Consider the following 55,922-nt stretch of genomic DNA (forward strand, 5'->3'; position numbering starts at 1 on the left):
TGCGATCGAGTCGCACGTGAGGGGACAGGTTTACGTCCGCCGGGTGGTTAACAGACTGTCAATGCCATCGATCGGGCCGGAACTCCTCGCGGAATCACTCCAGTTAGTCATCTACACCCTCGTCGCCGGCGTGCTGACCGTCGGCGGCGTGCTCGTCGAGCAGGCGAGCGTCCAGCACCTCGGCGCGGGCGAGGCAATGATCGCGCTGTGGCTGGGCGCGCTCGGCGGCGTCATGCTCTACGCTGGGACCTACGGCATCGGCTACCAGAAGGTCCTCTCGCGATACGTCTAGACATCGCGCGGTTCGGGTCGCCTGAGCGCCGCCCCGGCGGTGACGCCGGCGACCCGCAATATCGATTCCTCTTTACTGCCGGAGGCGATTAGGTCGGGTATGAGCAGGTTCGGCGAGGTCGACGACCAGTACGATCCGCACCACCTCGAGCAGCGGGTCTTCGAGTACTGGGACGACGTCGACGCCTACGAGCAGACGGTCGAGCACCGATCGGACGGCGACGATTTCTTCTTCGTCGACGGCCCGCCGTATACGTCGGGATCGGCGCACATGGGGACCACCTGGAACAAGTCGCTGAAGGACGTATACATCCGCTTCCTGCGGATGCAGGGATACGACGTGACGGATCGCCCGGGCTACGACATGCACGGGCTCCCCATCGAGACCCGCGTCGAGGAGCGACTGGGCTTCGAGAACAAGAAGGACATCGAGGAGTACGGCGAGGAGAACTTCATCGAGGCCTGCAAGGAGTACGCGGAGGAACAGCTCGAGGGCCTGCAGTCGGACTTCCAGGACTTCGGCGTCTGGATGGACTGGGACGACCCCTACAGGACGGTCAGCCCGGAGTACATGGAGGCTGCCTGGTGGGGCTTTTCGAATGCCGCCGACCGCGGCTTGGTCGAGAAGGGCCACCGCTCGATTTCGCAGTGTCCGCGCTGTGAGACCGCGATCGCGAACAACGAGGTCGAGTACGAGGACGTCGAGGATCCGTCGGTCTACGTCAAGTTCGATCTCGCGGACCGCGACGGGAAACTCGTCATCTGGACGACGACCCCGTGGACGATCCCGGCGAACACGTTCGTCGCGGTCGACGAGGAGGGCGACTACGTCGGCGTCCGCGCCGAGAAAGACGGAGAGGAAGAACTGCTGTACGTCGCCGAACAGAAACACGAGGCGGTGCTGAAAGCGGGCCGCTACGACGACTACGAGGTCGTCGAAGAGCACACGGGCGAGGACCTGCTCGGCTGGTCGTACGAGCACCCGCTCGCCGACGAGGTCCCCGACTACCCCGACCACGAAGGGGCCTGCGAGGTCTACGCGGCCGACTACGTCGACACGGGTGGCGACGGCACCGGGCTCGTCCACTCCGCGCCGGGCCACGGTGAGGAGGACTTCGAGCGCGGCCGTGAACTCGGCTTCCCGATCTTCTGTCCCGTCGGCGGCGACGGCGTCTACACCGACGAGGGCGGCGCGTACGCGGGCGAGTTCGTCCGCGACGCTAACGAGGAGATCATCGCTGACCTCGAGGCCGACGGCTCGCTGCTGGCTTCGGAGACGATCTCCCACAGCTACGGGCACTGCTGGCGCTGCGATACGGGCATCATCCAGATCGTTACCGACCAGTGGTTCATCACGATCACGGACGTCAAGGACGAACTGCTCGAGAACATCGAGGACAGCGAGTGGCACCCCGAGTGGGCCCGCGACAACCGCTTCCGCGACTTCGTCGAGGAAGCGCCGGACTGGAACGTCTCCCGGCAGCGCTACTGGGGGATCCCGCTGCCCGTGTGGACGCCCGAGGCTCGGGACGACGACGAGGATCGAATCGTCATCGGCGACCGCGAGGAACTCGCCGAGCGCGTCGATCAGGACGTCGACCCCGACGAGGTCGACCTCCACAAGGACACGGTGGACGACTTAACGATCACCGAAGACGGCACCACCTACACGCGCGTTCCCGACGTCTTCGACGTCTGGCTCGACTCCTCGGTCGCGTCGTGGGGAACACTGGATTACCCCTCTGACGACAGCAAATTCGACGAGCTCTGGCCCGCCGACCTCATCCTCGAGGCCCACGACCAGACGCGGGGCTGGTTCTGGTCCCAGCTCGGGATGGGAACCGCTGCGATCGGCGATATCCCCTACGAAGAGGTCCTGATGCACGGCCACGCGCTGATGCCCGACGGCCGCGCGATGAGCAAGTCCAAGGACATCCTGATCGATCCCCACGAGGCGATCGACCGCCACGGCCGGGACGTGATGCGCATGTTCCTCCTGTCGAACAACCCGCAGGGCGACGACATGCGCTTCTCGTGGGACGGGATGCAGACGATGGAGAACCACCTCCGGACGCTCTGGAACGTCTTTCGGTTCCCGCTGCCGTACATGCGCCTCGATGAGTTCGATCCACAGGAGACCACGCTCGAGGACGTGGACGACGACCTCGAGGTGATCGACGAGTGGGTGCTCGCCCGGCTGCAGTCCACGAAGGCCGAGATGACTGCACACTTCGAGGACTACCGACAGGACCGCGCGATCGACGCCCTGATCGAGTTCGTCGTCGAGGACGTCTCGCGATTCTACGTGCAGGCAGTTCGCGAGCGCATGTGGGAGGACGAGGACAGCGCCTCGAAGACGGCCGCTTACGCGACGATCTACCGCGTCATCCGGGAGACGGTCGCGCTGCTCGCCCCCTACGCTCCCTTCATCAGCGAGGAGATTTACGGGACGCTCACCGGCGACGCGGGCCATCCCACCGTCCACATGGAGGACTGGCCCGCAGTCGACGAGTACTGGGAGGACGACCAGCTCGAGGAGGACGTGTCTCTCCTGCGCGCGATCGAGGAAGCGGGCGCGAACGCCCGCCAGCAGGCCGGGCGCAAGCTGCGCTGGCCGGTCCCGCGCGTGGTCGTCGCCGCTGACGACGACCGCGTCGTCGAGGCCGTCGAACGCCACCCCGGGCTGCTCGAGGACCGGCTCAACGCCCGCGAGATCGAACTGGTCTCGCCGGACGACCGCTGGGGCGAACTCGAGTACAGCGCCGAAGCGGACATGAGCGAGCTCGGTCCCGCGTTCGGCGACCGCGCCGGGCAGGTCATGAACGCGCTCAACGAGGCCCGGATCGACGAGCCGAGCCTCGATGCGCTCGAGGCGGCCGTTTCCGACGTGCTCGAGGACGACGAATCGATCACCGAGGAGATGGTATCGTTCGTCACCCAGACGCCCGACGGCGTCGCCGGCACCGCGTTCGGAACCGACGGCGACGACCGCGGCGTCGCCTACGTCGACGCCTCGCTGACCGACGACATCGAGAGCGAGGGCTACGCCCGCGAGGTCATCCGCCGCGTCCAGGAGATGCGCAAGGACCTCGATCTCGACGTCGAAGAGCGAATCGCGCTCGAGCTCGCGATCGACGACGACCACGTGGCCGACCTCGTCGCCGAGCGCGAGGACCTGATCCGTCAGGAGGTCCGGGCCGACGAGCGTCGCGCGATCGAGGACGGCCACCGCAAGGAGTGGGACGTCGAGGGCGTGACGATGGAGATCGCGATCGAGCCGCTGGCGGCTGCCGAAGCATCGGATTAGTCGCCGCCGAACGACGCGAGGGCTTCGCTCGGCCCTCGGAAGCGAATAGCGCGGGACCTTCGGTCCCGCAGACCATGTGAATGGGCGCTTCGAACCAGTGCGCAGACGGAGAACGGAGTATCCTGCGAGTAGCGAGACGGTTTTTGACCCGGGTTTCGCGCGAGCGGTGAGGCAGTGCGGACGACCGATGATTTGATCCTACTGTATAAAATGATCTCTACTGTAATGCCAAGGGATAATTAAAACTAGATAAGATTAAAATAATAGGGCTCTGTATCAGGAGGTGAAATGGTTAGGAAAAACCATTCACCGACTCGTCGAAACGTTATTCGATCAGTAGCGGGCATCGGGAGTCTCTCTGCATTTCCACTAGTGGCTTCGGCCACTGGCGCGGCGGACTCGAGAGAACGAACCAAGTACTACGAAATCGACGACGACGGTGATCTAGTGTACATCGGTCCCGACCACGGAGGGGACAATTATCTCTCGAAGGCGGTCAGCGGATTCAACAAGGCCAAAGGCGACGGTGAAATCCGATTCGAGGAGGAAGACGGTCGAGTCACGATCGTTCCAGTCGATTCGACCGAATCCGTCTCTTCCTTCTCGAGCGTGACTACGACTGCAGCAGACTGTTCCGGAAGGGACGACTATCAAACCAGGCTTCACTGGCAGGGATTGCGACATATCTTCTGGTTCGATGACTGTACTACTACCGAGATTCGGAACAAACTGGTCGGAGGCGCAGTCCTATCCGAAGTCGCTGCTGTCGTAGCCAATTTTGTCCCTGGAATAGGTCAAGGAGCGGCCGCGGTCGCGGCCTGCGCAGGTATACTCATGGGCGGTGGCGCAACTCTCTTAACCGCAAACAATGAAGGAAGAGGTGTAAAACTGTGGTTCCATGGGCCGAACCTCGCTGATATCGATATTTACGAGATTCGCACCCAGTAACGTCCGTTCTCAAAATCTTAACACATCTCATCAATGGCATCCGGGACCCCCTCCAAAGAAACGTCAATAAAGATAACTATATTTTCTTCTCTCACCGTTTTTTGCCTCCTTTTTGTCCCGTATCTGAGTGGCAGCAGGGAACTGAATTTGAACAACCCTTACTACGCAGTTGCTTTCGTCGTACTACCTCTCGTTGTGCTCGTGAGCCTCGGCATGCTTCTTCGAATCAAGAGACACGATTCCAGCTGAGCATAACCGATCGCCCTGTTTGGTATAGGTTTTAGAGTCGATCGAAAGAGACCGGCTACTGACTACCGTTCACGCCGTCTCTCGTTCCGCCTTTCTGTATAGTCATACTGCCACAAGAGTCTTGATCGCCGACTTACCAGAGACGGCTAGTGAAATCTCGAGCCACCGTCTTGGTATTCGTCGTCTTACTAGTCGGAAGTCTGCCGGCCGGCGTCGGCGCGCTCGAGTCGGCCCCCCAAATCGATTCTCCGGCACCTGCCGACTCGCTCGCCGCGGTCGAGACGAGTTCCGGCGCGGCGACCGCGACCGGCGGAGTCGAGGATATCCTTCATCGGACGACGGTCCTCAGCCATCGGCCGGCGGATCCCGACGCGTTCGGGGTCGAGATGACTTTCCGAGTTCCCGACTCGGTCACGGAACTCGAGATCGAACTCGAGGAGGGTGCGAGCGTCGAGTCGACGACCGGGTTCGAGCGGACGGGCGAACGGACGTTCCGGTGGACCGGCGAGACGGCGTCGCCGACGGTGCGGTACGCGATGCCGTCCGATCGAGTGGGTGAGGGCGAGCAGCGGGCCGGCGGGTCCGGCGAGGGGTACACGTTCGTCGATACGGGCGAGTGGGGCGTCGTTCCGGTCCCCGGCGTGGGGATCTCGATGCGACGGACCGAACCGGTGGGACTCGAGGAGACGGTGACCGTCGACGGACCAGGTGCGACAGGCGGCGACATCGCCTTCTTCGGCGCGGTGACGGCGTACGAGCGCGACGTGAACGGGGAAACGTTCCGGCTGGTCGTTCCCGACGCCGCCGACCTCGAGGAGTCGCCCGACGCGATCCTATCGGCGCTTTCGGACGCGAGCGGCCGGCTCGAGGTCGGGATGCGAAGCGACGAGGTGTTCGTCGTCGCGGTGCCGAACACGGTCGACTGGGGGCCACGCGGGATCCAGTACGGCCGGTCGGACGCGTGGGTCGTCGACGACGCCACCCTCGACGAACCCAACCCGGTCTGGATCCACGAATACGTCCACGTTCGCCAGCGCTTCTCCAGTACGGAGGACGCCGTCGCGCCCGAAGTCGAGTGGCTCGTCGAGGGGCAGGCCGACTACTACGCCGGCCTGATCGCCCTCGAGACCGGCCGCACCGAGTTCTCGGACTTCAGCTCCCTCCTCGAGCGCGGTGAGCGCTCGCCGTACGCCGACGGGGTCCTCGCCGAACCCTCGACGTGGGACGGTGAACGCGTCGACTACGCGAAGGGCGCGCTCGTCTACGGCGAACTCGATCGCCGATTGCGGCTCGCGACCGACGGGGATCGGACGCTCGAGGACGTCTTCCGGACCCTGAACGCACGGGAAGGGACGATAACCGAGGCCGACTTCCTGACGGCGCTCGAGGAGGCCGGCGGCGAAGAGGTTCGTGCGGCCGCCGAGCGGTACACGCGGACCGACGCGACGCCGTCGATGTGGGGCCGCAGCCAGCACGAGGCCGCCTTCGGCCAGCCGGTCGCGGCCTTCGAGTACGGAATCGGTAACGGACCGATCGAAGTGGCGGATCAGGAATGGGAGCGCTGGTCGCCCGAAACGAGCGGGGGCGAGAGCGGGACACCCGACGTCATCGCAGTTCCAGCCGGCGAAACAGTCTCGATCCCGACTGTGGTCGACAACGTCGGCGAACGCAGCGGGACCTACGACGCGACGCTGCAGATAGACGGGCAGGCCGTCGACCACCGAGGAGGAACGCTCGCGTCCGGCGAGCGGGCGACCCACCGACTCTCGTGGACGCCGGCCAGGCCCGGCACGTACGACGTTCGCGTCGGCGACGAGCGGCTGACAGCCGTCGTCCGCGCGCCCTCGAGCGTGACCGTCACGGACCTCCGGACCGCCGGGGCGGCCAGTCCCGGCGAGCCGGTGACAGTGACCGCGACGGTCGAAGCTACCGGCGAGCGGCCGGGTGCGGCCGTCCTCGCGTTCCGGACCGCGGAGGGTACCGTCGCCGAGCGGCCGGTAGCGATTCGGCCGGGCGAGACGACGACGGTCGACGCGGCCCTCCGGTTCGACGAACGCGGCCGGTACGAGGTCGCCGTCGGGAGTGCGACGACGACGGTCACCGTCGGCGGCCCAGTTGCGACGGTCGAGGAGGTACCCGGCTTCGGCGTTCCGGTGGCGCTCGCTGCCGTCGCGGTGCTGTTGGCGGGAACGGTACTGGCTCGACGTGACTGAAGAGAGCGCTCAGACGCGGTGAGCGAGAATCGAGACGGGAAACGGGGCAGCCGCTATTCGAAGTCGACCTGGAACGTACACTCGTCGGCACCGTCGTCGACGCAGGTCGTTTTCGTGACCGTCGCGTCGGCACCGTAGGCGGCGGCGAGCCCCTCGAGGACCCCGTGGGCCAGCCCGCAGTATTGCTGGTCACGCTGGGTGTCGTACGTGACGACTGCGCCGTCCGACTCGCGGGTACAGGAGATGGCCGGGAGCGTCGCCTCATTCGTCGCGTCGTCGACGTCGTCGTAGACGTCCTCGAGCGACGCGAGCAGTTCCGGGAACTCCCAGTCGCGCCGCAGGTGGGCGCTGAACGTCGAGAGCAGTTCGGGGGCGAGCGTCCGGCCGAAGTCGCGCTCGATGGCGTCCCTGTCCTGGGTCGCCATCGACGACAGTTCCTGGAGCACGATGTCGATCTCCGCGTCGTCGTAGTGGGTGACGGGAAGGTACAGCTTCGGCTCGAGATCGGACTGCTCGACGATCGTATCCCAGGTGTCGTCGTCCGCTCGCTCGACGACGTACTCCTTGAGGGACTTGTGGACGATTCCGTGCATGTGGGCTCCCTTTGTCCGCTTCCGTGGCACGTCGTGCGGTCGTAGCGACTCGTGCCACGCGCTAACAACTAGGCAACTGCTCGGGGGCTACTTAATCGTTTACTTACAGGTGTCGTGTGAGGACCGGCGCGATCGACACGGTGTCGACGCCGCGCTCGATGGTGTCGGTGCCGTAGATCGCCTCGACGCCGGCCCGGGAGAGCTTCGTGACCGCGTTGCGCGCCAGCAGCGGGTGAACGCAGGTGACGAAGACGCGGCCGACGTCTCGGTCGCGAAGGAGGGAGACGGCTTCGCTCATCGTCGATCCCGTCGCGATGATGTCGTCGACGACGACGACGTCGCGGCCGGCCACGTCGACGTCGCTGGGAGAAATCTCGACTTCGGTGCCGGAGTGACGGGTTTTCTGGAAGTAGTCGGTCTCGCCAGCGCCGTAGGCCTCGCGGGCGGTTTCGGCGAGTTCGATCGCGCCCGCGTCGGGCGAGAGGAAGACCGGCTCCGCGAGGTCGTCAGGCAGCGGCTCGGCCAGTCGGGCCGCCGCGTCGACCGCGGTCGCCGTCGGCTCGAAGAATTCACAGACCGCTTCCTCGTGGGGATTGACCGTCAGTACCCGGTCCGTGCCGGTCGAAATCGCACGGGCGACCGCCCGCGCGGAGACGGGATGTCCCGGCTCGAACGCGGCGTCCTGCCGACCGTAGCCCATGTACGGCAGGACGGTGACGACCTCTTCGACGCCGGCCTCGCGGACGGCGTCCTGTAACTGGAGCACCTCGAGGTGGGCGTCGCTCGAGACGGTCGAGGCGACGATCACCGCTCGATCCGGCTCGGTGTCGGCGACGCCGGGGACGGCGGCGAGCAGTTCGCCGTCGGGAAAGCGGTCGTACTCGACGGCTGCGAGCGGTTCCTCGAGTTCGCGCGCGAGCGACGCGGCGAGGGCCTGCGACGCGGATCCGCTGACGATCATAGTCGGTGGGACAGGCCGGGGGGTAAACCCGTTTTCGTTCTTCCGACGACCCGCCCTCGGATTTCGGTCGTCAGTCGGTCTCGTCGGCGTCCGTGTCGGTCACCTCGGCCGCGGGGATCGCCAATCCGGCGACGTCGGTGACGCCGAGCGTTCGCGTTCGCCAGTCGCCGTCGCTCGCCGACAGGAATGTTCCGTCCGCCGTGACGGCGTAGACCGCGTCGCCGTAGCCGAAATCGACGACCCGCTCGCCGGGATCGCTCGAGTTCTCGAGCGCCTGCCACTCGTCGTCGGCCGCGCACTCGTAGAGCCCCGACTCCGAGACGGCGTGAGCGCGGAGGAGCCGACCCGGCTCCGAGCGCGGGTCCGCCGCGACGGTCTCGAAGTCGCCCTCGAGGACTTCCATCCAGCCGTTGCCCAGTTTGTAGAGTCCGTCGGCGGTGGCGGCGAGCGGGACGCCGGCGGCCGAGATGTCGCGCACGTCCGTCAGTCCGGCGTGATCGAGTCCATCGTCGTGGACGCGGTAAACGCCGTCTTCGGTGCCGACGAGGTCACCGTCGATCGCCCGCACCGCCGCGCCGAGGTCGTCCACGAGGGTCGTCCACTCGTCGGTTCCGACTGCGCGACGGGCGACGCGGCCGTCCTGCCCGGCCGCGAGCAAGTCCCCGTCGTTGTAGCCGACGGCCACCGCCGGGCCGAACCCCGTTTCGGTGAAGGTTTCGTCGCCGGCGTCGACCGGTGCTTCGTCCGCCGTATCGTCGGTTTCGTCCTCGAGCGCGAACTCTCGAACGTCCTCGTCGGTCGCGACGGCGACGCTGCTCCGAGTCGCTGCGACGCCGCGGGCGGTACAGCGCTCGCAGAGGCCGAATTCGCCGACGGTGGCGCCGGCGACCCGGACGCGGACGACGCCGATCGCGCTCGCGACGTAGGCGGTGAGCGCCCCTTCGCGGTCGCCGAAGACGCGCTTTTCTTCGATTGAGTCCATACGGGAACGTGGCCGGGGCGGGCTGAAAACGTTCCGTCACGGCGGCCCCGTGGCGGTCGTTTTGCGGAATCCCTTTGGGGTGGCCGGTCAGACTAGCGCGTAATGCAAGTCTTCGGATCGAGCGGGACCAGGGGCGTCGCCAACGAGGAGCTGACGCCCGCGTTCGTCCTGCGCGTCGCGAAAGCGGCGGGGACGGCCTGGGACGGCGGCCGCGGTGGGGGCCGGGTCGCCATCGCCCGTGACACTCGCCACACCGGGCGGATGCTGGCCGACGCGGCCGCGAGCGGCCTGGCGAGTACGGGCACCGACGTCGACCGCCTCGGGATCGTCCCCACGCCGGGGGCACAGGCCTACGCCGAACGGGAGGGGGTCCCCGTCATGGTGATCACGGCCTCGCACAATCCGCCGCCGTACAACGGCGTCAAACTCGTCGGCCCCGACGGCGTCGAGCTCTCGATCTCGGCGCTCGAGGAGATCGAGGAGACGCTGCTCACGGAGTCCTTCGCCGTCGCCCCCTGGAACGAGACCGGCAGGGTCCGCGAGATCGACGGCGCGGGCCGGGAGTACGTCGACGAACTGCTCGCGGCCGCCGACCGGGAGGCGATCGCCGACGCCGACCTGACCGTCGCGCTCGATCCGGGCCACGGCGCGGGATCGCTGACCAGCCCCGAATTCTTCCGCGAACTCGGCTGTCGCGTCGTCACCGTCAACGCCCAGCCCGACGGCCACTTCCCCGGCCGCGATCCCGAGCCCGTCCCCGGCAACCTCGCCGATCTGGGCCGGCTGGTCCGCGCGACAGACGCCGACGTCGGCATCGCTCACGACGGCGACGCCGACCGCGCCATCTTCTTCGACGAGGACGGCGCGTACGTCGAGGGCGACGCTACCCTCGCCGCGCTCGCCGCGGCCGAACTCGAGGCCGGCGATACCACCGTCTCCGCGGTCAACGTCTCCCAGCGCCTCGTCGACGTCGTCAACGAGGTCGGCGCCGAACTCGAGCTCACGCCGATCGGCTCGACCAACATCATCACCCGTATCGAGGAACTCGAGGATAACGGCGAGCGGGTGCCGATCGCCGGCGAGGGCAACGGCGGCATCTTCTTCCCGAACTACCGGCTCTCCCGGGACGGCGCGTTCACGGCGGCGCGCTTTCTCGAACTGGTCGCCGAGCGGCCGGTCAGCGAGATCGTCGCCCCCTACGACGGCTACGTCAACGTCCGGCGCAACGTCGAGTACGAGTCGACGGCGGAACGCGACGCGATGCTCGATGCGGCGGCCAATCAGGCCCAGGCGGCCGATGCCGAACTGAACACCCGCGACGGCTACCGGCTCGATTACGGCGATGCCTGGGTGCTTGCCCGTCCCTCCGGCACCGAGCCGCTCGTCCGGATCTACGCCGAGGCCCGCGAGGGAGACCGCGCCGAGACGCTCGCCGACGACATGTACGAGGCGCTGGCCGCGGCGAAAGCCGACGCCTGAGATCGGTTCGATCCTCTGTCGGCGTCCTCGATCCTTCGCCGATTACTGTGCCAATATTATATATCCTACTGGGTGATTGGTTTTATCAACGCACCGAGGTATGGATAATATGGCTCTCCACTCACGCAGACGACTCCTCGGGACCGCCAGCACCGCTGGTATCGTGGCGATCGCGGGCTGTAGCATGACCGGGACGAGTTTGTTCGACTGGTCGAGGACTGCCGAGGACGCGACCGGTCCCTTGCCTGGTGAATCCGGCGGCTGGCCGCAGTACGGTCGGAATCCCCGCCACAGGGGCTTCGCTCCCGAGGTCCGGATCGACGATCCGAGCGAGGACTGGACGTTCGGCCTCGCCGGGAGCATGGCACCGCCGGCCGTCGTCGGTAATCGCGTCGTCGTCCACGGCGGCGCCGAATCGGACGACGAGGGCGGTACCGGCCCTGCGGTGTTCTCGCTCCGGGCGGACGATGGACGCGAGCAGTGGCGGCGCAACCTGCCACACTTCGGGACCGGCTACTCCGGCCGTCCGCCTATCGTCTATCGGGGTTCGGTCTACATCGGCCACGCCGGGGAAAGCGGCGTGTACGCGATCGATGCGCGCGAGGGAACCCCACGATGGCGACACGGGACGGACGACTCGGTCAACGAAGCCCCCGTCGGCTTCCGAAAGCAAGTCTTCGCCTCGACCGGCGACGAGTTACTGGCGTTCAGCGAACGCGGCCACCCCAACTGGACCTACCGGACCGGTACCGACCGCGGATCGTTCTCACCCCCGGCCGTCGGCGGCGGCTTCGTCATCTATACGACCGCGATCCTCGGGAGCGTCGTCGCGATCGATCCGGCTGCTAACGGCGGCGTCGCGGAGTGGTTGTATCGGGACGACCGACAGTTCGGGACGCCGACCGTGGCCAACGAGACGGTGTACGTCCCCGGATTCGACCGCATCCACGCCGTCGACGTCGCGACCGGTGACGGCGTCTGGACGACGGACGCGACCCTCTCCTCGAGCATCGCGACCGACGGCGATCGACTGTTCGTCACCACGCCGTCGGGCGACCTCGTCGCCTACGCGACGACGGACGGGAGCGAGCAGTGGCGGACGCCCCTCACCGCCGACGACGGCGTCTACCTCCGAACGCGCCCACTCGTGACGGAGCGGTCGGTCGTCGTCACGACCGAAAAACCGCAACTGAACGAGCGCGTAACGACTTACGCCGTCGACAGGCAGACCGGCGAGACGCGGTGGTCCGTCGACCAACCGGGCAACGTCGGCTTCGACGCCGTCGCCGCCGACGGGCGGCTGTACGTCCCCTGCTACTGGAGTTCCCGCGACGAAGGCGGGACGCTCGTCGCGCTGTCGGACTGATCGCGACCGTCACGGAACGATCGTCACGGGGAGCTCCGCGCGCCGCGTGACCGACTCCGCGACGCTGCCCAGCAGCATCCGCGAGACGCCGGCCTTCCCCTCGCTACCCATGACGATCGCGTCGACGCCTTTCCCGTCGGCGTACTCGAGGATCGCGTCCGCCGTTCCAGACCCCGTGACGACGGCGGTCTCGAGGGATCGGTCGTGCGACTCGGCGAGCGACCGCGCGTCGGCGAAGAAGTCGGGGTCGCTCTCCCCCGCGACGACGCCGCCGTAGTCGGCCTCGAGGTCGTCCATCGCGTGCACGACGGTCAGTCGATCGGCGGGGACCCACTCGAGGGCGTGCTCGAGTGCCGCCCGGGCCGGCTCGGAGTCGTCCATCGGGACGAGGACGTGCCTGTTCATACGCGTTCATCGGACGACACCGGCTAAAAGAGGGCGCTGCACGCGAACAGTTCAGACCGGATCCTCGACCTCGAGTGCGGCCGCGAGTCGCTCCCGTTCGGTCCGCAGTTTTTCGAGTTCTGCTCCGACGCGGCCGTCGGCCAGACGCTCACGCTCGTCTGCGGTGAGTTGTACGACGGCCTGCGCTGCGGTTTGCAACCGATCGTAGTCGGCGTCGGTCGTCAGCAGGCGGACCGCACGCAGGGTCGCGACGACGTCCTCGTCGGCGATCCGGGCGACGAACGGTCGGTACTCCCGCGCGCGCCGGCGCAGTTCTCCGGCCGGCCCCGGCGGCCAGTCGATCGTCAGCGGCTCGGCGTCGATCCCGTCGAGGAACGTCTGCTGGGTCGCCACGTTGCGCTTGAGTTCGTCGGCGCTGTCGACGTAGTGGGAGAGCTTCGACCGGGAGTAGTCGGCGTACTCGAGCAATTGGGGGATCGTATACTCCCCCGCTGAATTCTCCCGGACGTACCTCGCCAGATCGTCGGGCGGCTGTTCGTAGCTCACGAAGGGATACCACTGGCTGCGCTCGAGCAGGTCGAACACCTCCCGTGCGCTGGCCTCGAGTCGATAGTCCTCGAACGCCTCTCGAACGGCCTCGTTGTAGGTCTCGATCGGCTCGCGAAGGCGCTCGACCGGCGCGTCGAGGTCGGCGTTCGCGAGTTCGAGCAGCCGTTCGCGCTCGTCGATCGCGTCGTCGAGGTCGCGCCGGCGCTTGCTCGCGGTCTTGCGCGCTTGGGCGAGATTTTCACGGGCAGCCTCGCGTTCCTCGAGCATGTCTGCGTACTCGGCGGCGGGCTCGAGGGCCTCGTGAGCGCGCTCGAAGTCCGATTCGCTGAGCCGCCGTTTATCGATCGCTTCGAGGGCGTCCTCGAAGGTCTCGCGTTCGGGGAGGTCGTCGTCGAGGTCCGAGACGAGCGTATCGAACTTTCCCTCGAGTTCGATGTACGCCTGAAAGTTCTCCCTCCCGGTCCCGGTCGCGCGGTCGACGTAGTCCTCGAGCAGTCTCGTGGCGTTTCGGTAGGCCGTCGCGACTTCCTCGACGGTCCCCTCGCCGTGGTCGTCGATCCGCGTCTCGATCGCCTCGAGGCGGTTGCGGGCGGCCTCGAGTTCCTCGAGCGGCGTCGCCTCGCCGTCGCTTCCGTCGCCGGCGTTCGGTCCGGCGTCGGACGGGTGGGCGCGCTCGCTCATCTCACTCGTAGACGGCGTCGGGGTCGAACACTTTCTCGCCGACGGTCTCTCCCTCGACCGTCCGGTAGAAACAGGATCGGTGACCCGTGTGACACGCGCCGCCCTCCTGGTCGACCAGATAGAGGAGGGTGTCGGCGTCGCAGTCGACGCGGACCTCCTCGACGGTCTGGACGTGGCCGCTCGTCGCCCCCTTCTCCCAGAGTTCGTCCCGACTTCGCGAGTAGTAGTGCGCTCGGCCGGTCTCCCGGGTCCGCTCGAGGGCCTCCGGCGAGACGTAGGCGAGCATCAGCACCTCGCCGGTGTCGGCGTCCTGTGCCACGGCGGGAACGAGACCGTCCTCGCCGAAGTCGACCGAAACGTCGTCGTCCATACGCGAGTTGTTGTTCGTCCGAGCGATAGGTCTTTTGCCGCGGACAGGTCGCGGAACGTGCGTCGAAAAAAGCGGGTCGCCGCTAGCGCCCCTGCCAACTCCAGCGACCGACGAGGACCAGCGCGACCGCGAACGCAAGCAGGCCCACCGTGATGGCGACCGTCGACGCTGCCGCGGCGAGTCCCGGGGCCAGCATCAGCCCGACCACCAGCAATAGTAGCCCGAAAATCGAGACCAGCGAGAGCCCGATCCCCTCCCGGATCCCCCACCTCGTCGTCGCGGCGTCCTCGAGGGCGCTCTTCGTCGGTTGCTGTACTGGACCGCGCTCCGGAATTGCCATCTCTCTCGCCTCCGGTAGTACGTACGCTATCACATGGCATAAACCGCGCTCACGGTAGACCGGACTGTCCCGATTGCGGGCGGGTGGCGGTCGCTCGCGCAAGTCGAGTCGAAAATCTGCAGGCTGACGGAAGCGGCTTCTGCGACGCTCAGTTCTGGCCGTTCAGCGTGATGTCGTTGATGGCGATGATCCGCTCGTCGGCCTCGAGTTCCGCCTTGGCCTCGGTGGGAACCTCGCTGTCGACGTTGTAGACGGTCAGGGCCTCGCCGCCGATGGTCTCGCGGGCGTTGAACATGCCGGCGATGTTGACGTCGTAGTCGCCCATGACGGAGCCGATGAGGCCGATGACGCCGGGCTCGTCGGTGTTGCGCGCGATGACCATCCGACCGTGGGGGATGGCGTCGACGCGGTAGCCGTCGATGCGGACGATACGCGGGTCGTCGCCCGCGAAGAGGGTGCCGTCGACCGAGACTTCGTCGTCGTCGTTGCTGACGGTCACGGAGATCAGGCTCTGGAAGTCCTCGGCCTGACGGGTCTTGGACTCGGTGACGTCGACGCCACGGTCCTTCGCGATCTGGGGCGCGTTGACGGCGTTGACCTGCCACTCGAGGGGTTCGAAGATGCCCTTGAGCGCGCTCGCGGTGACGAACTCGACGTCCTCGTCGGCGATGTCGCCCTCGTAGACGACCTCGACGTCCTCGATGCGACCCTCGAGCAGCTGCGCGGCGACTTTGCCGGCCGTCTCGGAAATCTCGATGTACGGCTCGACGCGCGGGAACGCGCTCTCGTCGATCGACGGGGCGTTGAGGGCGTTCGCGACCGGCTCGCCGATCAGCGCGGCGTTGACTTGCTCGGCCGTCGAGGTGGCGACGTTCTCCTGGGCGGCCTCCGTCGAGGCCCCGAGGTGGGGCGTGACGATGATATCGTCGTGCTCGAGCAGCGGCGAGTCAGCGGCGAGGGGCTCCTCGGCGAAGACGTCGAGCGCGGCGCCGGCCAGCGTCCCGTCTTCGACTTTCGCCGCGAGGGCGTCCTCGTCGACGACGCCGCCGCGGGCGCAGTTGATCAGGTAGCCGTCGCCCAGCAGGTCGAGCTCGTCCTCGCTGATCAGCCCCTCCGTCTCCGGCGTGAGCGGCGTGTGGACGGTCAGGAAGTCCGCCCGCTCGAGGCTCGCCTGGAGATCGACGAGTTCCGCGCCGATGCGGTCGGCGCGCTCCTCGCTGATGTAGGGATCGTAGGCGACGATGTCCATGCCCAGCGAGTCGAGCTTCTTGGCGACCTCCTGGCCGACGCGGCCGAGGCCGACGACGCCAAGCGTCTTGCCGTTGAGCTCGGCCCCGAGGTAGTCGCTTTTCGCCCACTCGCCGTTCTTGAGTCGGATGTGGGCCTGCGGGATCGAGCGAGCCGCCGCGAACGTCATCGCGACGGTGTGTTCGGCGGCGGCGCGAACGTTGCCCTCGGGGGCGTTGGCGACGATGACGCCGTGGTCCGTCGCGGCGTCGATGTCGATGTTGTCGACCCCGATGCCGGCTCGGCCGACGATGACGAGCTCCTCGGCGGCGTCGAAGACCTCCTCGGTCACTTCGGTCCCGGAGCGGACGATGAGTCCGTTGGCGTCCGCGACTGCCTCGAGGAGCGCGTCGCCCTCGAGTTCGTAGCCCGTCTCGACCTCGTGGCCGGCGTCTCTGAGTACGTCCAGACCCGCGTCTGCGATCGGATCCGTGACGAGAACCTTCATGCGCGGGACAACCGCGCGGAGAACGTAAACCCTTCCGTTGTGCTCGGGGCAGGCAAAAAACACCGCTTCCTCGCCGGGCGACTGTCCGTCGCTCGGAGCGCCGCGCCCGTCGGCTCCCATCGCCCGCCCGAGGCCCGACAGCAGCCGCTGGGCAGTTCGGGATGGCGTTCCTGTCGAGTGAAAATACCCGGCCGAATTATCCCTACAGGCCGCGTCTTGTCGGCTATGTACGATCGGATTCTGCTGCCCACCGACGCGGAGAAGGGAACGGAACTGGCGACCGAACACGCCATCGCCGTCGCCGAACGGACCGGCGCGGAGCTACACCTGCTGTACGTGGTCGACAGCGACGTCTACGCCTCCTACAGCGGCGACGAGTACGTCCACGAGTTCGAAGGGTTAGAGGCCGCGCTCGAGCACGTCGGCGAGGACGCCCTCGAGTCGGCGGCCGAGGCGGCCCGGGAGGCGGGGCTCGAGCCGACGACGGTCGTGCGACACGGCTCGCCTCACGACGAGATCCTCGCGTACGCCGACGAGGCGGACGTGGATCTGCTCGTGATGGGGTCCAAGGAACGCCCCGGCGAGTACCGCCAGCTGCTGGGTAGCGTCACCGACCGCGTTGCGCGGTTGGCCTCGCGACCGGTGACGATCATCAAGACGCCCGTCGAGGAAGACGACGCGCCGTAGCCGCCGACCGTCGGCTCACCGCTCGGTCGCCAACTGTCGCGGGAGGGCGGCGATGCCGGCGCCGATCGTGGTGAACACCACCGCGGTACCGCCGACCGCAGCGAACAGGGACGGGTCGATCGAGACGGCAAGCGTCTCGACGTCGCCGCCCCCCTCCGGCGTCCAGCGAGCGACCGTCGCCAGGCCGGCCGTGAGGACAACGTAGCTCAGCAACAGCGAGCCGAGCGCGAGGCCCGCTTCGCGCCGCGTCTCGAGGCGGACGATGCGCACGAGGAGGTAGCCGGTGACCAACAGGACGACGACCGGGACGAGCGCGGTAACGTTGGTGGTCAGGCCACGAACGACACCGTACGCTCCCTGTATCGTCTCGTTGCCGCGTTCGATCGTCGCGCCGTGGCTCCCGAGCGCCACCAGTCCCGTGATGGCCGCTCGGCTCGGACGGTCTTCGATTCCGCTGAACAGGCCCCCGGCGAACATCGCGCCGACCAGTTGGTACGTTACTGCGACGACGACGACGAAGGCTCCGATACCCGAGACGGCTCCAACTTTCCACGGCGGGACGGCCACCCGTCGTCGCCGCGGGTACCGCTCGTCCGCCGACTCGTCCCCGTCGTCGCTGTCACCACCGGTTTCGCCCGCGTCGCTCTCCCGTTCGTCCTCGAGTTGCGGTCCCTTGTCGTATTCGAACCGTCGATCGGACGACATGTAAGCGCCAACGAAGGCAAGTGGATAATACGTTTCGGTCGGCACTGGTCCGAAACCATCGACTCGCTGCACTCCGGCACGAAACCTGAACTGGTTTATCCGGGGACCGACAACCGGGGCACAATGACAGTCGTCGCTTTCGACTTCGACGGGACGCTTTCGGACTCCGAGATGACCGTACTGCTCGGCAGTCGCCGCGATGTCGCCGAGGACATGGCCGACATCACCGAGCGCGCGATGAACGACGAAATCGGCTACGCCGAGAGTCTGCGTCGGCGCGCGGCTTTGCTCGAGGGGCTCCCCGAAGCCGAGGCCGAGGCCGCCTTCGACGAGGTCGTCCTCCGAGAGGGGGCTGCCGACCTCATCGAGGAACTGAACGAGGCAGGCGTCACGACCGCAATTCTCACGGGCGGCTTCGAACGCGGCGTCGCGGCTGCGCTGGAGCGCGAGGGCGTCTCGGTCGACCACATCGTCTCGAACCGGCTGCCGATGCAAACGGGGGAACTCACCGGCGCGGTCGAAGGGCCGTTGATCGAGGGCACCAAGGACGACGCGCTCGCGGATCTCGCAGACGACGTGGGCGTCGACCTCGCGGATACCGTCGCCGTCGGCGACGGGGCCAACGACCTGCCGATGCTCGAGGTCGCCGGGCTGGCGATCGGTTTCGAACCCAAGCCGGCGGTCGAACCCCACTGCGACGTCGTCGTCACGACGATGACCGAAGCCCGTGAAACGCTGCTCGCGGAGTCCGTCATCGCCGAACAGTAATCGGAGCTGCGTAACCGCTTTTTAGCGCCCGTAATCGCCGATTGAGTCCTTCCTCGAGGCGCTGACTCCCCCTGTGAGTGCCGCACATGGCCGTTCGCCTATCAACGGGCGTGTCAGTGGCAAATCGATGACTGTCGGGCTCAACAGCCGATTTCGGCACCGACGAGGTTATTAACTCGAGAGCGAGTAAGTAGTTTTGATGATGTGGCAAGACCTCGTATTCATGCTCGGAAGCGGCCTCTCGATCGTCTTTCTCGCGCCGACGCTGCGCGACGCCAGCGCGCGGGTTCCGCTAGGCACGAGTCTGCCGTCGATGGGGATCGGCTTCGTCTACGCGACGACGTTCTTCACGCTCGGAATGACCTTCTCTGCACTGGGTGCGCTCGCCGCTGGCACGATGTGGTCGCTGATCGCCCTATTCCGCTCGCCACAGGGCGTCTCGATGAAGTTGCTCGCTCGTGAGAATCTCGCGCTGTTCGTCTCCGATCTCCAGTACTGGATCGATCGCCGGCGCTCCGACCGGCCACACGCCGATCACTACGTTTCGTTCGATCACTCGCACGCGTACGGACAGAGCAGCGACTGATATTCGGGACGACCGTTCTTCGGCTTCGATCGGCGTATCACCCGTCCGGCCGATATCTCAACGTTACAAAAAAGCGATCGATCAGTCGGTACTCGTCGACCCGTGTGGCCGCCGTCGTTACCGCTCGTTGACCTTCGCGATCGCGGTATCGACGACTTCCTCCCACTGCGTGCTGAGCGCCCCGGCGACCGCGAACGCGGCGGGGAAGATGACTCCCGCGAAGAGGACCGCGTCGGTCATCGAGGGACCGAAGGTGAGGTTCGAAACGACGTTCCCTTCGTCGTTGAAGAACTGTCCGGCCTCGAGCGGCCCGACGCTGTCGACGATGCGTCCCACGAGCTGGGGGTCGGAGTAGTCGTGGGTCATCAGGAACGCCGCCAGTGCGGCGAAGACGAGATACGGCGGAACGACGGTCAGCCCCGCCTTGACCGCTTCGACCGGGTCGTCGGCGTCGGTGTACCGGGCGATCCCGTATCCGGCTGCGACGACGGTCCCGACCGTGACCGCGAATAACGCTGTCGTGGCGAGAGTGAACGGCACGTTGGTGATCGCCGCGACGTTGTTCGGCGCCTGTCCGAGCGTTGCGGCTTCGCCGCTAGCTTCGAATCCGACACCGAATGTCGAGAGGTAACTCCAGCCCGCAGCGACCCACGAACTCACGAGATCAGTGACGACCGTCGTATCGCCGTCAGTGTAGGTCGTCGGGGTCGCCTGTGCAGATGCCACGATCGTCAGGTAGAGATGCGACAGGTACGTGGCGACCACTGCGATAGTCCCGAATACGGCACCCTCTTTGAGCGGCAGCTCGGTTCCGTCCTCCCGCGGAACGCGCTGTTGTCCGACCGATTCCTCCTCCTCTTCGTATTCCAGTTGCTTCCCGTCTGACATCACCAATACATCAGACAGCGGGATATTATAATTTACGGCACTGTTTTATCACGCATCGATTAAATTCTGTACCAGAGGTGTGTTGAGCGGTGTTTTCCAGTTAGAGATAACTATAAGAAATTCGCTTCGATAACGAATCACTCAGAAAAGAGGCTCGTATGGACCGGGGCGAACTCCCCGGTCTCGTCGGCGTCGTCCGACGCGGTATCGGTGATCGTTCGGCCGGCGAGCCCCTCTTCGAGCAGTTCCGAGAGCGGCGGGCCGACCTTCTCGGGTTCGACGAGGAACGCGTCGTGGCCGTGGTCGGACTCGATGACGTGGTGGGCGACGTCGACGTCGGCTTCGCGGCAGGCCTCGGCCAGCGCCTCGGCCTGCTCGGTGGTGAAGTGCCAGTCGCCGGTAAACGAGAGCAGGAGGAGTTCGCCCTCGAAGGCCGCCAGCGCGTCGGCGTCGGACTCGTAGCCCGCCGAGAGGTCGAAGTCGTCCATCGCGCGCGTCATGTAGAGGTAGCTGTTGGCGTCGAACCGATCGGTGAACTTGTCGGCCTGATAGTCGAGGTAGGACTCGACCTCCCGATAGGGGAAGAAGGCGGCCGCGGGGTCCGGCGGCTCCTCGCGCACCGCTTCACGGCCCGCGGAGCGGCGGCCGAACTTGCGCCCCATCGAGGCCTTCGAGAGGTACATGATGTGGCCGATCTGGCGCGCTCGAGCCAGTCCCTCCTCGGGTTCGGGCCCGCCGTAGTAGTGGCCGCCGTTCCAGTTGGGATCGCCCGTGATGGCTCGCCGGGCGACGGTATCGAGCGCCAGACACTGCGCGTCGAGGCGGGCGGCAGTGGCGACCGCCCCCGCTCGCTCTACGTCGTCGGGGTAGCGGCGCAGCCAGTCGAGGACGTTCATCCCGCCGACGCTGCCGCCGACGACGGCGTGGATCCGGCCGACGCCGAGTTCGTCCAGCAGTTTCCGCTGCGATCGGGTCCAGTCGCCGACCGTGACCGGCGGGAAGTCGGTGCCGTAGGGTTCGCCCGTCTCGGGGTTCTCGCTCGCGGGGCCGGTCGTCCCGTAACACGAACCGGGCGCGTTCGCGCAGACGACGAAATACTCGCTCGTGTCGATCGCCTTCCCGGGGCCGACGACGTCGCCCCACCAGGCTCGAGCCTGCCCCGCCGTCTCCCCGCCGGCGTCCGGTCGGCGGGCGACGTGGGCGCTGCCGGTCAGCGCGTGACAGACCAGCACCGCATTGTCGCCGGTGAACTCGCCGTAGGTCTCGTAGGCCACCTCGAGTTTCGGAATCGATTCCCCGGATTCGAACCGGAATTCGCCGAGGTCGACCGTCTCCTTCGTCGTCACGGCTGCTCACCCTCTCCCCGACAGGCCCTCGTCGCCGCGTCGATCGCCTGCTCGAGATCCGCCAGGATGTCCGCGGGATCCTCGATCCCGACCGACATCCGGATCAGGTCGGCGGTGACGCCCGCCTCCTCGCGCTCCTCGGGCGTGAGCTGGCCGTGGGTCGTGCTCGCAGGGTGGATCACGAGCGTCTTCGCATCGCCGATGTTCGCGAGGAACTGGGCGACCTCGACGTTCTCGCAGAATGCCTTTCCCGCCTCGAATCCCTCTTCGAGCCCGAACGCGACCATGCCGCCGTAGTCCTCGAGATACCGGTTCGCGTTGTCGTGGGTCGGATGGTCCGCAAGTCCCGGATGCGTGACCCAGGCGACGTCCTCGTGGTCGTCGAGGAACTCCGCGACGATCTGTGCGTTCTCGCAGTGTTTTTCGACTCGCAGGGGCAGCGACTCGAGTCCCTGCAGGGTCTGCCAGGCGTCGAACGGCGACTGCTGGTTGCCGAGACTCCGGAGCGAGCGGAACCTGGCCGTCGCGGCGAACGGCGCGTCGGGGAAGTCCCGCGAGAAGTCGACGTCGTGGTAGGCGTGGTTCTGGCCCGAAATTTCGTCGTAGCCGTGCTCGCCCCACGGGAACGAGCCGCCGTCGACGAGGACGCCGCCGACCGTCGTGCCCGAGCCGTGGAGCCACTTGGTCGTCGACTCCCAGACGACGTCGGCTCCGTGCTCGAGTGGGCGACACAGCGCCGGCGTCGCGAATGTGTTGTCCACGACCAGCGGGACGCCGTTGTCGTGGGCGATCTCGGCGACGCGCTCGAAGTCCGGCGTGACCAGCGACGGATTGCCGATCGTCTCGACGTGGACGAAGGCGGTGTCCTCGTCGATCGCCGCCTCGTAGGCGTCGTACTCGAGCGTGGGGACGAACCGCGGTTCGATGTCTCGCCGCGTCGCAGTCTTCGAGAAGTAGGCCGTCGTTCCGCCGTAGGTATCGGTCGAACAGACGACGTTGTCGCCCGCCTCCGCGAGGATCAGCGTCGCCGAATCGAGCGCCGCCAGGCCGCTGCCGGTCGCGACCGCGCCGGCCCCGCCCTCGAGCGAGGCGAGCCGGTCCTCGAGTACGGACACGGTGGGGTTGGCGATACGAGAGTAGATGTAGCCGTCGTCCTCGAGGGCGTAGCGGGCGGCGGCCGTGTCGGCGTCCTCGAAGACGTAGGAGGTCGTCTGGTGGATCGGTGGTGCCATCGCGCCGGTGTCCGGGTCGGGGGACTGGCCGGCGTGGACGCTGCGCGTCCCGAAGCCGCGCTCGCCGCGCCCGGCGGCGCCAGCGTCGTTCCCGTCGCTCGCGTCGTCGCTCATGTTTAGTATGCATACTTCTCCACGTTCATATGCGTCTCAGTAACGGCAAATACGGCAGGCTAGAGAATACCACACAGTATGCGGTCGGTCGTCCGACCGCCGAGCGCTTCGCTTGCAGGCTCAACTCCTTTGCTCGGACGACTCGGCTAGACGGGCGTGCAGACAGTTTTCCACCTCATCGCCGACGACCCGGCCCAGCAACAGACCGCGCTGACGATCGCCGAGAATCTCACGCAGGACGACTCCGTCGAAGTCGACGACGTCGCCGTCGTCGCGCAGGCCGACGGCATCGAGCCGCTGACGGCAGGCGGGGACGGCAGCGACACGGTCGAGTCGCTGCTCGAGACGGGGATCGACGTCAAGGCCTGCAGCAACACGCTCGACCTGAAGGACCTCGCTGAGTCGGACCTCGTCGACGGCGTCGAGACCGTTCCCTCCGGCGGCGGCGAACTGACGCGGCTGCAGAGCGAGGGCTACGCCTACATCCGCCCGTAGCTGCGGGCGCGTCCGATACCTAGTCTCCGTGCTCGAGCGACGAGAGCATCGTCCGAACCGACTCCGACTCGGTCTCGAGGCCGACCACCTGCGGGTAGACCGCGACGCAGATCACGAAGTCCTCGCCGTGAGCGACGGGCTCGCTGAGCTGCAGGTAGACGTCGAGAGAGGTCCCGGCGGACGTCAGCCGGGCGTTCGCCTCGTACCGGGCGAGCGTCGTTTCGGTTCCCAGGATCGAGATCGAGGACTCGCCGACGGAGCGGACGTTCTCGAGCTGGTCGTAGCGGTCCTGAATCAGTGCGACGAGTTCGTCCGTCGAGTACTCGCCGACGGGATTGAACGTCTTCCCCAGAAACGAGATCTGCGGCGTGGTCAAGACGGCGACGACCGCCCCCTGAACGCGCGAGAGGCCGAGCGCGTCGAGCGACACCGCCCGGTCGTACTCGGCGTACCAGTTTTCGACTTCGATCGTGCGTTCGATCCCGAACCGACCGACGGTCCGCTCGATAACGACCGTCTCGACGGTGTGTTCGTCGTAGCCGGTTTCGTCCAACGCCGCCTGTGAGACGGTCGCCCGCGTTGACGAGAGCGTGTCGCTGAGAAACCCGGTACAGCCGGCGGTGAGCGCCGTTCCGGCGGCCGCTCCAGCCGCGAGGAGCTGCCGGCGCGAGACTGTCATCGACGACTACTGGTAGAGCGAGAACGAAAACGCATCGGTTTCGGCCGTGTCGGCCGGCGTAGTCTCGAGTCGGAGCGGCCGACGACCGGTCGTCGGTCGAGACGAACGATTTCATAGTAGCCGAGCGCCAAGAGGGGGGCGTGCACTCGAGTGACCGCGACCGCGCCGTGCTCGCCGGCCTCGTCTTCGCGGTGTTGTTCTCGCAGGTGCTGCTCTACCCTGGCGTCGCGACGCTCGTCGAGACGCTCGGGGCCGACGCGGCGACCTCGGCGTTCGCGGCGACGGCTCTGGACGCGAGCATGTGGTTTCTGGTCGCCGAGTTCGCCGCCTACGTCGCGTTCGTCGGCATCTGGGGGCTCGCGAGCGACGCGACCGGTCGCCGCCGTCCGTTCATCGTCGCCGGCGCGCTGGCCGGTGCCCTCGGCTACGCCGCCCTCGCCGCCGTCCCCGCCGTCGGCTCGATCCCCTTCGAAGGCGTCCTCCTCCTGCGGGTCTTCCAGGGCGCGACGACGATCGGCGCGTTCTCGCTGACGATGACCATGCTGATGGACCTCGAGGGCGGCCACGGGCGGAACATGGGCGCGGCCGGCATCGCCATCGGGCTCGGTGCCGCGCTGGGCGCGCCCGTCGGCGGCCAACTGACGGAACTCGCTCCCGTCGCGCCGCTGGCCGTCGCGGCCGGCCTGCTCGTCTGCGTCGGCGCGCTCGTCTCGCTCGTCGACGATCGTACGCCCGACCAGCGCCGGACGGCTCGAGCGCTGCTCGAGGGTGTTCGCCGCCGACCGACGCTGTCGATCCCCTACGCCTTCGGCTTCGTCGACCGGCTCACGGCCGGCTTCTTCGCGCTGGTGGGAACCCTCTACTTCCAGTCGGCGTTCGACCTCGACGCCGGGGCGACCGGGCTCATGCTGGCGTGCTTTTTCGCGCCGTTTGCCCTCCTGCAGTACCCGATGGGCGCCCTGTCGGACCGGATCGGCCGGAAAATCCCGATCGTCGTCGGCTCGGTCTGTTACGGCATCGGCATTCTCGCCGTCGGGGCCGCGCCGTCGGTCTCGACCGCCGCGGCCGCGATGATCGCCGTCGGCGTCCTCGGCGCACTGGTCGCCCCCGCGACGATGGCCCTCGTGACCGACCTCGCCGACGAAAGCGAACGAGGCGTCGCGATGGCCGGCTTCAACCTCGCCGGCAGCCTCGGCTTCCTCGGCGGCTTTCTCCTCGGCGGTACCGTCGCCAGTGACTACGGCTACGACGCGGCGTTTCTCGTCGTCGGCGGCCTCGAGGTCGCCATCGCCGTCGTCACCGTCCCGGTGTTTCTCCGGCTCTCGATAGCGCGGGCCGACCGGTTCCGAACGAGCGATCGCGGCGACGCGTGACTCGAGCACGACCGTGTATCGAGCAGCCACTGAACGTGAACATCTTACTTTGTGGTATGGATTAACATAACATTGTGGGGTGAGAAGGTATCAATTTTTATGTTCACAGGCCCAACCTCCGGTGATGGCACGAGACAAGGCAGTTTCACGGCGAACGGCACTGAAGCTCACGGGTGCGGCCGCGTCGACGGCGCTCGTCGCCGGTTGCAGCAGCGGTGGGAACGGTAACGGAAACGGCAACGGCAACGGCGACGACAGCGGTGGCGTCGAGATCGAAGCCGGGACGGACATTCGATTCAGCGGCCAGACCAGCCACTGGGAAGGTCTCAAGCCGTCCTCGATCGAGGGCGAAAAGAACCCGACGCTCGTCCTCACCGAGGGCGAGACCTACACGATCGGCTGGACGGAAGGCGACGGCGCTGCCCACAACATCGAACTCCGAAACGACAGCGGCGACGTCGTCAACGAACTCACGTCGGGCGACCCCGTCTCGGAGCCGGGCGACGGCCAGATCCTCGAGTTCACCGCCAGCAGCGATATCACCACGTACCGCTGCGAGCCTCACCCGAGCATGGAAGGCTCCATCGAGCTCAAGTAACGAACACGCTTCCGCTTTCCCTCTCTTTCGCGGTCTGCGGTAGACGCTGAAAGCGTCCGTACGACGCCCACATCCGTGACGGACCGTTGCGGCGAAACGGAATTTGTTATCGCTCCCTTTCGTTTTTCGCTCCCTCCGTAGCGGTTGCACCGTTCGTCACGGAAACGCGGCGACCTGCCGCGTCACGCGGTCGGACCGCCGGTTCGACCGTCGAGGCGGCTCCCATCGGATGGCCGTCTCGGCCCCGGTGCGGCATCAAAAGTACCATACCGCCGCACGACACAGTACGCCGTACTCAGGTGATTTCCGTGACGGAAAAACGCGAATATAAAGACGACTATCCCGACAAAACGCTGTACATTCCGGGCCCGACCGAGGTTCGCGACGACGTGATCGAAGCGATGTGCGAGCCGATGTTCGGCCACCGGATGGACCGAATGACCGACCTCTATACGACGATCGTCGAGGACACCAAGGAGTTCCTCGGCACCGACAACGAGGTCATCATCCTCACGGCCTCGGGCACGGAGTTCTGGGAGGCCTCGACGCTCAACCTCGTGGACGAGAACATCCTCGTGCCGACCTGTGGCAGCTTCAGCGAGCGACACGCCAATGTCGCCGAACGCCTCGGCAAGAACGTCGACCGACTCGAGTACGAGTGGGGTGAGGCGATCAAACCCGAGGACGTCCGCGAGGCGCTCGAGGACGGCGACACCGACTACGACGTCGTCGCGTCCGTGATGAACGAGAGTTCGACCGGCGTCCGCAACCCCATCGAGGAGATCGGCGACGTCGTCGCCGAGTACCTGGACACGTACTTCGTCGTCGACGCCGTCTCCGCGCTCGGCGGGGACTACGTCGATATCGACGAGCACAACATCGACGTCATCTTCGCCTCCACGCAGAAGGCGTTCGCGATGCCGCCGGGACTCGCCGTCTGCGTCGTCAGCGACGACGCCTACGAGCGCGAGGTGGCCAAGGACTCGGCCTCGTGGTACGGCGGCTTCCAGCGCTCGCTCGACTACTACGATCGGAAGGGCCAGACCCACTCGACGCCCGCCATTCCCGTCATGCTCGCGTATCGGAAGCAAATGAAGCACATGCTCGAAGAGGGCCACGACGGTCGGGACGAGCGCCACCGCGAGATGGCCGAGTACACGCGCGAGTGGGCCCGCGACCACTTCGCGATGTTCCCCGAGGAGGGCTACGAGTCCCAGACGGTGGCCTGCATCGAGAACACGCAGGGGATCGACGTCGCCGAGACGATCGACACAGTCTCCGAGGAGTACGACATGGTCTTCTCGAACGGCTACGGCTCGCAACTCGGCGAGAAAACGTTCCGCATCGGCCACATGGGCGAACACGACCTCGAGTCGATCAAGACTCTGACCGACGCCATCGAAGACGTCGCCGGGCTGTAGGTCGGCGCTCGCGGATACATCGTCCGCTGAGTCTGTCTTCTGTCTCGAGAACGGACGGTCGAATAGACAGCCGGTGGCCGTGAGTACGTCTCGAGTGATACGAGAGGCGTGCGATCCGGGGAAGGGCAGGCCCTTGGATGATACTGAGGTACTCTAGTGCGACGGTAGCCACGTTCCAGTCGAGACATCCATCACCGAACTCGCGGCGAGCGGTTCGAAGAACCCGAGCGGTGCACGGTTCTCACTCGCTTCGCTCGTTCCGAACCGCGCAGATGCGAACGGGAACGCAGTGACCCGTGAGCGATGCCGTTCACCGCGAGCGCCAACGGCGCTCGCGGGCCGACGACCGACCCGGAACGAACGCGGTGACTGGAGGGGGAGGGAGGAGTGCTTTCAGTTGAGTTTTGCCGAGTGCGGTCGCTAAGCGACCGCACGCAGCGTAAAAAGTCGTTTTATTGGATGTGGCCTTCGCGCCGGAGCTGGTCGGCCTCGCTCTTCTCGTAGCGCCAGGTGATGTCGGCCTTCTCGTCCTGCCAGTCCCAGGGCTCGACGAGGACGACGTCGTCCTCCCGGATCCAGATGCGTTTCTGCATCTTGCCGGGGATGCGTGCAGTGCGTTCTGTCCCGTCAGCACAGCGTACTTTCACCCGATTCGCCCCGAGCATGTTGGTGACGGTCGCGAAGACCTCGTCGTCCTCGGGCATCCGGAGGTTCTTCCGACCGCCGTCGCCGTCGTCGCTCATGGCCGCCGGTTCGCGGTCGAGCGGTTTAACGTTTTATCGATCCCGCCACGTGCGTCGCCGCTGTCGGCGAATGACGCGATTGCAGGCAGCGAAACCACGCCGTTTATTTCGCTCGCCTCTGGAGCCCTGCGTATGCTACGAAATCTCGGCGCGCTCGGGATCGTCGGTATCCTGCTCCTCCTCGGCGGTATCGCTCTCATCGCCTCTCAGAATCTGTTGATCGCCCTCGGGATGGCGCTCATCGTCGCCGGCCTCGGATTGGTCGTCCGATCGCTCATCTCCGGGATGCTCCGGAACTTCGGAATGTTCTGATCGACTCGAGGAGTCAGCACCTGCGCCTCAAGCGTTTTGCCCCTGTATCTCCTCTCTCTGGTATGGGTTATACGCTCCAGTACTACGACCTCGTATTGGTCGCGATCGCCGCCAGCCTCGGGACCGGAGCAGTCGTCGGTTACGCGACGCCCGTCCCGTACCCGGCCGCGATCGTGGGTCTCGGCATCGTCTCGATCGCGTTCATCGCTCACGCGCTGTTCGTCAACGGCCCCGTCGACGATACCGAAGACCTGACCGAAGAGGTCGCACTCGAGGAGGTGCCGCAGGCGCTGTCGCCGATGGAGTCGGCCGACTGAGACCGACCGTCAGACTTCGTTATCGCCGGCCCGGTGTTCGCTGATCAACTGGTCGACCATCGCCGCTTTACGGTCCCGTTTCCTGTCTTTGGCGCGCTCGTGCCAGTCGTCGATGACGGCCTCGACGTCGTCTTCTCGGGCGACGGCGAGTTCGTCGACCTCCTGCATGGCCACGTCGTCGGCGGGGCCAACCGGAATCTCGGCGTCGAAGAGGATCTCGTCGGCGATTTCCGAGAGGCCGCCCTCTTTGAGGATCACGCGGGGCTCGAACTCCGCGAGCAGCTCGGCCGTCGACCGGCCCGCGCCGCTGGCGTCCCGGACGTAGACCACGTCGCCGGCTGCGATGCCGTACTGCTCGTCGGCCTCGCGGATCGCGCCCTTGGTGAACTTCTCGACGATCTTGACCGGGACCAGCCCCTCCTTCTTCGCCGAGACGTCGCTGAAGTTCGAGTGGTCGAGCTTCCAGAGGGCCTTCATGCGCTCGACCTTTTTCTCGAGTGTCTCGACTTCCTCGCGGGCGTCGTCGCGCTCGCGCTCGAGCCGGTTCGCCTTTCGCTCGAGTCGGCTCACTTCGCGGTCTTTGCGCACCTCCCTGCGCTCCTCCCGGCGGGCGTTGCTGAGTTCCGTCTCGAGTTCGTCGATCCGCTCGTCGCGGTCCTCGACGCGGCCCTCGAGGCGTTCGACGTGGGACTGGAGGCGTTCGACCTGTCGCTCCAGGTCCTTGATCCGTTTTTCCTCCGCCGTGAGCTCGCGCGGTTCGTGTTCGGTCGATTCCTCCTCGCCGCCGTCGTCGTCGTCGCTCAGATCCCGCAGGACGGCTTCGACGCTTTCCTCGCCAGCGACGACGCGGGCGGTGACTTCGCCGCGGTCGAGCCCCGGCGGAAGTTTGTCGGCGATCCGCTCGAACTGGTCTTCGTGGGCGTCGATGGCGTACAGCGCGGCGGCCATCGCGTCGCGCTGGTGGTCGTCGTCGTAGGGGTGATCGCGCGTGCGGTGCTGCTTCTCGTCGATCGGAAGATCGCTCCGGGGCGTCCAGCCCGCGGCATCGAAGCTCCGGCGGAACTTCTCGACGGTCTCGGGCATCGGCGTCACGTCGGCCGCGACGACGATCGGCCGGCCGCGTTCGACGATCCACTCGATCACCTCCGCGGTGTCGCTGGTCCGGGAGCTCCAGACGTCCAGCACCTCGCCCTCGAGGCCGACGATGGCGACGGCGGTCGTCGTCCCGGGATCGATCCCGACGATCACGTGGTCGCGCCGTTTGACGAGCGGCTTGAACTCGATGCCGTCGCGGCGCTCGCGCTCGATTTCGACGCGGACGTCGCCCGAGCGATTGCGGGAGACGGGGATCTCGCTGGGCTTTCCGTGGACGGTGAACACGGCGTTGGCGTAGCCGCCGTAGGACTCGCGAACGTTCTTCTCGTACTCGAGGTTCTCGTCCTCGAGCTCGGACTCGACCTCGCGGGCCCGTTTCCTGACCGAGCCGTGGATGCGGCGGGTGTAGCGGTCCTCGCTCCAGCCGCCGCTGCCGGTCGAGCGCCCTCTCGAGACCTTGACCTCGGTCGTGTCGGTGAAGGCCGATACTTCGTGACCGACGTTGTGGGCGGCCAGCCGGGCGGCGGCCTCGGCTTCCTGCATCGGGTCCTTCCCGTAGGGGATCCCGTGGCGTTTCGCGACGCGAGAGAGCGGCTCGGGCTGTTCGGCACCCGTCACCTGGACGAGGCGGGTACCCGACGGTAGCGACCCGAGGAAGTGGATGAGCTGGTCCTTGTCGGCGGCCAGCTCGTACATGTTGTCGGTCGCGACGATCGCCGGCTCCTCGTCGTCGATCAGTCGTCTGAGTTTCCGGTGGGAGACGACGTCCCGCGTGACGTCGTCGCCGTCGTAGACGGCCAGCGCGTACGACGGCGCGTCACCGCGCACGTCACCGCTCTGGATATCGACACCGAAGACGACCGCGTCGAGCGCACTCGTTCGCGTACTCACGGGAGGGTATAGGAACGAGTCGGCTATAAATCCGGCGCGGGTTCGCAGGTCGGCCAGCCGGCGCGCTCAGTCTCCAGCGGGATACGAGATCTCGAGCGACTGTCCGTCCTCGGGAACGAACACGTTCTCTTCGTCGCCGGCGAAGCCCTCGCGAGCCTGTGCGAGGTGGTCCTCGGTGCGCCCGGCGTAGCGCGAGGAGAGGTGCATCAGCGCGAGGCGCTGCGCGCCGGCTCGATTCGCGATCTCGCCGGCCTGTCGCGCGGTCGAGTGGGCGGTGTCGGTCGCCCGGTCGGCCCGGTCGTCGGCGAACGTGGCGTCGTGGATCAGCAGGTCCGGTTCGTCGGCGACCTCGATCGTCGCCTCCGCGGGGCGGGTGTCGCCCGTGTAGACGATCGACCGGCCGGGGCGGGGGTCGCCCACCACTTGGTCGGGCTCGACGACGGTGCCGTCCTCGAGTTCGACGGACTCGCCCTCGTGGAGTCTGGAGAACTTCGGTCCCACGGGCACGCCCAGCTCCTCGGCGCGCTCGCGATCGAACCGGCCCTTGCGGTCGTCCTCGACGAGCGCGTAGCCGACCGATCGGGTGTCGTGGTCGGTGTCGAACGCTCGGACCTCGTACTCGTCGGCGCGATAGGCGACGTCGCCGCCGCCGACCTCGTTGATCCGCACCGGAAACGTGGGGCGGTTCCCGAGGGCGTTGACCAGCGATTTGAGCTGCTGGCGCGTCCCGTGTGGCGTATGGATCGCCAGCGGCGCCTCGCGATCGTTGAAATCCATCGTCTGGAGCAGCCCCGGAATCCCGAGGACGTGGTCGCCGTGGAGGTGCGTGACGAACAACTGCGAGACGGAAAATCCGGTGCCAAAGCGCATCATCTGGCGCTGGGTCCCCTCGCCGGCGTCGAACAGTAGCTCCTCGCCCTCGCGGGCGACGAAGACGCTGCTCGGGTTCCGCCCCGTCGTCGGAATCGCGCCGGCCGTCCCTAGAAACGTCACGCGCAGTGGCATCGGTCGACCTTCGGCGGGCCGCGACTAAACCGGCTTCGGATCGCTCGAGTCGAATCTGCCCCTGATTCCCGCGAGGGTCGCGGCCGAACGTTCAACGTGTTTTCTCCTTCCCAAGGCGTCGCGACTCGCGCTGTCATAGTCGTGGTAACGAGAACCAACTACTTTGTCTAGAGCCGCATACCGGTCAGCGGCTCGTTCGGTCCGGACTCCTGTCCGTCAGGTTCGACCGACGGACTGGGTTCACGAACAGTAGTAACTGGTGACTATTCGAGCGAAGCGTCGTGAACCAATTCGGTATCCTGCGAACGGACTGCGCGTTTTACGTCCGTCGAGTCCGAACCCGGAGACGACGACACCCCAATGAGCTCGAGACTGACGTTCGGCACGATCAAACGGGCCGGTGCGATTCTGATCGCGATCGCGATCGTCATCGCCGCCGGTATCGTCGTCGGGCAGGCCCCTGCCATCTTCGGCGTCGAGGAGGAGCCGCAGGCCTCGATCACGTTCGAAGACCAGCAGGGCAACGGCTCCGCCGTCACGATTCGGGAGGTGACCCTCTCCGACGGCGGCTACGTCGTCATCACCGACGGCGGAGACGAGCCCCTCGCCGTCTCTGAGCACCTCGAGGCGGGTACCCACGAGAACGTCACCGTCGAGCGCGAGGACGACGCGACGCGCGAACTCGTCGGCCAGCTGACGGCGACGGTCCATCAGGACACGTCCGACGAGGAGGGCTACGCCTACGCGGAGACGAACGGCGAGGAAGATCAACCCTATCTCGAGGACGGGTTCCCGGTCGGCGCGACCGCGACCGTGACGTCGACCGACGAGAACGCCCGCGGCGATTCGTTCCTCGTCGAGTCGGTCGACGCGCCCGCGGAGGCGACGACCAACGAGACGATCGAAGTGAACGCCCGGATCCGCAACCCGACGGAGTACCAGGCCGAACAGCCCGTCGAGGTCCGCATCGACGGGGTCGTCTACGAGCGGCAGGTACTGGAACTCGAGGGTGGCGAGGCCCGGAACGTGACCCTCGAGACGGAGACGCGGGGCGCGCCACCGGGCGATCGAACGATTGGCGTCTACACCGAGGACGGCGGTGCGGTCACGCGGATCGATCTGACGTTCCACACCGAGCCGAGCGTCGCGGTCGCCGACGCCGACAACGGGAGCGTGACCGTCTCCGCGGCGATCCCCGAACGCGGGTTCGTCGCCGTCGAGCGCAACGGAACGATCGCCGGGACGAGCAACGAACTCGCGCCCGGGGAACACGAGAACGTCACCGTCGACCTGCCCGACGACGTCTCTATCAGCGACGAGGAGGAGCTGACGGCGACGCTCTACGCCGGCAACCCCGGCAACGCGGACGCGGCGTCGCCGATAACGTTCGAGGGCAGCCCCGTCCGAACGACGTTCACGCTGGCGGAAGTGGCCGGCGACGAGTCCGGCAGCGATACGAACGCGAGCGCCGACGCGGGCAACGGGAACGACTCGAGCGGCGGGTAGCGATCCGACAACCGGGGCGCACCCGTTCGACGCATTGCGACCGCCGAACAATCGACCGATTCTTACCCGCTCCGTCCCTACCTGCCGGCGATGGACGCGCCGCTGTGGACCGAAACCCACGCCCCCGAGCTGGCCGAGTTGCCACAGGACGACGCTCGCGAGTACTTAGAGCGGGCGGTCGAGGAGCCGATCAACCTCCTCCTGCAGGGCCCGCCCGGAAGCGGGAAGACGGCCGCGGCGCGCGCGCTCGCTCGTGAAGCACACGAGGATCCGGACAACGACTTCGTCGAGATCAACGTCGCGGACTTCTTCGCCCGGACCAAGACCGAGATCAAGAACGACCCGCGGTTCGAGCACTTCCTCGTGGGCCGCTCGTCGATGTCGAAACGCGACATGATCAACCACGTGCTCAAGGAGTCGGCGAGCTACGCACCCGTCTCGGGCGGCTACACGACGATCCTCCTCGATAATGCGGAGGACGTCCGCGAGGACTTCCAGCAGGCACTGCGCCGGATCATGGAGCAACACCACCGGACGACGCAGTTCATCGTCGCCACCCGTCAGCCGACCAAGCTCATCCCGCCGATCCGCTCGCGGTGTTTCCCCGTCTCCTTCCGGTCGCCCTCGAGCGAGGAGATCGTCACCGTGCTCGAGCGCATCGTCGCGGAAGAAGGGGTAGCGTACGACGACGACGACGGCCTCGAGTTCGTCGCCGGCTACGCCAACGGCAACCTCCGGCAGGCCATCCTCGCGGCGCAGACGACCGTCGAGGACGCGGGCGAACTGACGATGAGCGCGGCCTACGAGACGCTCGGCGAGGTCGGTCTGGACGACGAAATCGAGTCGATGTTAGACGACGCCGAAGCCGGCGACTTTACCGACGCCCGGTCGACGCTGGACGAACTGCTCGTCGACGAGGGGTTAGACGGCGGCGAAGTGCTCGATGAAATCCTCCGAATCGGGCGCAAGCGCTATCAGGGCGAACGGCTCGCCCGACTTCACCGGCTCGCCGCAGACATCGACTTCGAGATGCACGAGGGGACGAGCGATCGGATCCACGTCTCTCATTTACTGGCGGAGCTCGGTCGGGACGCCTGACCACCGCGTGACTGCTCGCCTCGCTTCGCTCAGTCGACGTAGGGCTGCTCGAGATCGTTGTTACCGCCGATCCGATCGGTGAGCCACTCCGTCACGATATCGAAGACGCTCACCAGCGGCGACAGCGCGCGCTCGACGAGCGAGATCGGCCGTGCGACCGCGACCCCCATCGCTCGGCGTTGCCCAGTCCGTAGGACTTGGGGACGATCTCGCCGAAGATCAGCACGACGACGCTGACGACGACCGTCGCCGCGGTCACGGCCACGCCCGCGGGCAGGTAGGTGACGAAAACGAGGGTCACGATGCTCGAGAGCGCGACGTTGACGACGTTGTTGCCGACGAGTACCGTCACCAGCAGCCGATGCGGGTCGTCTCGTAGCGCTTTGAGCGTGCTCGCTCGCGGGTCGTCGGTGGCTGCGCGCTCGTCGATCCACTCCATCGGGAGCGTGAAGATCGCCGTCTCCGCGCTCGAGAAGAACGCGCTACAGCACAGCAAGACGACGGTCGCACCGAGCCCGGCCCACGCCAGCGTGAAATCGGCCATGCCTCCGGTTTGGAGACCACGTTCAAGAAGTCGTGCGATTCACCGGTTAATATGTGTTCCTCACGGACCGTTATCCGACCGCTGGACGAACGGTGGGTATGCCCACGCTTCTCGAGACCCGTATCAAGAACCGATTCCGCGTTCAGCCACACCACGCGAACAACAACGACACCCTCCACGGCGGCAACCTGATGAAGTGGCTCGACGAGGTGGGTTCGATGTCCGCGATGCGCTTCGCTGGCGAGGGCTGTGTCACTGCACGCGTGAACGAACTCGACTTCGAGCGGCCGATCGGAATCGGCGACACGGCGCTGATCGAGGCGTACGTCTACGACGCCGGCCGGACGAGCGTCCACGTCGCGCTGCGCGCCTGGCGCGAAGAGCCCCGATCCGGTGAGACCGAGAAGACGACCGAGTCGACGTTCACGTTCGTCGCGATCGATGCGAACGGCGAGAAAGTCCCCGTTCCCGACCTGTCAATCGAGACCGACGAAGAAATCCGTCTACAGAACCGCGTGCTCGAGACCGATCGCTGATCCGTCCGCCTCGATTCACGGAAATCACGGGGATCGCCGGTCACTCGAGTACCAGCACGTACCGCGTCAGCGACCGGTGCACCCGGCGCTCGAAGACCGACTCGAGCTCCCAGCCGGCCGCACGCGCCTCGCTCGCCCACGAGCGATCGGCGACGACGACCGCCCGCGGCGCGACCCGGTGGGCCTCCTCGAGCGCACCCGAAACGAGGTCCTCGAGCCGATGCGTGTCGATCTTCGACTGGCGGCCGTATGGTGCGTCGAAGACTACGCCGTCGACCGCGTCGTCCGACAGCGGTAGCCTGGTCGCGTCGCCGCGACCGACGTGCCACGCGCCGCGCTCGACGCCGGTCGGCGAGAGTTCGTCGCGCTCGAGGAAGTGCCGCAGGTTGGTCTGGGCACCGGTGGCCATCTTCGCCTGCGCGTCGGTGCCGATCACGTCCGCCCCGACGAGACCGGCCTCGACGAGGACGCCGCCGGTGCCACACATCGGGTCCAGGATCGTCGCGCCCGGCCGCGAGCCGGCGACGTTCGCGACGGCGCGGGCCAGCAGCGGGTCCATGCTGCCGGGCTGGAAGAACGGTTTGTCCGTCGGGGCGCGGCTCCCGAAATCGCGGACGCTCTCGGCAGCGAGCCAGCCGAGCGCGCAGACGGAGACCCGCGCGCCCGTCGGTTCGTCGCTCTCGTCGTCGGGTTCGAGTACGTCTCCCCCACCGTCCTCGAGCGGCCCCTCCGAGAAGACGACCCGCAGGACGTGATCTGGCTCCTCGAGGTCCACCGAGAAGCCCCGATCGACCAGCAGCTGGCCGAGTTCTCGCTCGGCCCGCTCGGTACTCACGCCGCTCGAGCCGTGGACGTCCGTCGCGCGCACCGCGACCGTCCCCTCTCGGTCGATCCCGACAGCCTCGAGGACGGCTCGGGCGCTCGAGAGGTCGGCGTCGCCCCGGCCCAGCAGGTCGCTGGCGCGGTGGGTGTAGGCGAGCCCGCGGACGCGCTCGGAGCTGACGGCGCTCGCGACGGCGAGGCCGGGGGCGATGCGTTCGACGCCGCTGGCGGCGCTTTCGGCTTCGCGGGCCGCGAAGGCGTCGTCCTCGCCGCCCAACTCGAGCAGGTACACGGTCGATGGTGACCGGCCCTCGAGTATGAGGCTGCCGTTTTTCGGGGATCGACTGCTGGACGACTAGCTAGTCGCATCACCCCCTCTATTGCGAATGTGAGGACGAGTGGTGTCGAAAACGAGCGTCCTGCTATCGTGGCAACAGGGAATGTCCACGTCCTCCCCAGCCGATTCACTCGCTCACGCCGTTCCCTCGTTCATCCCTCGCACGCTTTCGACCGCCAGTTCGCTGGTCGCTCACTGGCGCTCAGCGCGCGCCACCGCAATCGGTCGTTGGTCCTGGAACGAGACCCCACCGTTGCACATGCAGGCAGTCGGATACCGGCACCGTTCGCGGCTCGGCCCCAGCCGTATAAACCGGATATATCAGGTGGCGGTACCAACCTTTATAAACCTTAAATACGTCCTTTTAAGCGACTAATGACGGATCCGAAGGACACCATCAACATCGAAAACGTGGTGGCGTCGACCGGTATCGGGCAGGAACTCGACCTCCAGAGTGTCGCGATGGACCTCGAAGGGGCCGACTACGACCCCGAGCAGTTCCCCGGTCTCGTCTACCGAACCCAGAATCCCAAGTCCGCCGCATTGATCTTCCGGTCGGGGAAGATCGTCTGCACCGGCGCGAAAAGCACTGACGACGTCCACGAGAGCCTGCGCATCGTCTTCGACAAGCTCCGCGAGCTCCAGATTCAGGTCAACGAGGACCCCGAGATCGTCGTCCAGAACATCGTCACCTCGGCCGACCTCGGTCGCAACCTCAACCTGAACGCGATCGCTATCGGGCTGGGCTTAGAGAACATCGAGTACGAGCCCGAGCAGTTCCCCGGGCTGGTCTACCGGCTCGACGAACCCGAGGTCGTCGCGCTCCTGTTCGGCTCCGGCAAGCTCGTCATCACCGGCGGCAAGAAGCCCGAAGACGCCGAGCACGCCGTCGACAAGATCGTCTCCCGGCTCGAGGATCTGGGCCTGCTCGAGTAACGCCGTCCGCCTTCTTCGCCGCTCGAGCGACCGTCGACGCCACCAGTTCGCTCTCCGCGGCGTTCGATCCGCTCGCAGTCGCGACTCGGTCGTTTTCACGCTCCGAACTCTCCGGGTCGCGGTCGATTCGACCAGCTGTCGTACACGAGTAGTTTACCGACCGTCAATCGATTCTTACCGATCGTCGAACCGTGGTTTCGCGTCGTTTGGTCCGACTTATCGACCGTTCAATCACGCCACAGCGCGTCCGAGCCGGCTGAATCGGCACTGATTCGTCGAAACGACTGACCCCGTTTATTCGGCCTCGCGTCGCCGACTCTCACGTTCCCATGACGATCCACCCAGACCGAACGACGGCCGTTTCGGCGCCGCTGCTTCCCGGACGCGACGACGCGCTCGGTCGTCGGTCACTCCCTCAGGAGACGGTCTCCCGCGTGCTGGACAGCGACCGCCGGCGCGAGGTGCTCCGGTGTGTCCTCGCCGCGGACGGTCCGGTCGCGGTACGGACGCTGGTCGGCCGCCTCGCCGACGCCGAACACGATGCGACCCTCGAGACGACGATCCATCAGTTGCGCCAGCGGATCCACGTTTCTCTCTGCCGGACCCACCTGCCGCTGCTCGCAGACCACGACATCGTGAGCTACGACCGAGTGCGGAGTCTCGTCGGTCCGGCGGCGAACCTCGCCGCGTTCGAACCCGAACTCGAGTTCGAATCGCTCGAGCGCCCGATTACGGCTCGGCTCGAGTAGCCGGCTACTCGACGAGTCGCTCGATCTCGGTCACTAAAATATCGCTCGCGCCGGCCTTTTTCACCTCGGTGATCGTCTCGAAGACGTCTCCCTCGTCGACGACGGCGTGGACCGCGACCTTCGCGTCGTCGTCCTCGTCAGCGATGTCCATGATCGTCGGCCCGCCGAGGCCGGGAATGACGTCGCGGACGTCCGCGAGCCGCTCTCGCGGGACGTTCATCATCAGGTAGCGCTTGCCCTCGGCGTGCTTGACGGAGGACAGCGCAGTCCGGACCTCGCCGACTTTCGGCTCCTCGAGCACGTCGTCGCGGCCGAACAGCCGGACGGAGCTCTCGAGCACCTCGTCGACGACAGCCAGCCGGTTCATCTTGAGCGTCGTGCCGGTGCTCGTGATGTCGACGATGGCGTCGGCCATCTCGACGTGCGGGGTGAGCTCCGTCGCGCCCGTCACCTCGACGATGTCGGGCTCGACGCCGGTATCGGCGAAGAAGTCCTCGGTGATGTTCGGGAACTCCGTGGCGACGACCTTGCCCGCCAGATCGTCGACGGACTCGATGTCGCCGTCCTCGGGCGCGGCCAGGACCAGTCGACAGCGCCCGAACTCGAGGTCGAGCAGTTCCGAGACGTTGTCGACGCGGGCCTCGCACACCTGATCGAAGCCGGTGATGCCGAGGTCGGCCGCCCCGTCGGCGACGTACTCCGGGATGTCGGCCGCGCGGGCGAACAGCACGGTCACGTCGGAATCGACGGTATCTGCGTAGAGCTTCCGGTCGGCACCGTTCTCGAGGTGGAGCCCCGCCCGCTCTAGGAGGTCGATCGTCGGCTCGTGCAGGCGGCCCTTGTTGGGAACGGCGATTCGCATATGCCCCGTTCTTGGGCTGCAGCGGGGAATTGTCTTTTCATCCGGACGAGTGTCCGTCCCGGCCCGTTCCGGCAGTCGCCGGCCTGTATCTCCTTGATTCTCGAGCGCGAATTCGGCCGCAATGGACGACCACGACCAAAACCGCCGGTCCGAGGCCGGCGAAGACTCGACGGACATCGACCGCGACGGCGGCAAGCGGTCGGACCGGGTCGAGGAGTCGCTGCTCGAAGACGAGGCCGACGACGCCGACCGGGGACGAGCGGAGATTCGCGAGCGACAGGAGCACGGGGACCACGTCGGACACGAGTACGGCAGTGATCGCGACAGCGGTCACGGCGAAGGAGGGATGCACGGCGGTGGCGGTCACGATCACGGCGACCACGGCGGCGGAATGCACGAGGGCCACGAGACGATGTTCCGGCGGCGATTCTTCGTCTCGACGCTGCTCTCGATCCCCGTCCTGCTGTACAGCGAGACGTTGCAGGGGTGGCTCGGCTTCTCGGTCCCCGCCTTCCCCGGCAGCGAGTGGCTCACTCCCGTCTTCGCGGTGATCGTCTTCGCCTACGGCGGGGTCCCCTTCCTCCGGATGGCTGCCCCCGAACTCCGGGATCGTGCGCCGGGGATGATGACGCTCATCTCGATGGCGATCACGGTCGCCTTCGTCTACAGCCTCGCGAGCCTCGTCGTCCCCACGGAGGCCGCCTTCTTCTGGGAACTCGTCACGCTGATCGACATCATGCTGCTGGGCCACTGGATCGAGATGCGCTCCGTCCGGCGGGCCTCGAGCGCGCTGGACGAACTGGCGAAACTGATGCCCGACACCGCCGAGCGGATCACCGAGAGCGGAGAGACCGAGGAGGTTCCGGCGACCGAACTCGAGGAGGGGGACCTCGTGCTCGTCCGGCCCGGCGCGAGCGTGCCGGCCGACGGCGTCGTCGAGGAGGGCGACTCGGACGTGAACGAGTCGATGATCACCGGCGAATCGACCGCGGTCTCGAAGGAGCCGGGCGACGAGGTGATCGGCGGGACGGTCAACGGCGACGGCAGCCTTCGAGTGCGAATCAGCGCGACGGGCGAAGAGACGACGCTGGCCGGTATCATGCGGCTGGTCGAGGAAGCGCAGTCGAGCGAGTCGAAAACGCAGGCCCTGGCCGATCGCGCCGCGGGCTGGCTGTTCTACGTCGCCCTCGGCGCGGCCGTCGTCACGGCGATCGCGTGGACGATCGCGACGGGCTTCGACTCCGCGGTGATCGAGCGCGTGGTCACCGTCCTCGTCATCGCCTGTCCGCACGCCCTCGGGCTGGCGATCCCGCTGGTCGTCGCGATCAACACCTCGCTGGCAGCGCGCAACGGGATGCTCGTCCGCGACCGGATCGCGATGGAGGAGGCCCGGACCCTCGACACCGTCGTCTTCGACAAGACCGGAACGCTCACCGAGGGCGAACAGGGCGTCGTCGATATCGCGACCGTCGACGGTGTCTCCGAGGACGAGGCCCTCGCGCTCGCCGCGACCGTCGAGGGTGACTCCGAGCACATGATCGCCCGGGCGATCCGCGAGAAAGCAGACGAACGCGACGTCTCGAGGGGGACTCCGACCGATTTCGAGGCGCTGAAAGGCCGAGGGGTGCGCGCGACAGTAAATGGCGAGCGAATTCACGTCGGCGGGCCGAACCTGCTCGCGGAACTCGAGGGCGGCGTTCCGGCGAAACTCGAGCGGTTCGCGGAGCGGGCCGGCGAGAACGCACAGACTGTGGTGTATCTGGTTCGCGAGGGCGAGCCTGTCGCCGCGTTCGCGCTCGCGGACGTCATTCGCGAGGAGAGCTACCGAGTCGTCGACGCGCTTCACGAGTTAGGACTCGAGGTAGCGATGCTAACCGGCGACTCCGAGGACGTCGCTCGCGCGGTCGCGGCCGATCTCGGGATCGACACGGTCTTCGCCGAGGTGTTGCCCGAGGACAAGGACGCCAAAGTCACCGAGTTACAGGAACAGGGGAAGGCCGTCGCGATGGTCGGTGACGGGGTCAACGACGCGCCGGCGCTCACCAGAGCCGACATCGGGATCGCGATCGGGAGCGGGACGGATGTCGCCGTCCAGTCAGCGGACATCATTCTGGTCCAGAACAACCCGATGGACGTGGTTCGGCTCGTGAAATTGAGCCGCGCGAGCTACCGGAAGATGCAACAGAACCTCGTCTGGGCCGCGGGCTACAACGTTTTCGCGCTCCCGCTGGCGGCCGGGATTCTCGCACCGATCGGCGTTCTCCTCTCGCCGGCGGTCGGCGCGCTGCTCATGTCGCTCAGCACGGTGATCGTCGCGATCAACGCGCAGCTCCTCCGGCGCGTCGATCTTTCCGTGCCGAGCCTGCCGGGCGTCTCCGCACCGGGAGAGCCGCGGTCGGCTGACTGAATCAGCGACAGTACCGTATCGATCGCTCAGACACGGTTCCCTGTGCCTATCTAACCGATCCCCTCGAATCGGGAGCCACGCCGATAGTCGTAGTCGCTCGATGTCCCGACGGCGCCCGCCGCGCTCGAGTTACAGGTGCTGGGCCAGCAGGTTCCGCTCGGCACGCTGAAGGTGTTCGGCGACCGTCGACGGATCGACGTCGAGTTCGGCCGCAATATCGTCGGTCGTCGCCGAACGCGGCACGTCGTAGTACCCCAGCTCGTAGGCGGTCCGGACCGCCTCGCGTTGCCGGTCCGTGAGTTCGTCCAGCGGGTCGTCGCGACCGTCGTACGCGCCGAGTTTTCGCAGGTCGAGCGACACGCCAGCTGTTTCGTATCCGTCGATCGCTTCGGCGATCGTCTCCTGTGAGCCGACCAACGAGAGAGTAGCACCCCGGTCGGTCACGTCCGGTTCACAGGTCCCGATCAGGTCGTCCGATCGTTCGGCGAGCCCCGCCGGGAGACCCGGTGCGGTAAACGCGACCACGTACCGATACTCCGCCGCCGAGTCGCCGATCCGCTCCCACCAGTCGACGTACTCGAGCGCGGCGAGCCGGTCCTCGTCGAGACGTGTCTCGACCGCGAGCTGCACGACGGCACCGGTTCCGTGACACGCGAGTTCCTCGAATCCCCGTATCCCGGCGCTGCGAGCGAGCGCGACGAACTCCGCGATGCCCATCCGATCGAACGCCGGGTCGCTGAGCGTGACGCGGGCTTCTCGCATGGTCAGAGAGTGGACGGCATCCGACAAAGTGTTGTTCATCGGTCACTTGGTGAACTGGTGCTCCGGAGCACCGAGCCGCCACCCGATCGCGTACGCGGCACATAAACCGTCCCAGTATACTCGGAGCACGGGCCTTGCGTTCCGCGCCAGTACCGGTGCCTACGATGACGGCGATACAGACCGACAACCTGACCAAACGCTACGGTGACGTCGCGGCCGTCGACGGCCTCGACCTGTCCGTCGAGGACGGCGAAGTGTTCGGCTTCCTCGGGCCGAACGGCGCCGGGAAGTCGACCACGATCGACATGCTGCTCGACTACGTCCGGCCGACCGAGGGAACTGCGTCGGTCCTCGGGATGGACGTCCACGAGGAGTCGGCGGCGCTCCGCGACCGCATCGGCGTCCTCCCCGAGGGGATCGCCCTCTACGACCGCCTGACCGGTCGCCGGCACCTCGAGTTCGCGATCGACTGGGCAGACGCCGACGACGACCCCGCGGCAGTGCTTGACCGAGTCGGACTGGATGAACACGACGGGACCCGTTCGGTCGGCGACTACTCGAAGGGTATGCAACAGCGGCTCGCGCTGGGGATGGCACTGGTCGGCGAGCCCGACCTGCTCATCCTCGACGAGCCCTCTTCCGGGCTCGATCCACACGGCATTCGCCGGATGCGCGAACTCGTCCGCGAGGAAGCCCGAAACGGGACGACGGTGTTCTTCTCGAGTCACGTCCTCGGTCAGGTCGAGGCGGTCTGTGATCGCGTCGGCATCCTGTCCGGTGGCCGGTTGGTCGCCGTCGACACCGTCGACGGGCTGCGGAAGACCGTGGGGGCCGGCTCCGAACTGCGCCTGCGCGTGTCCGGTGACGTCGACCCCGACCTCGCCGGTCTCGCCGCTGTCGAGGGTGTCGACTCGGTGTGGTCGGCTGACGGCGTCCTCCGGGTCGCCTGTTCGGATCCGCGTGCGAAAGCACGGGTCGTGACTCGACTGACGAACGCCGGTATCGACGTCCTCGACGTCGATTCCGAGGAAGCGTCCCTCGAGGACGTCTTCGCGGCGTACACGACCGACGCCGAGGGTCTCGAGGCGGAGGCGGACGAACCCGCTACCGTCGAGGAGGTGGTTCCGTGACGGTCTCCTGGACGGACATCGCCCGGAAGGACTTCGAGGACGCCGCGCGTTCGCGGCTCCTGTGGGGGCTCATCGCCGTCTTCGTCGCCTTCCTAGTGATGGCGCTGCTGTCCGCCGAACAGCTCTTTCCGCCGTCCGTGACCGTCGACGCCGCGACGGCACTGGCGGGCGTGGCGATGCTCGCGCAGCTGTTCGTACCGGGCATCGCGCTGGCCGCCGGCTACATGGCCGTCGTCGGCGAGCGCCGGTCCGGAAGCCTGCGAGTGTTACTGAGCTATCCGTTCTCGAGGGGCGACCTGGTCGCTGGCAAGCTCGTCGGCCGGCTGCTGGTCACCGGGACGGCACTGCTCGTCGGATTCGCCGTCGCCAGCGTCCTCGTCGTGGCGCTGTACGGCGTCCCCGATGCGACGACCGTCGTCGGATTCGTTGGGACCGGCGTCCTGCTCGGACTGAGCTTCACGGGCCTCGCCGTCGGCGGTTCGGCCGCGGCGTCGACGCGCGGCCGAGCGCGGACGCTCACCATCGGTTCGTTCGTGGCCATGGTGTTCTTCTGGAAACCGGTAGTCGTCGGCCTCTACTACGCGGCGACCGGCTCGCTGCCGGGGCTTCGGGTCGAGCGCTGGTACGTCCTCATGAAGCGCCTCAACCCGCTCGAGGCGTACCGCGTCCTCGCCGGTGCCGTCCTCGATCGGCGAGTGGACGCGGTTCCCGAACTCCCGCTCGAAGACGTCCCGATGACCGCCTCGCCCGAGCGGCTCGAACTCGCGACCCGCCTCGCGGGCGAGGTCCCGTTCTACCTCGAGGAGTGGGCCGCTGCCGTCGTGTTGCTCGCGTGGGGCCTCGTTCCGATCGCGGTCGGATACTGGCGGTTCGAGAACGCGGATCTCGGATGACGACGATCCGGCGTCGTTCGCTTCGAAGGGTGACCGGCCGGCCGGTCCCGCCGTCTCGCGGATCCGTGTCAGTCGGTCCGTCGCGCCGCCCGTCGGAGCGCCGCGTATCCCGCCGGTAGACCGAGGGGGAACGCCAGAACGCCGAACGCGCCGAGAAGCGCGGTCGCTGACTGCAGCCGGTCGCGGCGGATCGCGAGCAGCGTCGCGCCGACGCCCAGCGCCGCGACGGCGTAGGCGGCGTTGCTCCAGACGGGATCGTACGAGGAACAGTACAGCCAGCAGACGAGCGTGTAGGAGGGGGCGTTCCACGTCGGCGGCTGCAGTTTCGGCCAGAGGAACCGACAGTAGGTCGTCCAGCCGAGCATCGCGAGCGACGGCAGCCCGGCGAGCCACAGGGCGGCACTGCGCCGATCGCTCGAGCCCCATCGGCGGTAGCCCGCGAGAAACAGCGCCGGGAAGCCGGCGACCCAGAGCCAGATACCGATCGTGTACGTCACCGGCCAGTGCTCGATCCGCGGCTGTCGGACCGGGAGCCGGAGCGACGGCGGGAGCGTCGCCCACGGGAACGACGGATCGGGAACCGGGTTCGTGAACAGCGCCGCCAGACAGAGTACCGTCCCGATACCGAGCCCGTAGAGCCCGTAGGTCGCGTACCGTTCGAGCCACCCCGGTAACGCGGGCCGATCGGATGTGGGACCCGATGCGGGCTCTCCGGCCGTCGCTCGAGATGCGGTGGACCGACGAGCCGTCATCGGTCCCGCTCGAGCGCGTCCCGCCGCTTCTCGTACTCTTCCTCGCTCAGTTCGCCGCGGGCGTACGCGACGCGGAGTTCCTCGAGCGCCCGGTCGTCGCCGCCCGATCCGCTGACCGCGCGGTAGAGGAGGTAGCCGCCGCCGACGATCGCGACGAGGAACGCTAACTGCATTACGATGGCCACGACGGCCATCCAACCGGTTCCGGGTCCGCCTCCCCACATCCCGTGGCCCCACGTGCCGCCCATCATCGAGCCGAAACCCATCATTCCGAACCCCATGAACACTATCGGGAGTACGATGAGGGCACCGATGGCGACGAGGACGGCCGTGACGAGTCGTGAGTCGCGTGTATCTGTTGTCATGAGTGGTCACCGGCGACGGGTCGTCCGTCTCCGTTTAGAGAAACGGTCTCCGTATTCAATGCGATTTTCCCTTCGAATCCAATGTCTGTGCGCGGATCTCCTTCGACGATCACAGCTTCGCGCGGTTCGGCGACCGAGACCGCGCGTTGAATCGCCGAAGCCGCGCTTCAGTCGTGGTCAGTTCCCGCGAGGCCGACCCTGACGGGACCGTCTCCACTCGTCGACCGTTCCGAGCGGTCGCCGCATCGATGGACCGCTGCTACGCTATCCGATGCTGGTACCGTCCCTCTTCACGCTGTAATCCTAGCTCCTCTGCCCTGACACCTTTCGAAACTATCTTTTATCGGCTGTAAATCCAGTACTTCCGAAGGATAATCGCAATAGCCGATCCCTCCGATGTACGACGTATGGCGGCAGTACTCATCGAGGGGGTTCTCGAGTCGCTCCGGATCGGCTTCGGGTTCCTCTGGACGGCGGCGTGGGCGATCATCATGGGGCTGATCATCACGAGTCTCGTGCAGGTATACGTCTCCAAGGAGCGAATGGCGCGGATTCTCGGGGAGAGTTCCCTCTCGAGCCTCGCGAAGGCGACGGCGTTCGGCGCGGCGAGCAGCGGCTGTAGTTTCGGCGCCGTCGCCATCGGAAAGGGGCTCTTCGCGAAGGGCGCTCACGCGGTGAATTTCCTCGCGTTCATGTTCGCGTCGACGAACCTCATCGTCGAACTCGGGCTGATGATCCTAATTCTGCTCGGCTGGGAGTTCCTCGTCGCGGAACTCCTCGGCGGACTCGTTCTCATCGCAGTGATGGCGCTCATCGTCCGCGTCACGCTCCCGGAGGCGCTGTTCGACGACGTTCGCGCGGAACTCGAGCGGCGCGACCACGGCGGGATGACGGATCCGACCTGTGGCATGGAGGGAACGGACGAACACGCCGTCGTGACCGACGGTGGCGAGACGCTGACGTTCTGTTCGGAGGGGTGTCTGGAGACCTATCGCCAGCGGGCGGCGAGCGGCGGTGCGTGGCACGACGAACTCCGGTCGTGGGGCGGGTGGTACAAAATCGGGAACCAGTACCGGAAGGAGTGGTCGATGATCTGGAAGGACGTCGTCGCGGGATTTCTCGTCTCGGGGTTCGTCATCGTGTTCGTCCCGCAGCGGGTCTGGAACGCGCTGTTCGTCCAGGGCGATGGGATCCTCGTGACCGCCGAAAACGCGATCATGGGCGTCGCCATAGCCGTTATCAGCTTCGTCGGAAGCATGGGAAACGTCCCGTTCGCGGTCGCCCTCTGGGGCGGTGGGATCAGTTTCGCCGGCGTCATCGCGTTCGTCTACGCCGATCTCATTACGATCCCGGTGTTGAACGTCTATCGGAAATACTACGGCTGGAAGGTCATGCTATACATCTTCACCGTCTTCTTCGTGACGATGGCCTTCACCGGCTTCCTCATGGAACTGCTCTTCGACGCGCTCGGCATCGTTCCGAACCTGGCCGGCGGCGAGACGGCGACCGAGCAGACGTATTTCGAACTGAACTACACGTTTTATCTGAACCTCGTCGCGTTCGCGCTCTCGGGCTTTCTGCTGTACGTGTATCGTCGCGGGCTGGGTTCGCCCGGCCGGTACCGCGATCCGGTCTGTGGTATGCGGACCGACGACGACGGTCCGTCCGCTACCTACGACGGTGATACCTACTACTTCTGCTCGACCGCGTGCGAGCGTACGTTCGAAGAGGCGCCCGCCGACTTCGCGTCGGCATCGCCGCGCGTTTCCGAAACCGAGGATCACGAGCACCACTGACGGCCGCGGTACTAGCGGTCTCTCGCGTCTTCGCTTCGAAGCGCCACGAAACGGTAGTCGACCGCGGTTACGCTGACGCCTCGTAGCCGGCCTCGTCGACCGCTTCGACGAGGTCTCCGGTCGCCGCGTCGCCCTCGACTGTCGCCCGTTCCGCGTCGCGGTCGACGGCTACCGTCTCGACGCCGTCGACGTCCTCGAGCGCTTCCTCGACGGTCTGTTCGCAGTGTTCGCAGGACATTCCTTCGACGGTGATCGTCTGACTCATGGCTATCCGTATGGACTGGTGCTCTTTGTGGGTTACTCCTTCTATCCTGGGGCCCGAAGTGACATTCGCTTTGGTATCGAAAGTGCTACCCGCTACGCTCTTTGCACTCGAGGGAGAACCTCCGCTATGCGCGACCTCGACGAAACCGACATGGAGATCCTGCGGCTGCTGGGCGAGAACGCCCGCCGACCGTACAGCGAGATCGCCGAGCAAGTCGGCCTCTCCGGGCCGGCCGTCTCGGACCGCGTCGACCGCCTCGAGGAGGCCGGCGTCATCGAAAGCTTCACCGTCGACGTGGACCAGTCCCAGCTCCGAGCCGGAATTCCGGTGTTCGTGCGGGCGACCGTTCCACAGAGCGCCGTCGACGACTGCAGAGCGGCGATCGCGGACGCCGACGCGGTGGAACACGTGTTCGTCACCGCCGACGGCGAACTCTGGTTCTACGCGCGTGCACAGGTGCAGCAGGTCCGACAGTGGCTCGACGGCCTCCTTCCCGACGCCGACGGCGTCGACTACGCGGTGACGCTGCTCGACGACGCCGAGTGGACGCCGTCGCTCGACGGCACCTCGTTCGCCCTCACCTGCGCGGAGTGTGGCAACACCGTCGATAGCGAGGGCGAATCGACTCGCATCGACGGCGAGGTGTACCACTTCTGCTGTCCCTCCTGCTCGAGCCGGTTCGAAGGCCGATACGATCGGCTCGAGGAGGGCGTCTGACTTTCGGTTCCAAACAATTCGATGTGATCGACTTCGCTTTTCGATCAGAAAAGGGCGTAAAGCGGGACCTCCTAGAAATCGGTAATGAGTTCCCGGACTGCACACCTCGACATCCGGGGCATGAGTTGTGCGAACTGTTCGCAGACGATCAACGATGCCCTGGAATCCCTCGACGGCGTGCGCGAGGCCAGCGTCAACTTCGCCACCGACGAGGGGACCGTCGAGTACGACCCCGATGACGTATCGCTCGCCGCGATCTACGCCGCGATCGATGACGCCGGCTACGAAGCCGAGCGCGCGAGTCGATCGATCGGTATCACCGACATGTCCTGTGCGAACTGCGCCGAGGCCAACGAGTCTGCCCTCGAGGACACCCCTGGCGTCATCGATGCCGAGGTAAACTACGCGACCGACGAGGCGGCAGTCGAGTACAACCCGGCCGACGCCTCGCTGTCGGACCTCTACGGGGCCATCGAGGCGGCCGGCTACACGCCCGTCCGCGACGACGGCGGCGAGGAGTCCGACCAAGAGCGCCGCGACGCGGCTCGACAGGAAGAGATCCGAAAACAGCTCCGGCTGACGCTCTTCGGCGCGGTGCTGTCGGCCCCGTTCCTGTTCTTCCTCGCCGATAAGTTCCTGCTCGAGGGCGCGTACGTCCCGGAGACGATTCTCGGCGTGAAATTCGGCTGGGTCGAGTTCCTGCTCGCGACGCCGGTCTACGTCCTCCTGGGCCGGGAGTTCCTCGAGAACTCCTACACGGCGCTCGCGAAGAACCGGTCGGCAAACATGGACGTGCTGATCGCGCTGGGCTCGTCGACGGCCTACTTCTACAGCGTCGTCGTCCTGCTGGGCCTGCTCGCGGGGAGTCTCTACTTCGACACCGCCGCGATGATCCTCGTGTTCATCACGCTCGGCAACTACCTCGAGGCCCGCTCGAAGGGTCAGGCCGGCGACGCGCTGCGAAAGCTCCTCGAGATGGAGGCCGAGACGGCCACGGTGGTCGACGACGAGGGCAACGAAGCGGAAGTCCCCCTCGAGGACGTCGCGGTCGGCGATCGGATGAAGGTCCGGCCGGGCGAGAAGGTGCCGACCGACGGCGTCGTCGTCGACGGCCAATCGGCGGTCGACGAGTCGATGGTGACCGGCGAATCGGTCCCCGTCGAGAAGGAACCGGGCGACGAGGTGGTCGGCTCGACGGTCAACGAGAACGGCATGCTGGTCGTCGAGGCCACGAAGGTCGGGACGGACACGGCGCTCCAGCAGATCGTCCAGACGGTCAAAGAAGCGCAGGCGCGCCAGCCGGAGATCCAGAACCTCGCGGACCGGATCTCGGCGTACTTCGTCCCCGCAGTCATCGTGAACGCGATCTTCTGGGGACTGATCTGGTTCCTCTTCCCCGAGGCGCTCGCGGGCGTCGTCGGTTCGCTCCCGCTGTGGGGGCTGGTCGGCGGCGGCCCGGCCGCGCTCTCGACGTTCGAGTTCGCGGTCGTCGTCTTCGCCTCCGCGGTGCTGATCGCCTGTCCCTGCGCGCTGGGGCTGGCGACGCCCGCGGCGACGATGGTCGGCTCCACGCTGGGCGCCCAGAACGGCGTCCTGTTCAAGGGCGGCGACATCCTGGAGCGCGCGAAAGACGTCGACACCGTCGTCTTCGACAAGACCGGCACGCTGACGACCGGCGAGATGACGCTGACCGACGTGGTCGCCCTCGAGGACGACGGAGAGACGGTGACCGCCGCTGACGGCGGCGAACCGGCGGCTGACGGTGGCGCGCTCACGACTCGAGCGGGTCTCGATCAGAGCGAAGTCCTCCGACTGGCCGCCAGCGCCGAGCGCAACAGCGAACACCCGCTCGCGCAGGCCATCGTCGAAGGGGCCGAGGAACGCGGCCTCGAGCCGACCGACCCCGACGGCTTCGAGAACGTCCCTGGACAGGGCGTCCGGGCGACCGTCGGCGACCGCGAGGTGCTGGTCGGCAACCGGCGGCTGCTCGAGGACGCGGGTGTCGATCCCGCGCCCGCCGAAGCGGCGATGGAACGGCTCGAGCGCGAGGGCAAGACCGCGATGCTGGTCGCGGTCGACGGCGCGGTCGCGGGCGTGGTCGCGGACGCCGACACGGTCAAGGAGAGTTCGGCCGACGCAGTCGCGGCCCTGCGCGAGCGCGACCTCGACGTCATGATGATCACGGGCGACAACGAGCGGACGGCCCGCGCCGTCGCCGAGCGCGTGGGGATCGATCCCGAGAACGTCCGCGCGGGCGTCCTGCCGGAGGACAAGGCCGACGCCGTCGAGGAGATCCAGTCGTCGGGCCGAAAGGCGATGATGGTCGGCGACGGCGTCAACGACGCGCCCGCCCTCGCAGTCGCCTACGTCGGCACGGCTCTCGGCTCCGGGACGGACGTGGCCATCGAGGCGGCCGACGTGACGCTGATGCGCGACGATCCGCTGGACGTGGTGAAGGCGATCCGCATCTCGGAGGCCACCCTCCAGAAGATCAAGCAGAATCTGGTCTGGGCGCTCGGCTACAACACCGCGATGATCCCGCTGGCCTCGCTGGGGCTGCTCCAGCCCGTCCTCGCGGCCGGCGCGATGGCGCTGTCGTCGGTGTCGGTCCTCTCGAACAGCCTGCTGTTCCGCCGGTACACGCCCGACCGGGACTACCGGCTGCTCGGTCGACTCCGTCGCTGATTGGCGTCTTACAGCGTCAGCGAGCGGGTATCGACCCGCTCGAGAAGTAGCGTTCGCGTTCCGCGTCAGTTCTCCTGTGGCTGCTCTTTGGCTTTTCCGTCGCCGTTCCCGTCTGGCTTGCCCTTCTCGCCGTCCGTCTCCTCGTCGTCCTGCTCTTCGTCCACGTCACGGATCTCGACCTTGTCGCCCGTGCCGCTCTGGCTGATCACCGGCTTGAGGATGTACTTCCCGCTCTTGCCGGCCTTGTGGGGCGCGATGTCGTAGACGAAGTCGACCGATTCGTTGTTGCCGACGGTAAACGTCGTGTGCAGCTGGAGCTTGTTGCTCGGCAGTTTCACCCGCGTCGTGCTTCCGTTGGTCAGGACGCCTTCGGTGTCGCTGACGTAGATGAAGACGGTCTCGTACTCGCCGGCCGGCAGCTCGAACTCGTCGATCATCGACGCGTTCGCGCCCTTCAGTTCGGTGAGGTCGACCGTCGTCTCGTTGACGTCGTACTCGATCCACTCCGATTCCGACTCGCCGTCGTCACCGCCGTCGCCGTCTGCTTTCTCCTCGTCTTCCTCGTCTGCTTGCTCGCCGTCGGCATCCGTCTCGTTACCCGTCTCACCGTCGGTTTCGTCGGTCGCGGTTTCGTTGGTCGACTCGTTTCCGTCGTCCGCGTCGCGTTCCTCGCCATCGGATTCGTTCGCGTCACCGTCGCCCGCGCTGCCGGCTTTCTTGAAGCCGACCTTCGTGATCGTCACGTTGAGGTGCTCGAAGTCGTCGATCACGTTCGGTTCGTCGCTCACGTAGAACGCGGCCGTTCCGACCCCATCGCTCGAGTCCATCACGTTCCCGTCGTCGTTCGTCGAGCTCTGCGTCGGTTCCCCGCCCATGCCGCCGGCACAGCCGGCGATGGCGACCAGCGCCGCCACGAGTACCAGTTGGATTGCGCGTCTGTTCATATCCAGCGACAATCAGTCGATTGTGGAAAAGATGGACGACGATACACGTCGTTCAGAACCGTTCAACGCCGTGAACTGACCGAAATGCTGGGAAAACGCTGTCGTCAGGGGGCAGCGCTCGCGCCCTCGAGTCGGCCGGCGAACAGGGCCTCGAGGAGGGCGGGCGTGACGAACGCCTCGACGATGGCGGCGAGGAGAAGCAAGAGCCAGGCCACGAGGACGAGGACGGCGGTCCGGTAGAGATACGGTTTCGTGAAGACGGCGTCGCGGCCGCCGCGGACGCGCTGGCCGACGCGGTAGAGCAGCCGGAAGCCGACGCCGGCGGCGACGAAGAGCGCGGGGAGTTCGAAGATTCCGTGCGGGAGCAGGCCGACGAGGATGTAGCCGACCCCGACCTCGCTGGCGATGTACGCGCCGACGTTGCCGACGATGACGCCGTTGAACAGCATCGCCCAGGCCGTCAGGAGCCCCAGCGTGAGCGCGCCGAGGATCGAGAGGATGAACGCCCGGCTGTTGTTGAGGAGCAGGAACTGCGCCAGTTCGGCCCTGCTCCGGTCACTGATGTCCGGAAACAGCGGCTGCCCGACCACTTCCTGAATGATCTCGAGCAGATTGTAACCGGCGACCATCAGCGCGATGCCGATGAGAATGCCGACCGCGAACAGGCCGGCGGCGAAACCGACGTAGCGGCGGTGTTCGTCCCACGCGTCCGCGAGCGCAGCCTGCGGCGGGTAGTTCCCGGAGCGAGCGCGCTCCTGCCGAGTCTCGGTATCCATACTGTTATGTCTCCGAAATAAACCATAAAGGCCGCGACTCGTCTCGCGACGGTCCATCGATAGGCTAAGGCAGCCCGACGAGAACCCACATCCAATGGCGACGCTTGCGATCACCGACGGGCGGGTCCTTCGCCCCGACCTGTCGGTGACGGCTGCTGACGTACTGATCGATCAGGACAGCGGCACGATCCGCGAGATCGGCTCCGACCTCGCGGACGACGCCGACGAGACGCTCGACGCGGCGGAGTCGCTGGTCACGCCGGGGTTCGTCAACGGCCACTGCCACGTCGCGATGACGCTCCTGCGAGGATACGCCGACGACAAGCACCTCGACGCGTGGCTTCAGGAGGACATCTGGCCCGCGGAGGGCGAGCTGACTCCCGAGGACGTCCGCGTCGGTGCCGAACTCGGGCTGCTCGAGATGATCAAAGCCGGCACGACCGCGTTCGCGGACATGTACTTCCACGTCCCCGAGGTCGCAGCCGCGGTCGAGGACGCCGGCGTGCGAGCGCGGCTCGGCCACGGGATCGTCACCGTCGGCAAGGACGGCGAGGCGGCCCGCGAGGACGCGCGAACGAGCCTCGAGATCGCCCGGGAGTACGACGGGGCGGCCGACGGCCGGATCTCGACGGCGTTCATGCCTCACTCGCTGACGACCGTCGGGGACGAGTATCTCGCGGAGTTCGTCCCCGAGGCCCGCGAGGCGGGCGTGCCGGTCCACTACCACGCCAACGAGACCGAAGACGAGGTCGCGCCGATCGTCGAGGAACACGGCGAGCGGCCCCTCGAGTACGCCGCCGACCGGGGGATGCTCGAGCCCGAGGACTTCCTCGCCCACGGCGTCCACCTCGACGACAGCGAGATCGACCTGCTCGCCGACGCTGGGACGGGCGTGATCCACTGCCCGGCCTCGAACATGAAACTCGCCAGCGGGATGGCCCCCGTCGAGTCCATGCTCGAGGCCGGCGTCAGCGTCGGGCTCGGCACCGACGGCGCGGCATCGAACAACGACCTCTCGATGTTGGACGAGGCCCGCGACGCGGCCATGCTCGGTAAGCTCGCGGCCGACGACGCCAGCGCCGTACCGGCCGAAGCCGTCGTCGAAATGGCGACCCGGGGCAGTGCCGAGGCGATCGGCCTCGAGTCGGGTCGGATCGAGGCGGGCGCGCCGGCCGACTTCGCGGTGCTCGACCTCGACAAACCGCATCTGACGCCGCCCCACGACCTCGTGAGCCACCTCGCGTACGCCGCTGCGGCGGCCGACGTGCGTCACACCGTCTGCGACGGACGGGTTCTCATGCGCGACCGCGAGCTGCTGACGCTCGACGAGACGGCGGTTCGGGAGCGCGCGCTCGAGGCGGCCGAGGCGCTGGCCGCTCGCGCCGACGGGTAGGCGCGCTCTCGAGCGGGTCGCCTGTTACACCTCGATCCGGAAATTAAACGCTCAGGTCCGCCGATAAACTCCCAAAACGATTCTAGTCGCGTATTGGTGTGTGACAAACATCGAGAACTGCCGGTCGGGTTTATCTAATAATCACTGAAATTCACGCTCGGATGATGAAGAAGCGACTACTGACGACGGCACTCGTGGCCGTCATGATCGTGTCCGTGTTCGCATCGGCGGGCACGGTGGCTGCACAGGAAAGCGGGGGCGACCTGTCGGTCGCCGTCGACGGTGAGGTCGTCACCGTGACGTCGAACGGCACCGCGGTCGACGGCGCGGCTGTCACCGTCGCGACGACCGACGAGAACGCATCGTACGCGGGAACGGGCGAGTACGCGACCGACGCCAATGGGACGGTCGAACTCCCCGCTCCCGAGGAGGACGTCACGGTTTCGATCACCGCCACGGCCGACAACGCGTCCGCGACGACTACGGCGACGCTGACGGCCGACGCCGACGGTAACGAGACCGACAACGAGTCCGCGACGAACTTCGGCGCGATCGTCTCCCAGTTCGTCGAGCAACAGCAGAACGAATCGAACGAGTCGATCGGCCTCGCGGTCGCGAGCTTCGTCGTCGAGAACAACCCCGGCAACGCGCCGGACCACGCCGGCCCGCCGGGTCACGCCGGTCCACCGGGTGAGACGAGCGACAACGAGAGCGACAGCAAGCAAGGGCCGCCGGAGCACGCCGGCGGACCGGACGACGGTGGCGAAGACAGCGGCCAGCAGGGCGGCGGCCCGCCGAGCAACGCCGGTCCGCCGAGCAGCGACGAGTAACCGGTACTCCGCAGTCGACCGACTGACCCGCCCGACGGTCCCGCTCACGACGTGACCGTCGCCGACGTCAGCACGCGATCGGCGCCCGCTTTCGACGGCGGCACCGATCGTCGAGGCACGTTGCATTCGAACCCACCACCCACCAGATTTTGCGGCTCGTTCTTCGGCCACCGTACGGACACCTCGAGCGGCCGCACCGTCGTTCTCCGACCGTCGTCGGAGCGGTTCGGTACCGTTTTGGCCTCGGTCCCACTCAGTCGACCCATGACCGACGCCGAGTACCCCCCGATCAGCGAGCAACTCGACGATCTCGAGGCGGCTCGCGAGGAGGGACGTCGCAAGATGGACTGGGCCGCCCAACACATGCCGATCCTCGAGCACGTCCGCGAGGAGTTCGTCGCCGAGCAGCCCTTCGAGGGCGAACGCATCGGGATGGCGATGCACGTCGAGGCCAAGACGGCGATCCTCGTCGAGACGCTGGCGGAGGGCGGCGCCGACGTCGCCGTCACGGGCTGTAATCCGCTCTCGACCCACGACGACGTGTCGGCGGCGCTCGACGCTCACGAGAACATCACCAGCTACGCCAAGCGCGGCGTCGACGACGAGGAGTACTACGCCGCGATCGAGGCCGTCATCGCCCACGAGCCCACGATCACCGTCGACGACGGGATGGACCTCGTGGCCGCGATCCACGAGGACTACCCCGAACTGATCGACGGGATCGTCGGCGGTGCCGAGGAGACGACCACCGGGGTCCACCGCCTGCGCGCGATGGACGCGGACGGGGCGCTTGACTATCCCGTATTTGCTGTGAACGACACGCCAATGAAGCGGCTCTTCGACAACGTCCACGGCACCGGCGAGTCCTCGCTGGCCTCGATCGCCATGACCACGAACCTCTCGTGGGCCGGCAAGAACGTCGTCGTCGCGGGCTACGGCTACTGCGGGAAGGGCGTCGCCAAGAAGGCGTCGGGCCAGAACGCGAACGTCATCGTCACCGAGGTCGAGCCCCGCCGCGCCCTCGAGGCCCACATGGAGGGCTACGAGGTCATGCCGATGGACGAGGCCGCCGAAGTCGGCGACGTCTTCCTGA

The 55,922-nt window shown here is 66.7% G+C and carries 53 protein-coding genes and 1 pseudogene (1 of these 54 running past the window's edge); 29 read left to right on the forward strand and 25 right to left on the reverse strand.

Translation table 11 applies throughout. The annotated features are described in order from the left end of the window. Nucleotides 1–61: 61 nt before the first annotated feature. The 4 genes from NDO75_RS14940 to NDO75_RS14955 all read left to right on the forward strand — a co-directional run bounded on the left by NDO75_RS14940 (nt 62) and on the right by NDO75_RS14955 (nt 7,008). Nucleotides 62–292, forward strand: coding sequence for a hypothetical protein (locus NDO75_RS14940; RefSeq protein ID WP_310907316.1), 231 nt, complete (start codon nt 62–64; stop codon nt 290–292). Nucleotides 293–391: 99 nt separating this feature from the next. Next, on the forward strand, nt 392–3,598 hold the full coding sequence (gene ileS, locus NDO75_RS14945; protein ID WP_310907317.1) for an isoleucine--tRNA ligase: 3,207 nt from the start codon (nt 392–394) through the stop codon (nt 3,596–3,598). Nucleotides 3,599–3,886: 288 nt separating this feature from the next. Next, nucleotides 3,887–4,546 carry a hypothetical protein gene (locus NDO75_RS14950; RefSeq protein ID WP_310907318.1) on the forward strand — a complete coding sequence of 220 codons (660 nt, stop codon included), beginning with the start codon at nt 3,887–3,889 and terminating at the stop codon, nt 4,544–4,546. A 398-nt stretch (nt 4,547–4,944) separates the two neighbouring features. Then, nucleotides 4,945–7,008 carry a hypothetical protein gene (locus tag NDO75_RS14955; protein WP_310907319.1) on the forward strand — a complete coding sequence of 688 codons (2,064 nt, stop codon included), beginning with the start codon at nt 4,945–4,947 and terminating at the stop codon, nt 7,006–7,008. A 53-nt stretch (nt 7,009–7,061) separates the two neighbouring features. Here NDO75_RS14955 and NDO75_RS14960 read toward each other — a convergent pair whose 3' ends face one another. From NDO75_RS14960 to NDO75_RS14970, 3 genes are all read right to left on the reverse strand, one after another. Beyond that, the gene (locus NDO75_RS14960; protein ID WP_310907320.1) at nt 7,062–7,601 is read right to left on the reverse strand and encodes a heme NO-binding domain-containing protein; all 540 of its coding nucleotides are present in this window, start codon (nt 7,599–7,601) and stop codon (nt 7,062–7,064) included. Nucleotides 7,602–7,704: 103 nt separating this feature from the next. Next, complete coding sequence (locus NDO75_RS14965; protein WP_310907322.1) at nt 7,705–8,562, reverse strand: ribose-phosphate diphosphokinase; 858 nt, start codon at nt 8,560–8,562, stop codon at nt 7,705–7,707. Nucleotides 8,563–8,632: 70 nt separating this feature from the next. Beyond that, nucleotides 8,633–9,544, reverse strand: a complete 912-nt coding sequence (locus NDO75_RS14970) for a hypothetical protein (RefSeq protein WP_310907323.1) — start codon at nt 9,542–9,544, stop codon at nt 8,633–8,635. Nucleotides 9,545–9,646: 102 nt separating this feature from the next. Between NDO75_RS14970 and glmM the strand changes: the two genes are divergently transcribed. Both glmM and NDO75_RS14980 read left to right on the forward strand, forming a co-directional pair. Continuing rightward, nucleotides 9,647–11,023: a phosphoglucosamine mutase gene (gene glmM, locus NDO75_RS14975; RefSeq protein WP_310907324.1), complete on the forward strand. Its 1,377-nt coding sequence runs from the start codon at nt 9,647–9,649 to the stop codon at nt 11,021–11,023. Between the two features lie 109 nt (nt 11,024–11,132). Then, entirely contained in the window at nt 11,133–12,389 is a 1,257-nt protein-coding gene (locus tag NDO75_RS14980; RefSeq protein WP_310907325.1) for a PQQ-binding-like beta-propeller repeat protein, read from the forward strand. Between the two features lie 9 nt (nt 12,390–12,398). Here NDO75_RS14980 and NDO75_RS14985 read toward each other — a convergent pair whose 3' ends face one another. The 5 genes from NDO75_RS14985 to serA all read right to left on the reverse strand — a co-directional run bounded on the left by NDO75_RS14985 (nt 12,399) and on the right by serA (nt 16,469). Then, nucleotides 12,399–12,794, reverse strand: coding sequence for a universal stress protein (locus tag NDO75_RS14985; RefSeq protein WP_310907326.1), 396 nt, complete (start codon nt 12,792–12,794; stop codon nt 12,399–12,401). Between the two features lie 51 nt (nt 12,795–12,845). Beyond that, on the reverse strand, nt 12,846–14,024 hold the full coding sequence (locus NDO75_RS14990) for a hypothetical protein (protein WP_310907327.1): 1,179 nt from the start codon (nt 14,022–14,024) through the stop codon (nt 12,846–12,848). A gap of 1 nt (nt 14,025) precedes the next feature. After that, nucleotides 14,026–14,394 carry a phosphoribosyl-AMP cyclohydrolase gene (hisI, locus tag NDO75_RS14995; protein WP_310907328.1) on the reverse strand — a complete coding sequence of 123 codons (369 nt, stop codon included), beginning with the start codon at nt 14,392–14,394 and terminating at the stop codon, nt 14,026–14,028. 82 nt (nt 14,395–14,476) lie between these two features. Beyond that, nucleotides 14,477–14,734 carry a hypothetical protein gene (locus NDO75_RS15000; RefSeq protein ID WP_310907329.1) on the reverse strand — a complete coding sequence of 86 codons (258 nt, stop codon included), beginning with the start codon at nt 14,732–14,734 and terminating at the stop codon, nt 14,477–14,479. Nucleotides 14,735–14,882: 148 nt separating this feature from the next. Continuing rightward, a complete protein-coding gene (gene serA / locus NDO75_RS15005; protein WP_310907330.1) occupies nt 14,883–16,469 on the reverse strand; it encodes a phosphoglycerate dehydrogenase in 1,587 nt (528 codons plus the stop codon). 225 nt (nt 16,470–16,694) lie between these two features. Here serA and NDO75_RS15010 point away from each other — a divergent pair, with 225 nt between their 5' ends. Continuing rightward, the gene (locus NDO75_RS15010; protein ID WP_310907332.1) at nt 16,695–17,156 is read left to right on the forward strand and encodes a universal stress protein; all 462 of its coding nucleotides are present in this window, start codon (nt 16,695–16,697) and stop codon (nt 17,154–17,156) included. Between the two features lie 15 nt (nt 17,157–17,171). Here the strand turns inward: NDO75_RS15010 and NDO75_RS15015 are convergent, their stop codons facing one another. Continuing rightward, nucleotides 17,172–17,861: a hypothetical protein gene (locus NDO75_RS15015; protein ID WP_310907333.1), complete on the reverse strand. Its 690-nt coding sequence runs from the start codon at nt 17,859–17,861 to the stop codon at nt 17,172–17,174. Nucleotides 17,862–17,984: 123 nt separating this feature from the next. Between NDO75_RS15015 and serB the strand changes: the two genes are divergently transcribed. Both serB and NDO75_RS15025 read left to right on the forward strand, forming a co-directional pair. Continuing rightward, nucleotides 17,985–18,629: a phosphoserine phosphatase SerB gene (gene serB / locus NDO75_RS15020; protein ID WP_310907335.1), complete on the forward strand. Its 645-nt coding sequence runs from the start codon at nt 17,985–17,987 to the stop codon at nt 18,627–18,629. Between the two features lie 199 nt (nt 18,630–18,828). Then, complete coding sequence (locus NDO75_RS15025) at nt 18,829–19,215, forward strand: hypothetical protein (protein WP_310907337.1); 387 nt, start codon at nt 18,829–18,831, stop codon at nt 19,213–19,215. Between the two features lie 117 nt (nt 19,216–19,332). On the opposite strand, the gene NDO75_RS15030 is transcribed toward NDO75_RS15025, so the two are convergent. From NDO75_RS15030 to NDO75_RS15040, 3 genes are all read right to left on the reverse strand, one after another. After that, a complete protein-coding gene (locus tag NDO75_RS15030) occupies nt 19,333–20,103 on the reverse strand; it encodes a hypothetical protein (protein WP_310907338.1) in 771 nt (256 codons plus the stop codon). A gap of 137 nt (nt 20,104–20,240) precedes the next feature. Then, nucleotides 20,241–21,449 (reverse strand): homoserine O-acetyltransferase, encoded by a 1,209-nt coding sequence (gene metX, locus NDO75_RS15035; RefSeq protein WP_310907339.1) that lies wholly within the window; start codon nt 21,447–21,449, stop codon nt 20,241–20,243. Next, entirely contained in the window at nt 21,446–22,795 is a 1,350-nt protein-coding gene (locus NDO75_RS15040) for an O-acetylhomoserine aminocarboxypropyltransferase/cysteine synthase family protein (protein WP_310907340.1), read from the reverse strand. The genes metX and NDO75_RS15040 overlap by 4 nt, the downstream gene beginning before the upstream one ends. 156 nt (nt 22,796–22,951) lie before the next feature. Between NDO75_RS15040 and NDO75_RS15045 the strand changes: the two genes are divergently transcribed. After that, the gene (locus NDO75_RS15045) at nt 22,952–23,290 is read left to right on the forward strand and encodes a DsrE family protein (protein WP_310907341.1); all 339 of its coding nucleotides are present in this window, start codon (nt 22,952–22,954) and stop codon (nt 23,288–23,290) included. Nucleotides 23,291–23,309: 19 nt separating this feature from the next. Here the strand turns inward: NDO75_RS15045 and NDO75_RS15050 are convergent, their stop codons facing one another. Beyond that, a complete protein-coding gene (locus NDO75_RS15050; RefSeq protein WP_310907343.1) occupies nt 23,310–23,969 on the reverse strand; it encodes a DUF6517 family protein in 660 nt (219 codons plus the stop codon). 140 nt (nt 23,970–24,109) lie between these two features. Here NDO75_RS15050 and NDO75_RS15055 point away from each other — a divergent pair, with 140 nt between their 5' ends. The 3 genes from NDO75_RS15055 (at nt 24,110) to NDO75_RS15065 (ending at nt 27,361) form a co-directional block, all read left to right on the forward strand. Then, entirely contained in the window at nt 24,110–25,342 is a 1,233-nt protein-coding gene (locus NDO75_RS15055; protein ID WP_310907345.1) for an MFS transporter, read from the forward strand. A 124-nt stretch (nt 25,343–25,466) separates the two neighbouring features. Further along, nucleotides 25,467–25,940: a plastocyanin/azurin family copper-binding protein gene (locus NDO75_RS15060; protein WP_310907347.1), complete on the forward strand. Its 474-nt coding sequence runs from the start codon at nt 25,467–25,469 to the stop codon at nt 25,938–25,940. Nucleotides 25,941–26,248: 308 nt separating this feature from the next. Continuing rightward, on the forward strand, nt 26,249–27,361 hold the full coding sequence (locus NDO75_RS15065; RefSeq protein ID WP_310907348.1) for an alanine--glyoxylate aminotransferase family protein: 1,113 nt from the start codon (nt 26,249–26,251) through the stop codon (nt 27,359–27,361). A gap of 452 nt (nt 27,362–27,813) precedes the next feature. Here the strand turns inward: NDO75_RS15065 and eif1A are convergent, their stop codons facing one another. After that, nucleotides 27,814–28,104: a translation initiation factor eIF-1A gene (gene eif1A / locus NDO75_RS15070; RefSeq protein ID WP_254762504.1), complete on the reverse strand. Its 291-nt coding sequence runs from the start codon at nt 28,102–28,104 to the stop codon at nt 27,814–27,816. Between the two features lie 132 nt (nt 28,105–28,236). Here eif1A and NDO75_RS15075 point away from each other — a divergent pair, with 132 nt between their 5' ends. Next, nucleotides 28,237–28,416: a hypothetical protein gene (locus NDO75_RS15075; RefSeq protein ID WP_310907350.1), complete on the forward strand. Its 180-nt coding sequence runs from the start codon at nt 28,237–28,239 to the stop codon at nt 28,414–28,416. A 62-nt stretch (nt 28,417–28,478) separates the two neighbouring features. Next, complete coding sequence (locus NDO75_RS15080) at nt 28,479–28,733, forward strand: hypothetical protein (protein WP_310907352.1); 255 nt, start codon at nt 28,479–28,481, stop codon at nt 28,731–28,733. 9 nt (nt 28,734–28,742) lie between these two features. On the opposite strand, the gene NDO75_RS15085 is transcribed toward NDO75_RS15080, so the two are convergent. Together NDO75_RS15085 and rnz are read right to left on the reverse strand one after the other, a co-directional pair. Beyond that, the gene (locus NDO75_RS15085; RefSeq protein ID WP_310907354.1) at nt 28,743–30,719 is read right to left on the reverse strand and encodes a DUF460 domain-containing protein; all 1,977 of its coding nucleotides are present in this window, start codon (nt 30,717–30,719) and stop codon (nt 28,743–28,745) included. Nucleotides 30,720–30,785: 66 nt separating this feature from the next. Further along, nucleotides 30,786–31,724: a ribonuclease Z gene (gene rnz, locus NDO75_RS15090; RefSeq protein WP_310907355.1), complete on the reverse strand. Its 939-nt coding sequence runs from the start codon at nt 31,722–31,724 to the stop codon at nt 30,786–30,788. Nucleotides 31,725–32,084: 360 nt separating this feature from the next. Between rnz and NDO75_RS15095 the strand changes: the two genes are divergently transcribed. Both NDO75_RS15095 and NDO75_RS15100 read left to right on the forward strand, forming a co-directional pair. Then, nucleotides 32,085–33,230, forward strand: coding sequence for a CARDB domain-containing protein (locus tag NDO75_RS15095; protein WP_310907356.1), 1,146 nt, complete (start codon nt 32,085–32,087; stop codon nt 33,228–33,230). A gap of 90 nt (nt 33,231–33,320) precedes the next feature. Continuing rightward, nucleotides 33,321–34,328, forward strand: a complete 1,008-nt coding sequence (locus NDO75_RS15100) for an AAA family ATPase (protein WP_310907357.1) — start codon at nt 33,321–33,323, stop codon at nt 34,326–34,328. 29 nt (nt 34,329–34,357) lie between these two features. Here the strand turns inward: NDO75_RS15100 and NDO75_RS15105 are convergent. Further along, a pseudogene (locus tag NDO75_RS15105) lies at nt 34,358–34,872 on the reverse strand (DUF21 domain-containing protein). Nucleotides 34,873–34,970: 98 nt separating this feature from the next. On the opposite strand from NDO75_RS15105, the gene NDO75_RS15110 reads away from it, so the two are divergent. Further along, nucleotides 34,971–35,408 carry an acyl-CoA thioesterase gene (locus NDO75_RS15110; RefSeq protein ID WP_310907359.1) on the forward strand — a complete coding sequence of 146 codons (438 nt, stop codon included), beginning with the start codon at nt 34,971–34,973 and terminating at the stop codon, nt 35,406–35,408. 40 nt (nt 35,409–35,448) lie between these two features. Here NDO75_RS15110 and NDO75_RS15115 read toward each other — a convergent pair whose 3' ends face one another. Continuing rightward, nucleotides 35,449–36,522, reverse strand: a complete 1,074-nt coding sequence (locus NDO75_RS15115) for a THUMP domain-containing protein (RefSeq protein WP_310907361.1) — start codon at nt 36,520–36,522, stop codon at nt 35,449–35,451. A 420-nt stretch (nt 36,523–36,942) separates the two neighbouring features. On the opposite strand from NDO75_RS15115, the gene NDO75_RS15120 reads away from it, so the two are divergent. Together NDO75_RS15120 and NDO75_RS15125 are read left to right on the forward strand one after the other, a co-directional pair. Next, nucleotides 36,943–37,503: a TATA-box-binding protein gene (locus NDO75_RS15120; protein WP_006671604.1), complete on the forward strand. Its 561-nt coding sequence runs from the start codon at nt 36,943–36,945 to the stop codon at nt 37,501–37,503. A gap of 329 nt (nt 37,504–37,832) precedes the next feature. After that, entirely contained in the window at nt 37,833–38,252 is a 420-nt protein-coding gene (locus NDO75_RS15125) for a hypothetical protein (RefSeq protein WP_310907368.1), read from the forward strand. Between the two features lie 4 nt (nt 38,253–38,256). On the opposite strand, the gene hisG is transcribed toward NDO75_RS15125, so the two are convergent. Then, the gene (gene hisG / locus NDO75_RS15130; RefSeq protein ID WP_310907369.1) at nt 38,257–39,114 is read right to left on the reverse strand and encodes an ATP phosphoribosyltransferase; all 858 of its coding nucleotides are present in this window, start codon (nt 39,112–39,114) and stop codon (nt 38,257–38,259) included. A 391-nt stretch (nt 39,115–39,505) separates the two neighbouring features. Here hisG and NDO75_RS15135 point away from each other — a divergent pair, with 391 nt between their 5' ends. Continuing rightward, a complete protein-coding gene (locus NDO75_RS15135) occupies nt 39,506–41,521 on the forward strand; it encodes a copper-translocating P-type ATPase (RefSeq protein WP_310907542.1) in 2,016 nt (671 codons plus the stop codon). A gap of 129 nt (nt 41,522–41,650) precedes the next feature. Here NDO75_RS15135 and NDO75_RS15140 read toward each other — a convergent pair whose 3' ends face one another. Further along, the gene (locus NDO75_RS15140) at nt 41,651–42,283 is read right to left on the reverse strand and encodes a helix-turn-helix domain-containing protein (RefSeq protein WP_310907371.1); all 633 of its coding nucleotides are present in this window, start codon (nt 42,281–42,283) and stop codon (nt 41,651–41,653) included. A gap of 164 nt (nt 42,284–42,447) precedes the next feature. Here NDO75_RS15140 and NDO75_RS15145 point away from each other — a divergent pair, with 164 nt between their 5' ends. After that, complete coding sequence (locus NDO75_RS15145) at nt 42,448–43,413, forward strand: ABC transporter ATP-binding protein (protein WP_310907372.1); 966 nt, start codon at nt 42,448–42,450, stop codon at nt 43,411–43,413. Then, nucleotides 43,410–44,306 carry an ABC transporter permease subunit gene (locus NDO75_RS15150; protein ID WP_310907374.1) on the forward strand — a complete coding sequence of 299 codons (897 nt, stop codon included), beginning with the start codon at nt 43,410–43,412 and terminating at the stop codon, nt 44,304–44,306. Before NDO75_RS15145 ends, NDO75_RS15150 begins: the two co-directional genes overlap by 4 nt. A 68-nt stretch (nt 44,307–44,374) precedes the next feature. Here the strand turns inward: NDO75_RS15150 and NDO75_RS15155 are convergent, their stop codons facing one another. Next, on the reverse strand, nt 44,375–45,058 hold the full coding sequence (locus NDO75_RS15155) for a hypothetical protein (protein WP_310907375.1): 684 nt from the start codon (nt 45,056–45,058) through the stop codon (nt 44,375–44,377). Then, nucleotides 45,055–45,423: an SHOCT domain-containing protein gene (locus NDO75_RS15160; RefSeq protein ID WP_310907376.1), complete on the reverse strand. Its 369-nt coding sequence runs from the start codon at nt 45,421–45,423 to the stop codon at nt 45,055–45,057. The genes NDO75_RS15155 and NDO75_RS15160 overlap by 4 nt, the downstream gene beginning before the upstream one ends. A gap of 407 nt (nt 45,424–45,830) precedes the next feature. Between NDO75_RS15160 and NDO75_RS15165 the strand changes: the two genes are divergently transcribed. Continuing rightward, a complete protein-coding gene (locus tag NDO75_RS15165) occupies nt 45,831–47,219 on the forward strand; it encodes a permease (protein WP_310907377.1) in 1,389 nt (462 codons plus the stop codon). 67 nt (nt 47,220–47,286) lie between these two features. On the opposite strand, the gene NDO75_RS15170 is transcribed toward NDO75_RS15165, so the two are convergent. After that, a complete protein-coding gene (locus NDO75_RS15170) occupies nt 47,287–47,484 on the reverse strand; it encodes a heavy metal-associated domain-containing protein (RefSeq protein ID WP_310907378.1) in 198 nt (65 codons plus the stop codon). A gap of 126 nt (nt 47,485–47,610) precedes the next feature. On the opposite strand from NDO75_RS15170, the gene NDO75_RS15175 reads away from it, so the two are divergent. After that, nucleotides 47,611–48,201, forward strand: a complete 591-nt coding sequence (locus NDO75_RS15175) for an AsnC family transcriptional regulator (protein ID WP_310907380.1) — start codon at nt 47,611–47,613, stop codon at nt 48,199–48,201. Between the two features lie 84 nt (nt 48,202–48,285). Beyond that, a complete protein-coding gene (locus NDO75_RS15180) occupies nt 48,286–50,886 on the forward strand; it encodes a heavy metal translocating P-type ATPase (protein WP_310907382.1) in 2,601 nt (866 codons plus the stop codon). A 65-nt stretch (nt 50,887–50,951) separates the two neighbouring features. On the opposite strand, the gene NDO75_RS15185 is transcribed toward NDO75_RS15180, so the two are convergent. Together NDO75_RS15185 and NDO75_RS15190 are read right to left on the reverse strand one after the other, a co-directional pair. Continuing rightward, nucleotides 50,952–51,830: a DUF4382 domain-containing protein gene (locus NDO75_RS15185; RefSeq protein ID WP_310907383.1), complete on the reverse strand. Its 879-nt coding sequence runs from the start codon at nt 51,828–51,830 to the stop codon at nt 50,952–50,954. A 104-nt stretch (nt 51,831–51,934) separates the two neighbouring features. Further along, nucleotides 51,935–52,606, reverse strand: a complete 672-nt coding sequence (locus NDO75_RS15190; protein ID WP_310907385.1) for a stage II sporulation protein M — start codon at nt 52,604–52,606, stop codon at nt 51,935–51,937. Between the two features lie 94 nt (nt 52,607–52,700). Between NDO75_RS15190 and NDO75_RS15195 the strand changes: the two genes are divergently transcribed. From NDO75_RS15195 to NDO75_RS15205, 3 genes are all read left to right on the forward strand, one after another. Then, nucleotides 52,701–53,999 carry an amidohydrolase gene (locus tag NDO75_RS15195; protein WP_310907386.1) on the forward strand — a complete coding sequence of 433 codons (1,299 nt, stop codon included), beginning with the start codon at nt 52,701–52,703 and terminating at the stop codon, nt 53,997–53,999. A 164-nt stretch (nt 54,000–54,163) separates the two neighbouring features. Next, nucleotides 54,164–54,829, forward strand: a complete 666-nt coding sequence (locus NDO75_RS15200; RefSeq protein ID WP_310907387.1) for a hypothetical protein — start codon at nt 54,164–54,166, stop codon at nt 54,827–54,829. 264 nt (nt 54,830–55,093) lie between these two features. Further along, nucleotides 55,094–55,922: the 5' portion of an adenosylhomocysteinase gene (locus tag NDO75_RS15205; RefSeq protein ID WP_310907389.1), read on the forward strand. Its footprint extends 461 nt past the window's final position; the window shows 829 of its 1,290 coding nt (coding positions 1–829); the start codon lies at nt 55,094–55,096; its stop codon lies off the right edge, out of view.

It is taken from the genome of Natrinema sp. 1APR25-10V2, from assembly GCF_031626495.1.
In the GTDB taxonomy this organism is placed as follows: Archaea; Halobacteriota; Halobacteria; order Halobacteriales; family Natrialbaceae; genus Natrinema.

Bases quoted from the DNA above. Each gene is read 5' to 3' on its own strand.
- NDO75_RS15120 (WP_006671604.1), top strand. From the start codon at position 36,943: ATGACGGATCCGAAGGACACCATCAACATCGAAAACGTGGTGGCGTCG.
- NDO75_RS15160 (WP_310907376.1), bottom strand. From the start codon at position 45,423: ATGACAACAGATACACGCGACTCACGACTCGTCACGGCCGTCCTCGTC.
- NDO75_RS15010 (WP_310907332.1), top strand. From the start codon at position 16,695: ATGTACGATCGGATTCTGCTGCCCACCGACGCGGAGAAGGGAACGGAA.
- serA (WP_310907330.1), bottom strand. From the start codon at position 16,469: ATGAAGGTTCTCGTCACGGATCCGATCGCAGACGCGGGTCTGGACGTA.
- NDO75_RS15165 (WP_310907377.1), top strand. From the start codon at position 45,831: ATGGCGGCAGTACTCATCGAGGGGGTTCTCGAGTCGCTCCGGATCGGC.
- NDO75_RS15080 (WP_310907352.1), top strand. From the start codon at position 28,479: ATGGGTTATACGCTCCAGTACTACGACCTCGTATTGGTCGCGATCGCC.
- NDO75_RS15180 (WP_310907382.1), top strand. From the start codon at position 48,286: ATGAGTTCCCGGACTGCACACCTCGACATCCGGGGCATGAGTTGTGCG.
- NDO75_RS15015 (WP_310907333.1), bottom strand. From the start codon at position 17,861: ATGTCGTCCGATCGACGGTTCGAATACGACAAGGGACCGCAACTCGAG.
- NDO75_RS15095 (WP_310907356.1), top strand. From the start codon at position 32,085: ATGAGCTCGAGACTGACGTTCGGCACGATCAAACGGGCCGGTGCGATT.
- NDO75_RS15175 (WP_310907380.1), top strand. From the start codon at position 47,611: ATGCGCGACCTCGACGAAACCGACATGGAGATCCTGCGGCTGCTGGGC.
- NDO75_RS15195 (WP_310907386.1), top strand. From the start codon at position 52,701: ATGGCGACGCTTGCGATCACCGACGGGCGGGTCCTTCGCCCCGACCTG.
- NDO75_RS15125 (WP_310907368.1), top strand. From the start codon at position 37,833: ATGACGATCCACCCAGACCGAACGACGGCCGTTTCGGCGCCGCTGCTT.
- NDO75_RS14970 (WP_310907323.1), bottom strand. From the start codon at position 9,544: ATGGACTCAATCGAAGAAAAGCGCGTCTTCGGCGACCGCGAAGGGGCG.
- NDO75_RS15100 (WP_310907357.1), top strand. From the start codon at position 33,321: ATGGACGCGCCGCTGTGGACCGAAACCCACGCCCCCGAGCTGGCCGAG.
- NDO75_RS15060 (WP_310907347.1), top strand. From the start codon at position 25,467: ATGGCACGAGACAAGGCAGTTTCACGGCGAACGGCACTGAAGCTCACG.
- NDO75_RS15155 (WP_310907375.1), bottom strand. From the start codon at position 45,058: ATGACGGCTCGTCGGTCCACCGCATCTCGAGCGACGGCCGGAGAGCCC.
- NDO75_RS15140 (WP_310907371.1), bottom strand. From the start codon at position 42,283: ATGCGAGAAGCCCGCGTCACGCTCAGCGACCCGGCGTTCGATCGGATG.
- NDO75_RS15040 (WP_310907340.1), bottom strand. From the start codon at position 22,795: ATGAGCGACGACGCGAGCGACGGGAACGACGCTGGCGCCGCCGGGCGC.
- NDO75_RS14940 (WP_310907316.1), top strand. From the start codon at position 62: ATGCCATCGATCGGGCCGGAACTCCTCGCGGAATCACTCCAGTTAGTC.
- NDO75_RS15075 (WP_310907350.1), top strand. From the start codon at position 28,237: ATGCTACGAAATCTCGGCGCGCTCGGGATCGTCGGTATCCTGCTCCTC.
- eif1A (WP_254762504.1), bottom strand. From the start codon at position 28,104: ATGAGCGACGACGGCGACGGCGGTCGGAAGAACCTCCGGATGCCCGAG.
- NDO75_RS15000 (WP_310907329.1), bottom strand. From the start codon at position 14,734: ATGGCAATTCCGGAGCGCGGTCCAGTACAGCAACCGACGAAGAGCGCC.
- hisI (WP_310907328.1), bottom strand. From the start codon at position 14,394: ATGGACGACGACGTTTCGGTCGACTTCGGCGAGGACGGTCTCGTTCCC.
- NDO75_RS15185 (WP_310907383.1), bottom strand. From the start codon at position 51,830: ATGAACAGACGCGCAATCCAACTGGTACTCGTGGCGGCGCTGGTCGCC.
- NDO75_RS14960 (WP_310907320.1), bottom strand. From the start codon at position 7,601: ATGCACGGAATCGTCCACAAGTCCCTCAAGGAGTACGTCGTCGAGCGA.
- NDO75_RS14990 (WP_310907327.1), bottom strand. From the start codon at position 14,024: ATGAGCGAGCGCGCCCACCCGTCCGACGCCGGACCGAACGCCGGCGAC.
- NDO75_RS15135 (WP_310907542.1), top strand. From the start codon at position 39,506: ATGCACGAGGGCCACGAGACGATGTTCCGGCGGCGATTCTTCGTCTCG.
- NDO75_RS14950 (WP_310907318.1), top strand. From the start codon at position 3,887: ATGGTTAGGAAAAACCATTCACCGACTCGTCGAAACGTTATTCGATCA.
- glmM (WP_310907324.1), top strand. From the start codon at position 9,647: ATGCAAGTCTTCGGATCGAGCGGGACCAGGGGCGTCGCCAACGAGGAG.
- NDO75_RS15190 (WP_310907385.1), bottom strand. From the start codon at position 52,606: ATGGATACCGAGACTCGGCAGGAGCGCGCTCGCTCCGGGAACTACCCG.
- NDO75_RS15110 (WP_310907359.1), top strand. From the start codon at position 34,971: ATGCCCACGCTTCTCGAGACCCGTATCAAGAACCGATTCCGCGTTCAG.
- hisG (WP_310907369.1), bottom strand. From the start codon at position 39,114: ATGCGAATCGCCGTTCCCAACAAGGGCCGCCTGCACGAGCCGACGATC.
- NDO75_RS15050 (WP_310907343.1), bottom strand. From the start codon at position 23,969: ATGACAGTCTCGCGCCGGCAGCTCCTCGCGGCTGGAGCGGCCGCCGGA.
- rnz (WP_310907355.1), bottom strand. From the start codon at position 31,724: ATGCCACTGCGCGTGACGTTTCTAGGGACGGCCGGCGCGATTCCGACG.
- NDO75_RS14985 (WP_310907326.1), bottom strand. From the start codon at position 12,794: ATGAACAGGCACGTCCTCGTCCCGATGGACGACTCCGAGCCGGCCCGG.
- serB (WP_310907335.1), top strand. From the start codon at position 17,985: ATGACAGTCGTCGCTTTCGACTTCGACGGGACGCTTTCGGACTCCGAG.
- NDO75_RS14965 (WP_310907322.1), bottom strand. From the start codon at position 8,562: ATGATCGTCAGCGGATCCGCGTCGCAGGCCCTCGCCGCGTCGCTCGCG.
- NDO75_RS15170 (WP_310907378.1), bottom strand. From the start codon at position 47,484: ATGAGTCAGACGATCACCGTCGAAGGAATGTCCTGCGAACACTGCGAA.
- NDO75_RS14980 (WP_310907325.1), top strand. From the start codon at position 11,133: ATGGCTCTCCACTCACGCAGACGACTCCTCGGGACCGCCAGCACCGCT.
- ileS (WP_310907317.1), top strand. From the start codon at position 392: ATGAGCAGGTTCGGCGAGGTCGACGACCAGTACGATCCGCACCACCTC.
- NDO75_RS15030 (WP_310907338.1), bottom strand. From the start codon at position 20,103: ATGTCAGACGGGAAGCAACTGGAATACGAAGAGGAGGAGGAATCGGTC.
- NDO75_RS15200 (WP_310907387.1), top strand. From the start codon at position 54,164: ATGAAGAAGCGACTACTGACGACGGCACTCGTGGCCGTCATGATCGTG.
- NDO75_RS15025 (WP_310907337.1), top strand. From the start codon at position 18,829: ATGATGTGGCAAGACCTCGTATTCATGCTCGGAAGCGGCCTCTCGATC.
- NDO75_RS15145 (WP_310907372.1), top strand. From the start codon at position 42,448: ATGACGGCGATACAGACCGACAACCTGACCAAACGCTACGGTGACGTC.